Source organism: Paraperlucidibaca sp., assembly GCF_982810325.1.
Map to the genome: position 1 here is coordinate 191116 of NZ_CEYEMI010000001.1, position 47555 is coordinate 238670.

47 protein-coding genes and 1 other RNA gene are annotated in these 47555 nt (G+C 52.7%); 39 read left to right on the plus strand and 9 right to left on the minus strand.

Annotated features, from left to right (window positions below):
- Positions 1 to 77: 77 nt before the first annotated feature.
- Both AC3DKE_RS00925 and AC3DKE_RS00930 read right to left on the minus strand, forming a co-directional pair.
- Positions 78 to 851 (minus strand): ferredoxin--NADP reductase, encoded by a 774-nt coding sequence (locus AC3DKE_RS00925; RefSeq protein WP_340675605.1) that lies wholly within the window; start codon positions 849 to 851, stop codon positions 78 to 80.
- A 140-nt stretch (positions 852 to 991) separates the two neighbouring features.
- Positions 992 to 2182: an alpha/beta fold hydrolase gene (locus AC3DKE_RS00930; RefSeq protein ID WP_411729392.1), complete on the minus strand. Its 1191-nt coding sequence runs from the start codon at positions 2180 to 2182 to the stop codon at positions 992 to 994.
- 188 nt (positions 2183 to 2370) lie between these two features.
- On the opposite strand from AC3DKE_RS00930, the gene AC3DKE_RS00935 reads away from it, so the two are divergent.
- From AC3DKE_RS00935 to AC3DKE_RS00960, 6 genes are all read left to right on the plus strand, one after another.
- Entirely contained in the window at positions 2371 to 3135 is a 765-nt protein-coding gene (locus AC3DKE_RS00935) for a glutathione S-transferase N-terminal domain-containing protein (RefSeq protein WP_487989766.1), read from the plus strand.
- A gap of 18 nt (positions 3136 to 3153) precedes the next feature.
- Positions 3154 to 4203 carry a hypothetical protein gene (locus AC3DKE_RS00940; RefSeq protein ID WP_379070603.1) on the plus strand — a complete coding sequence of 350 codons (1050 nt, stop codon included), beginning with the start codon at positions 3154 to 3156 and terminating at the stop codon, positions 4201 to 4203.
- 2 nt (positions 4204 to 4205) lie between these two features.
- Positions 4206 to 4742, plus strand: coding sequence for a DUF2058 domain-containing protein (locus tag AC3DKE_RS00945; RefSeq protein WP_340675609.1), 537 nt, complete (start codon positions 4206 to 4208; stop codon positions 4740 to 4742).
- A 72-nt stretch (positions 4743 to 4814) separates the two neighbouring features.
- Positions 4815 to 5714: a lipid A hydroxylase LpxO gene (gene lpxO, locus AC3DKE_RS00950; protein WP_340675610.1), complete on the plus strand. Its 900-nt coding sequence runs from the start codon at positions 4815 to 4817 to the stop codon at positions 5712 to 5714.
- Between the two features lie 68 nt (positions 5715 to 5782).
- Complete coding sequence (locus tag AC3DKE_RS00955) at positions 5783 to 6646, plus strand: alpha/beta fold hydrolase (protein WP_340675611.1); 864 nt, start codon at positions 5783 to 5785, stop codon at positions 6644 to 6646.
- Positions 6647 to 6777: 131 nt separating this feature from the next.
- Positions 6778 to 7098 carry a hypothetical protein gene (locus tag AC3DKE_RS00960; protein WP_340675612.1) on the plus strand — a complete coding sequence of 107 codons (321 nt, stop codon included), beginning with the start codon at positions 6778 to 6780 and terminating at the stop codon, positions 7096 to 7098.
- 86 nt (positions 7099 to 7184) lie between these two features.
- Here the strand turns inward: AC3DKE_RS00960 and AC3DKE_RS00965 are convergent, their stop codons facing one another.
- A complete protein-coding gene (locus AC3DKE_RS00965; protein ID WP_411729387.1) occupies positions 7185 to 8645 on the minus strand; it encodes a flavin-containing monooxygenase in 1461 nt (486 codons plus the stop codon).
- 142 nt (positions 8646 to 8787) lie between these two features.
- Between AC3DKE_RS00965 and AC3DKE_RS00970 the strand changes: the two genes are divergently transcribed.
- A complete protein-coding gene (locus tag AC3DKE_RS00970) occupies positions 8788 to 9576 on the plus strand; it encodes a nitroreductase family protein (RefSeq protein ID WP_340675614.1) in 789 nt (262 codons plus the stop codon).
- 136 nt (positions 9577 to 9712) lie between these two features.
- Here the strand turns inward: AC3DKE_RS00970 and acnB are convergent, their stop codons facing one another.
- Positions 9713 to 12322, minus strand: coding sequence for a bifunctional aconitate hydratase 2/2-methylisocitrate dehydratase (acnB, locus tag AC3DKE_RS00975; RefSeq protein WP_487989768.1), 2610 nt, complete (start codon positions 12320 to 12322; stop codon positions 9713 to 9715).
- Between the two features lie 192 nt (positions 12323 to 12514).
- A complete protein-coding gene (locus tag AC3DKE_RS00980; RefSeq protein ID WP_340675616.1) occupies positions 12515 to 12967 on the minus strand; it encodes a Z-ring associated ZapG family protein in 453 nt (150 codons plus the stop codon).
- A 140-nt stretch (positions 12968 to 13107) separates the two neighbouring features.
- On the opposite strand from AC3DKE_RS00980, the gene AC3DKE_RS00985 reads away from it, so the two are divergent.
- The 9 genes from AC3DKE_RS00985 (at position 13108) to AC3DKE_RS01025 (ending at position 19854) form a co-directional block, all read left to right on the plus strand.
- Entirely contained in the window at positions 13108 to 13794 is a 687-nt protein-coding gene (locus AC3DKE_RS00985) for an alpha/beta hydrolase (protein ID WP_340675617.1), read from the plus strand.
- Complete coding sequence (gene zapE, locus AC3DKE_RS00990) at positions 13787 to 14914, plus strand: cell division protein ZapE (protein WP_340675618.1); 1128 nt, start codon at positions 13787 to 13789, stop codon at positions 14912 to 14914. Before AC3DKE_RS00985 ends, zapE begins: the two co-directional genes overlap by 8 nt.
- A gap of 227 nt (positions 14915 to 15141) precedes the next feature.
- Entirely contained in the window at positions 15142 to 15570 is a 429-nt protein-coding gene (rplM, locus tag AC3DKE_RS00995) for a 50S ribosomal protein L13 (RefSeq protein WP_340675619.1), read from the plus strand.
- Between the two features lie 11 nt (positions 15571 to 15581).
- Positions 15582 to 15968 (plus strand): 30S ribosomal protein S9, encoded by a 387-nt coding sequence (rpsI, locus tag AC3DKE_RS01000; protein WP_340675620.1) that lies wholly within the window; start codon positions 15582 to 15584, stop codon positions 15966 to 15968.
- A gap of 235 nt (positions 15969 to 16203) precedes the next feature.
- Entirely contained in the window at positions 16204 to 16794 is a 591-nt protein-coding gene (petA, locus tag AC3DKE_RS01005; protein ID WP_340675621.1) for a ubiquinol-cytochrome c reductase iron-sulfur subunit, read from the plus strand.
- 23 nt (positions 16795 to 16817) lie between these two features.
- Positions 16818 to 18026 carry a cytochrome b gene (locus tag AC3DKE_RS01010; RefSeq protein ID WP_340675640.1) on the plus strand — a complete coding sequence of 403 codons (1209 nt, stop codon included), beginning with the start codon at positions 16818 to 16820 and terminating at the stop codon, positions 18024 to 18026.
- Positions 18026 to 18694: a cytochrome c1 gene (locus AC3DKE_RS01015; RefSeq protein ID WP_340675622.1), complete on the plus strand. Its 669-nt coding sequence runs from the start codon at positions 18026 to 18028 to the stop codon at positions 18692 to 18694. Before AC3DKE_RS01010 ends, AC3DKE_RS01015 begins: the two co-directional genes overlap by 1 nt.
- A gap of 138 nt (positions 18695 to 18832) precedes the next feature.
- Positions 18833 to 19441, plus strand: a complete 609-nt coding sequence (locus tag AC3DKE_RS01020) for a glutathione S-transferase N-terminal domain-containing protein (protein ID WP_340675623.1) — start codon at positions 18833 to 18835, stop codon at positions 19439 to 19441.
- An 8-nt stretch (positions 19442 to 19449) separates the two neighbouring features.
- The gene (locus AC3DKE_RS01025; protein WP_340675624.1) at positions 19450 to 19854 is read left to right on the plus strand and encodes a ClpXP protease specificity-enhancing factor; all 405 of its coding nucleotides are present in this window, start codon (positions 19450 to 19452) and stop codon (positions 19852 to 19854) included.
- A gap of 1 nt (position 19855) precedes the next feature.
- Here the strand turns inward: AC3DKE_RS01025 and AC3DKE_RS01030 are convergent, their stop codons facing one another.
- The 3 genes from AC3DKE_RS01030 to AC3DKE_RS01040 are packed head-to-tail and all read right to left on the minus strand — an operon-like array spanning position 19856 to position 21452.
- Positions 19856 to 20452, minus strand: a complete 597-nt coding sequence (locus AC3DKE_RS01030; protein WP_484216553.1) for a BON domain-containing protein — start codon at positions 20450 to 20452, stop codon at positions 19856 to 19858.
- Complete coding sequence (locus AC3DKE_RS01035; RefSeq protein ID WP_340675626.1) at positions 20442 to 21038, minus strand: D-sedoheptulose-7-phosphate isomerase; 597 nt, start codon at positions 21036 to 21038, stop codon at positions 20442 to 20444. Before AC3DKE_RS01035 ends, AC3DKE_RS01030 begins: the two co-directional genes overlap by 11 nt.
- Positions 21039 to 21053: 15 nt before the next feature.
- On the minus strand, positions 21054 to 21452 hold the full coding sequence (locus tag AC3DKE_RS01040) for a YraN family protein (protein ID WP_411729386.1): 399 nt from the start codon (positions 21450 to 21452) through the stop codon (positions 21054 to 21056).
- Between the two features lie 92 nt (positions 21453 to 21544).
- On the opposite strand from AC3DKE_RS01040, the gene rsmI reads away from it, so the two are divergent.
- The 19 genes from rsmI to lpxC all read left to right on the plus strand — a co-directional run bounded on the left by rsmI (position 21545) and on the right by lpxC (position 41496).
- A complete protein-coding gene (rsmI, locus tag AC3DKE_RS01045) occupies positions 21545 to 22405 on the plus strand; it encodes a 16S rRNA (cytidine(1402)-2'-O)-methyltransferase (RefSeq protein ID WP_379070574.1) in 861 nt (286 codons plus the stop codon).
- Positions 22406 to 22471: 66 nt separating this feature from the next.
- Positions 22472 to 22835: RNase P RNA component class A (gene rnpB / locus AC3DKE_RS01050), an RNA gene on the plus strand.
- 71 nt (positions 22836 to 22906) lie between these two features.
- Complete coding sequence (locus AC3DKE_RS01055) at positions 22907 to 23293, plus strand: hypothetical protein (protein WP_340674834.1); 387 nt, start codon at positions 22907 to 22909, stop codon at positions 23291 to 23293.
- A gap of 314 nt (positions 23294 to 23607) precedes the next feature.
- Positions 23608 to 24063 carry a division/cell wall cluster transcriptional repressor MraZ gene (gene mraZ, locus AC3DKE_RS01060; RefSeq protein ID WP_340674835.1) on the plus strand — a complete coding sequence of 152 codons (456 nt, stop codon included), beginning with the start codon at positions 23608 to 23610 and terminating at the stop codon, positions 24061 to 24063.
- Positions 24064 to 24065: 2 nt separating this feature from the next.
- Positions 24066 to 25010, plus strand: coding sequence for a 16S rRNA (cytosine(1402)-N(4))-methyltransferase RsmH (gene rsmH, locus AC3DKE_RS01065; RefSeq protein WP_379070566.1), 945 nt, complete (start codon positions 24066 to 24068; stop codon positions 25008 to 25010).
- Positions 25007 to 25318, plus strand: coding sequence for a cell division protein FtsL (gene ftsL, locus AC3DKE_RS01070; RefSeq protein WP_340674836.1), 312 nt, complete (start codon positions 25007 to 25009; stop codon positions 25316 to 25318). The genes rsmH and ftsL overlap by 4 nt, the downstream gene beginning before the upstream one ends.
- On the plus strand, positions 25315 to 27099 hold the full coding sequence (locus AC3DKE_RS01075; protein WP_487989773.1) for a peptidoglycan D,D-transpeptidase FtsI family protein: 1785 nt from the start codon (positions 25315 to 25317) through the stop codon (positions 27097 to 27099). The genes ftsL and AC3DKE_RS01075 overlap by 4 nt, the downstream gene beginning before the upstream one ends.
- A gap of 1 nt (position 27100) precedes the next feature.
- Positions 27101 to 28576: a UDP-N-acetylmuramoyl-L-alanyl-D-glutamate--2,6-diaminopimelate ligase gene (locus AC3DKE_RS01080; RefSeq protein ID WP_487989775.1), complete on the plus strand. Its 1476-nt coding sequence runs from the start codon at positions 27101 to 27103 to the stop codon at positions 28574 to 28576.
- Entirely contained in the window at positions 28573 to 29925 is a 1353-nt protein-coding gene (locus tag AC3DKE_RS01085; protein WP_340674839.1) for a UDP-N-acetylmuramoyl-tripeptide--D-alanyl-D-alanine ligase, read from the plus strand. Before AC3DKE_RS01080 ends, AC3DKE_RS01085 begins: the two co-directional genes overlap by 4 nt.
- Positions 29925 to 31007, plus strand: a complete 1083-nt coding sequence (mraY, locus tag AC3DKE_RS01090) for a phospho-N-acetylmuramoyl-pentapeptide-transferase (RefSeq protein WP_340674840.1) — start codon at positions 29925 to 29927, stop codon at positions 31005 to 31007. The genes AC3DKE_RS01085 and mraY overlap by 1 nt, the downstream gene beginning before the upstream one ends.
- A gap of 9 nt (positions 31008 to 31016) precedes the next feature.
- Positions 31017 to 32399: a UDP-N-acetylmuramoyl-L-alanine--D-glutamate ligase gene (murD, locus tag AC3DKE_RS01095; RefSeq protein ID WP_487989777.1), complete on the plus strand. Its 1383-nt coding sequence runs from the start codon at positions 31017 to 31019 to the stop codon at positions 32397 to 32399.
- An 8-nt stretch (positions 32400 to 32407) separates the two neighbouring features.
- The gene (ftsW, locus tag AC3DKE_RS01100; RefSeq protein ID WP_484216548.1) at positions 32408 to 33592 is read left to right on the plus strand and encodes a putative lipid II flippase FtsW; all 1185 of its coding nucleotides are present in this window, start codon (positions 32408 to 32410) and stop codon (positions 33590 to 33592) included.
- Positions 33579 to 34658 carry an undecaprenyldiphospho-muramoylpentapeptide beta-N-acetylglucosaminyltransferase gene (gene murG, locus AC3DKE_RS01105; RefSeq protein WP_487989779.1) on the plus strand — a complete coding sequence of 360 codons (1080 nt, stop codon included), beginning with the start codon at positions 33579 to 33581 and terminating at the stop codon, positions 34656 to 34658. Before ftsW ends, murG begins: the two co-directional genes overlap by 14 nt.
- A complete protein-coding gene (gene murC / locus AC3DKE_RS01110) occupies positions 34655 to 36088 on the plus strand; it encodes a UDP-N-acetylmuramate--L-alanine ligase (protein ID WP_340674844.1) in 1434 nt (477 codons plus the stop codon). The genes murG and murC overlap by 4 nt, the downstream gene beginning before the upstream one ends.
- The gene (locus tag AC3DKE_RS01115) at positions 36085 to 37014 is read left to right on the plus strand and encodes a D-alanine--D-alanine ligase (RefSeq protein ID WP_379070538.1); all 930 of its coding nucleotides are present in this window, start codon (positions 36085 to 36087) and stop codon (positions 37012 to 37014) included. The genes murC and AC3DKE_RS01115 overlap by 4 nt, the downstream gene beginning before the upstream one ends.
- On the plus strand, positions 37011 to 37838 hold the full coding sequence (locus tag AC3DKE_RS01120; RefSeq protein WP_411729381.1) for a cell division protein FtsQ/DivIB: 828 nt from the start codon (positions 37011 to 37013) through the stop codon (positions 37836 to 37838). Before AC3DKE_RS01115 ends, AC3DKE_RS01120 begins: the two co-directional genes overlap by 4 nt.
- 64 nt (positions 37839 to 37902) lie before the next feature.
- On the plus strand, positions 37903 to 39165 hold the full coding sequence (gene ftsA, locus AC3DKE_RS01125; protein WP_340674847.1) for a cell division protein FtsA: 1263 nt from the start codon (positions 37903 to 37905) through the stop codon (positions 39163 to 39165).
- Positions 39166 to 39287: 122 nt separating this feature from the next.
- The gene (ftsZ, locus tag AC3DKE_RS01130) at positions 39288 to 40526 is read left to right on the plus strand and encodes a cell division protein FtsZ (RefSeq protein ID WP_340674848.1); all 1239 of its coding nucleotides are present in this window, start codon (positions 39288 to 39290) and stop codon (positions 40524 to 40526) included.
- Positions 40527 to 40581: 55 nt separating this feature from the next.
- On the plus strand, positions 40582 to 41496 hold the full coding sequence (gene lpxC / locus AC3DKE_RS01135; RefSeq protein WP_340674849.1) for a UDP-3-O-acyl-N-acetylglucosamine deacetylase: 915 nt from the start codon (positions 40582 to 40584) through the stop codon (positions 41494 to 41496).
- An 88-nt stretch (positions 41497 to 41584) separates the two neighbouring features.
- Here lpxC and AC3DKE_RS01140 read toward each other — a convergent pair whose 3' ends face one another.
- On the minus strand, positions 41585 to 42040 hold the full coding sequence (locus AC3DKE_RS01140) for a DciA family protein (protein WP_340674850.1): 456 nt from the start codon (positions 42038 to 42040) through the stop codon (positions 41585 to 41587).
- Between the two features lie 52 nt (positions 42041 to 42092).
- Here AC3DKE_RS01140 and AC3DKE_RS01145 point away from each other — a divergent pair, with 52 nt between their 5' ends.
- The 4 genes from AC3DKE_RS01145 to AC3DKE_RS01160 form a co-directional block, all read left to right on the plus strand.
- Positions 42093 to 42989: a M23 family metallopeptidase gene (locus AC3DKE_RS01145; RefSeq protein WP_379070530.1), complete on the plus strand. Its 897-nt coding sequence runs from the start codon at positions 42093 to 42095 to the stop codon at positions 42987 to 42989.
- A 170-nt stretch (positions 42990 to 43159) separates the two neighbouring features.
- Positions 43160 to 45934, plus strand: a complete 2775-nt coding sequence (gene secA, locus AC3DKE_RS01150) for a preprotein translocase subunit SecA (protein ID WP_340674852.1) — start codon at positions 43160 to 43162, stop codon at positions 45932 to 45934.
- Positions 45935 to 45969: 35 nt separating this feature from the next.
- A complete protein-coding gene (gene argJ / locus AC3DKE_RS01155) occupies positions 45970 to 47190 on the plus strand; it encodes a bifunctional glutamate N-acetyltransferase/amino-acid acetyltransferase ArgJ (RefSeq protein ID WP_487989784.1) in 1221 nt (406 codons plus the stop codon).
- Positions 47191 to 47203: 13 nt separating this feature from the next.
- Positions 47204 to 47555 (plus strand): NUDIX domain-containing protein (locus AC3DKE_RS01160; protein ID WP_487989786.1); only part of this gene is annotated, 352 nt, incomplete at its 3' end.

Here is a 47555-nt window from a genome sequence, read left to right on the forward strand (position 1 = left end):
GATCGTGCCCGCCGCCTATTTACTGACGACGGGCATTTTGTTTCCCGCTAAGTAGGGCTACTGCTTAAGCGCTGAGCTTATTTCTCAACAAATGCGCGCTCAATAACGTAGTGCGCTTGTTGGCCATGACGCGATTCGGTGAAGCCGCGTTCTTCAAGCATCACCACTAAGTCTTTCAGCATGCTCGGGCTGCCACACATCATCACGCGGTCAGTTTCGGCGTTTAATGGCGGTAAGCCAATATCGCTAAAGAGCTTGCCGGACTCGATGAGATTGGTCAGACGGCCTTGATTGCGAAACTCTTCGCGCGTAACCGTAGGGTAGTAAATCAATTTTTTGCGCGATTCGGCACCAAAAAACTCATTGTCGTGGAGCTGCTCGGAAATGAAGTCGGCATAGGCCAGCTCGCTGACTTCGCGCACGCCGTGGCAGAGTACGACATGGTCATAGCGCTCATAGACCTCAGGGTCTTTGATGATGCTCATGAATGGCGCTAAGCCGGTGCCAGTCGACAACATATACAGCGTTTTGCCGGGCAAAAGGTTGTCCATGATCAGCGTGCCAGTGGGCTTGCGGCTGACCATCAGAGTGTCGCCTGGCTGTAAATGCTGCAGGCGCGAGGTCAATGGGCCATCGGGCACTTTGATGCTGAAAAACTCAAGATGTTCTTCGTAGTTGGCGCTGACAATTGAGTAGGCGCGCATCAGTGGCTTGCCTTCAGTCTCTAAGCCGATCATGACGAAGTGGCCATTGTGAAAGCGTAGGCCGGGGTCACGTGTGGTGGTAAAGCTGAACAAAGTGTCATTCCAATGATGAACACTTAGGACGGTTTCTTGGGCTACGTTAGACATGATCAAATCTCTTGACGGGGCTGAGGCGTTGAGCGCGAATAATAAAGTATCGCCGATTTAGTGGCCAGTTTAAGGCGCAAACTTAATCAGAACTATCGGGTAATTCTGATTAAATCTATCAGAAAATCGAATGTTTCTGATTATTGAGAGCGAGGTGCAAGCCAGTCGGCAAGCTGTGGCCACGCCTCTGTTGGCGTATTACTGCCGGCTAAAATGCCCATATGGCCACCGGAAATAAGCGCCAATGTGGCGTCATCGCTGCTGATTAAATCGGGTAGTGGACGCATGGCATCGGCTGTGACCATAGTGTCTTGCTTGCCAGCAAAGGCCAGCAAAGAAGCCTTGATGTCGGCAAAGTCTATTTGATGCTTACCAAGGTGAATACGGCCATCAGCCAGATCATTATCGAGCCAAATACGAATCATCATGTCTTGGATGACACCGCCGGGGTAGGCCACCATATCATCGAGAAAGGCGCCGTTGGTGGCGTGATTGACGACGAACTCGCGATCATCGAGACGTGTGATCAGCTCCCAATAGCCCAGTAGGCTATTGGCAGGGCTGAGCATTTTGAATGATAGTGAGTTGATCCAGCCCGGTGTGTGTAGCAGGCGAGGGCTGAGGTTGTGCACACGAAAGCCCGTGTGTTTGCGCACCCAGGCCGCTTGTTTGGCGAGGCGCTGATACATTTTTCCGAGTGCGCCGGAAGCGTGGCCATTGATTGGTGTGCCGACAATAACCAAGTTGCGAATATTCGGGTCTTTGCTGAGCGCGGCATAGCCCAATGCTAATACGCCGCCAATGCTCCAGCCGTGCAGGCTGAGCTCTTCGACTCCAGCATGGCGACGGATATGGCTTAAGTAGTCCGGCATAAAGTCGGCAATATAGGTCTCTAAGTTGTAGTGGGTATGGCGCAGTGTCGGCCGACCCCAGTCAATCAAATACACCGAGAAGCCATGGGCCAGCAGAAATTTGACCAAGCTGCGCTCAGGGAAAAAATCATAAATGTTCATGTTCACCGCGAGTGGTGGCACTAACACTACCGGCACGCGGTGGCGCTTCGGATTTACCGCCAATATGCCTTCGCCGAGCTGAATCTCAGTTTCGGTGAGAGGTAGATAATGACGCAGCTTCACCAAACCATTGTCGTGCAAGACTTCATAAGGCGTTTGGCCCGATAGCGTGAGTTCGCGCGTGCGCAGAAAGCGATCATTAGCATTGGTCAATACGCGACTACCTTCGTGGCGCAACACCGCAGCGCGTTTCGCTAGCTTGTGGCGTTGCTGCTGTAGCGACTGACTAAGGCGTTCGGGCAATGATGGGCGTGGCATAAATGGCTCCTGAGCGGCGGGCAATGTTCAAGCTAACGGCTTGAGTATCCGCAGCGCGTACATAATGTGCGAACTATAGCGACTATTCGGTCATTGGCAGTGGCCTAAATGCCATGAGCGAATGCGTTTGGCGTCAACGCGGCGTTGTGGCAAAGTCATCGCCTTCTTTTGTTTGCGAGATTTATCTCATGTCATTCGCTCATCAACTTAATATTTTAAGCTCAGTTCTGGCCTCAACAGCTGCTGGTTGGCGCGGTGGCGCTGGGCGTGCCTTCTTTAAGCAGCCCGAGCAACGCCCCGTATTGTTTGATATCGAGAACTGCCCATACTGCCGAATGGTGCGTGAAGCGGCGACCGCCTTGCACTTAGATTTAGATATTCGCCCATGCCCGAAAAACGGCACGCGCTTTCGCGCACAGGCCATTGAAGTTGGTGGCAAGCTGCAGTTTCCATTGCTGCAAGACCCCAACACCGGCACCGTACTTTATGAGTCGGGTGCGATCATTGATTATTTATTCCGCGCCTACGCAAATCGCCCAGCGCCAGCTACCTATAAAAAAACGCCGCTACATACTGCGAGTAGCCTATTGGCTAGCGCTACGCGGGCGACTGCGGGCATGCGCGTAAAGCCTTCGCGAGCACCAGAGAAGCCACTGGCATTGTGGAGCTTTGAGGTCAGCCCATATTCTCGCCCAGTGCGCGAACTGCTCTGTGAGCTGGAAATTCCCTATAGCCTGCATAACCTGGGCAAAGAGCATTGGACCGAAATTGGGCCAGCTGTGCAGCGCCTGAAGCCTGGTCCTTATGTGCCAAAAGCTGGCGGCAAGCGTGAGCAATTTATGCAAAAGCATGGCCGTGTGCAGCTGCCATTCCTGCAAGATCCTAATACCGGCGCTGAGCTTTTCGAGTCCGAAACGATTTTGTCTTATTTGAAAGCAAACTACGCAATCTAAACTTAAGGCTCGCTCATCATGACCAAGAAAAAAACTCCCGCGCACCCAGTAGTTGCTGCTCTATATGAGGCGCATGTCTCGCATTCGATGGCCTTACTCACTGGTGATGGCCTGCTAGAGCATCTGTCTGCCGAGCTTGATGCTGACTTAGTCAATGCCAAGAAGCTCAAGCTCACACAGATGGTTAGCAAAGAGCAAATTCTGGCCACTGCACGTGCCTATGCCGTTGAGATGCCGATGTCGGGCGGCATTCCTGAGTTGGTCGGTGATATCGCTCGCGTCTTGCATGCGCATCCAATTCACGATGACACCAAGCTCAGCGACATTGTCTCCGACAAGCAAGCGCGCGAAATCATCAACAAAGCCGTTGAGCTGCATGAGTTGCGCGACAAACTTATCCACGCCGTCTTGGGCAACCCTTTATTGGTGGAGATGTCGTCAGATCTTATTTCGCGCGGCATCAAAGGCTATTTGGCGCAAGGCAATGCTGCTGCTAAAGGCATCCCAGGAGCCTCGGCACTGATGGGCTTGGGTAAGTCGGTGCTGAGTAAAGCCTCGCCGGGTTTGGAAAAATCATTAGATGAAGGCTTGCAGGCCTATGTGCGTAAAAGCACGCAAGCCACTTTGCGCACAAGTGAAGAATCGCTTAAGGCCAAGCTTAGCGACGAGACTGTGCGCCGTATTGCGCTTGATGTTTGGGCTGATATTAAGCACTGGCCGGCCAGTCGTTTCCGCGAATATGTGAGCGCGGCAAGCCTGGAAGAAATCTTTGTTATCGGCTATGAGTTCTGGCGCGGCGAACTGCGTCATACGCCGTATTACGGGGTCTTGCTGGAAGTGGCCATCGATAGCTTTTTCGATAAATATCATGATGCCACGCTGCAGTTTTTACTCGACGAGGTGGGCGTAACACGCGAGATGATTTTCGCTGAGCTTTCACGCTTTGCCCCACCGGCTATTGCTGCATTGCATAAGGCGAAATTACTCGATGGCATCGTGCGTCGCCAATTGCTGCCGTTTTATCAATCTGGTCGCATTGAGGCGATATTGGCTGAGCAGGGAACTTAAACATGGCCTCCTTGAAAGACCAATTAATGCAGGCTGGGCTGGCCAATGCCAAGCGTGCACGTCAGGCCGATCACGCCAAGCGTCAAGCCGCCAAAGGCCGACATGAGGAAGTGCCAGCGGCTGAGCTGGTCAAGCAAGCGCGAGCTGAGCAATTAGTGCGTGATCAGGCTGCCAATAAAGCGCAGCAAGATACTCAGGCTGAAAAAGCCATCGTTGCGCAAATTCGTCAGCTTATTGAAATGCATCAGATCGATCGTAGCGGCGGTGATCAGCCCTATCAGTTTGCAGACGGCAGCAAAATCCGCAAGCTTTGGCTGCGCCCTGCGCAGATCGACCAAGTGGCTCGTGGTCAGATTGCTATTGTGCGTATTGGCGCTGCGGCGTCGATTGAATTTGCCTTAGTGCCGACAGCTATTGCAGAGAAAATTGCACAGCGTGATAGCGCTCGTGTGGTGTTGAAGGTCGAGCGCCAAGCGCAGGCTGTAGCGGATGATGACCCCTATGCGGACTATGTGATTCCTGATGACCTGATGTGGTAGTACGTTGTGGCTTTGACGCCATCCTGCAAGGTAAAATGGCGGCGTCTAGTCGTACCTATTGAGTAAGCAAATATGAAGTGGATAATTCTCGCGATATTCATTGCGTCGGCCATTTTTGTGCAGCGCCGCGGCAAGGTGAAGCACAAGTTTTCGCGGCAGTTTTTCGATCACTCCACTTTGATGGCACCGATCAACGTCATCATGTATTGGTGGTCTAAAGTACCGACCACGCCGTACTTGTCGCAAGACCATTTCCCTGAAGTTGCGGTGCTTGCTGAGCATTGGGAAGAGATTCGCGATGAAGCTAAAGCCTTGGGCGAGAAGGGCTTGATCAAGGCATCTGCTGAATACAACGACGCCGGTTTTAACTCCTTTTTCAAGGTCGGCTGGAAGCGCTTTTATTTGAAATGGTATGAAGACGGCCATCCATCCGCTGCAGAACTGTGCCCCAAAACCACGGCGTTGGTGCGCAGCCTAGATTCGGTGAAAGCCGCAATGTTTACTGAGCTACCACCGGGCAGTCGCCTAGTGCGCCATCGCGACCCGTTTGCTGGCTCCTTGCGTTATCACTTAGGCCTGATTACGCCCAACGATGATCGTTGCTTTATCGATGTCGATGGCGAACGTTATAGCTGGCGCGACGGCGAGGGTGTGATGTTTGATGAAACTTATATCCATTACGCCGAAAACATGACTGACGAAAATCGTATTATTTTGCTCTGCGATATTGAGCGGCCGATGACGCGGCGTTGGGCGCAAGCGCTGAATAATTGGTTTGCACGCACGGTGATGACGGCGGCTAGCTCGCCAAATACCGACAGCGATAAAACTGGCGGCATCAACAAAGCATTTAGCTATTTATACTTAGTGCGCTTGCGTGCCAAGGCGCTGAAAAAGACCAACCGCACGCTGTATTACGTGCTGAAGTGGTTGATTCTCGGTGGCCTGCTGGCGTGGATATTTATCTTTTAAGCGCTACATCTTAGGAGCTAGCTTATAGCCTGCACTCAGCAGGCCTTGCCTAGCTCGGGAGCTGGCCTATGTCGTTCTCCGCCCAATTGCTCTCGTGGGAGCGTAGCGGTGATTATCGCGAGCTTAAGGGCCAGCGCCACTTTGTTCACATCGCCGGCACCGGCCCAGCCTTGCTGCTGTTACATGGCTTTCCATCCGCTAGCGTTGACTGGGCGCCGCTATGGCCGCAGCTCACGGCACATTTTCGCTGCTACACCTTCGATTTTCTCGGCTTTGGCCTCAGTGCCAAGCCTCAGAAACACCACTACAGCATCTTCGATCAAGCTGATCGAGTAGAAGCGCTGCTGCGTGCCGAAGGCGTTGAGCACTACCATATTCTTGCTCATGACATTGGCGACACGGTGGCGCAGGAGTTATTGGCGCGTCAGCTCGATGGCAGCGGCCATGGTGTTATTGATCGCGTTTGCTTGCTCAATGGCGGGCTATTTCCAGAAACCCATCGCGCACTACTCACGCAAAAGCTTTTGGCCAGTCCATTAGGCCCTTTAGTTGCACGCCTGATGCGCCGAGAAGTGTTTATTGGGCGCTTGCAGGCGGCATGCTGCCATCAGCTGCCTGATGAGGCTGTGAACGATATGTGGGCCTTGCTGAAGCACAATGATGGGCATTTGCGTATGCCGAAGCTCATTGGCTATATGGCCGAGCGCCAGCAGCAGCGAGCGCGCTGGGTCGGTGCCTTGCAACATACGGCGAGCCCATTGCGCGTAGTGGTTGGCGCCGATGACCCCATTTCTGGAGAGCACATGGTGGCGCGTTACCGCGAGCTGATCACTCAGCCCAATACTCAAGCCTTGCCTGGCCTTGGTCATTACCCGCAAGTCGAGCGACCTGAACAAGTATGGGCAGCTATTTCCCCGTTTTTAATCGTCTAAGTGACCTAGTAAATGTGCAATGGTGCCAAAGGCAGCATTGAGCAGATGAGAGGTAGTGCTGTCTAGCCATCTCCGGAGTATGGTTGGTCTATCCGACTAGAGTTGGGTTGAAGTGCCTCGGAGGGATGATTATGTCGCACAACGCCTTTGCTGAGCTGATTCAAGAGTGGGAAGCTCGGCAGTTATTACACCGGCAAAAAGTGCCTATGCAGGTCAGTGTATTCGATACTGATCGCGTTAAAATTCAGGCGCTTGCAGCTGTTTACAATCTCAGCGAGCAAGAGATTATTGCCAGCGTTTTGCATCATGGCTTGTTTGAGCTTGAGACGCGCATGCCTTACCAAAAGGGCACACGAGTAATTCGTGTCGAAGAGGGTGAGGAAATTTTCGAAGACATTGGCATGATGCCGCGCTATATCGCGAAAATTCACGAGCTTACACGCGGCCATTGAGCGCTTATTTTGCTAGATATGTGACTTGCAGAACCTTAACTAAAAAGCCGCTTAGTAGCGGCTTTTTAGTATCTAACGTTATCGGTTTAAGCTTTCTTAAACTGGAAGTGGCGGAAGTTTGGCTTGCGCATGCGCATCCAATATTTCCAGGTGAAGCCAGGCCAGATGGTGAAGTTCTTGCCATCTTCATCGATATACCAGCTTTTACAGCCACCTTCGCTCCAGACCATTTTCTGTAGTTCGGCTTGAATGCGCTCATTATAAGCGTCTTGCACCTCGGGCTTGACTGATATCTCAGCGGCACCACGCTTGTCCATCTCATCTAGACAGCTTATAGCATAGCGAATTTGCTGCTCAATCATGAAGATAATCGAGTTATGGCCGAGCGCAGTATTCGGGCCAAGCAACATGAATAAGTTTGGTAAGTCTTTAAGTGTAGTGCCTAAATAAGCACTTAAGCCGCCTTCTTTGGAGCGCGTTTCAATACCATCGCGGCCATATAAATGCAGCGGACCTAATGGGTCCTTGGTATCAAAGCCGGTGCCGCAAATAATGGCATCGACTTGGTGTTCCTGGCCATTGGAATCGATAACACTGTTGGCGCGCACTTCTTTGACGCCAGCGGCGATGACCTTGACGTTATCGCGAGCCAGAGCTGGGTAGTAGTTATTTGAAAACAGCACGCGCTTGCAACCAATGGTGTAGTTGGGTGTTAGTTTTTCGCGCAATTCAGGGTCTTTGATCTGTCTTTTCAAATGCCAACGCGCTAATTTCTCAATAGCCACCATGAGTTTTGGATGCACAAAACCTAGAGCGAATGCTTCGGCCTGCCAGTAAATTCCAGCGCGCACTAAATTTTGTGACGCCGGTAAGAAGTTGAATAGTTTTTTCACGCCGGCATTAATGACGCCATCGGGTTTTGGCACCAACCAAGGTGGTGTGCGCTGAAACAGCACTAACTCATCCACTTTAGGTGCGATTTGCGGCACAAACTGGATGGCGCTGGCGCCAGTGCCAATAACCGCAACGCGCTTGCCTGTGAGGTCGTAGTCGTGATTCCAGCGCGCGGAGTGGAACATTGTGCCTTTGAAATTATCGAGGCCCTTTACGTTGGGCAGTGCAGGGCGGCTTAAACCACCAATGCCGGAGATCACCACGCGCGCGGTATATGCCTTGCCATCCCCTGTTTTGAGTTGCCAGCGCTTATCAGCATCGCTCCAGCGCGCTTCAATCAGCTCGCTATTGCCGCGAAAGTGCGAGTAGAGATCATATTTCCTCGCGCACTTTTTCATATAAGCCAAAATTTCGGCTTGGCCTGAGTAGAAACGTGACCAATCGGGGTTTTGATCGAATGAGTACGAATACATATGTGATGGCACATCACAGGCGGCGCCCGGATAATCATTGTCGAGCCAAGTGCCGCCAAAGTCGGTCGATTTTTCTAAAATGAGAAAATCGTTACGGCCGGATTTTTTCAGAAAAATGCCCATGCCTAGGCCTGAAAATCCGCTGCCAACGACAATGATATCGTGATGTGGGGTGGTCATAGATAAGACGCCTCAAGGTTAGTAATCCGACAAATGTAAGGTTAGCATGTGGCCATAAAATGTCACGCCATTTGTTCTTCTAGTTTGACAGTAACAATAGGCTTGGCTAGCTTTCCAACACTTTAATATGAAAGAGATAATTATGTCCGCTAAGTCAGCAACAAAATCTAAGCCTGTCGTTGTCACCGCCGATGGTAAATCGCGCTACTACGAGCCTGCGCCTACCGGCATAGATTTAGAGTCATTTCGCCAAGTAGTGATTAGCCGCCGCTCGGTGCGTAAGTTCACCAATAAGCCGATTCCGCAAGCGGTCATGGATGATTGTTTGGATATGGCGTTGCTGGCACCTTGCTCATCAGGCCTGCAGCCGTGGGAGTTTTTCATTGTTCGCTCGAAGGATAAAAAAGCCAAACTAGTGAAAGCTTGCATGAGTCAGCTAGCCGCTAAAACTGCAGCAGAGCTAATTGTTTGTGTTGCTCGTACCGATAGGATTGATGAGTTTTCACGCAAAATGCTGCGTGAGTGGCCTATGCCCGATGTGCCAAAATTAGTGCAGCGTTATTATCAGCTCATTCCGTATAACTACGCGCCAGGCCCGCTTAACAGCTTTGCTATGGTGAAAAAGGCCGCGTTTTCAGTGGGCGGCTTGGTTGCGGCAGTGCCGCGTGGCCCTTATACCAAATCAGAAGTCGATTTGTGGGCAGCAAAAAGCACAGCATTGGCTTGCGAAAACTTAGTGCTGGCGTTTCGTGCTCATGGTTACGACACCTGCATGATGGAAGGTTTTGATGAAGTGCGTGTGCGCAAGCTATTGAGCCTAGGTGATGCATCATTCCCAATCATGGTTGTGGGTGCGGGCGAACGTGCTGATGATGGCGTGTTTTGGCCGCAGGTACGCTTTGAGCGTGAGCTATTTGTGCACGAGGTTTGAGCAGAAATCAGGCTGGCTATGCTTATTAGGGTGCTGCCTGCCTTGAGGCTAAGCTGATCTAAGTACGCCGTGGGGCAAAACTACGTATAAAAAAGCCCAGCATATAGCTGGGCTTTTTTGTGTATCACTGCGGCTATTATGTCAGCTGAGCGATATCAATTTTACCCGCTGGAGTTGTGTACTCCTCCATCTTGTCAAAGTTCAGGTATTGATAAATCTCGCCTGACATTGATTCGATTTGCTTAGCGTACTCCATGTACTCAGCCACGGTGGGTAGCTTGCCAATAACAGCGGCAACTGACGCTAGCTCGGCTGAGGCCAAGTAGACATCGGCACCTTGGCCTAAACGGTTGGGGAAGTTACGCGTCGATGTCGATACGCAAGTGCTGTTGGGTGCGACGCGAGCTTGGTTGCCCATGCACAGCGAGCAGCCAGGCATCTCAGTACGAGCACCAGCACGGCCATAGATGTTGTAATAGCCTTCTTCCATGAGCTGATGCTGATCCATTTTGGTCGGCGGGGCGATCCACAATTTCGTGGTCAGCGATCCACCAGGCACTTTGTCGAGCAGCTTACCAGCAGCGCGGAAGTGACCAATGTTGGTCATGCATGAGCCAATGAAGACTTCATCGATCTTAGTGCCAGCAACATCGGATAGCAGCTTGGCGTCATCTGGATCGTTCGGGCAGCAGAGCACAGGCTCTTTTACATCGGCCAGATCGATTTCGATGATTTCGGCGTACTCAGCGTCTTTATCAGCGCGTAGCAGGCTTGGGTTGGCCAGCCATTTTTCCATATTGCCAATGCGGCGCGCGATGGTGCGAGCGTCGCCATAGCCATTGGAAATCATCCATTTCAGCATGGTGATGTTGGAGGTCAGGTACTCTTTCACGCTGGCTTCCGACAAGGTGATCGTGCAACCCGCAGCTGAACGCTCAGCAGAAGCATCTGACAATTCAAAGGCTTGCTCGGCAGTTAGGTGCTCAAGGCCTTCAATTTCCAGAATGCGACCGTTGAAGGCGTTGATTTTGCCTTTCTTCTCAACAGTGAGCAGGCCTTTTTGGATGCCGTAGTAAGGAATCGCGTGCACCAAGTCACGTAGCGTGATGCCTGGCTGCATTTTGCCTTTGAAGCGCACTAGCACTGATTCAGGCATGTCTAATGGCATCACGCCAGTAGCGGCTGCGAAGGCCACCAAGCCAGAACCAGCTGGGAAGGAAATGCCCAGTGGGAAGCGAGTGTGCGAGTCGCCGCCGGTGCCGACAGTGTCGGGCAGCAACATGCGGTTGAGCCAAGAGTGGATGATGCCGTCGCCTGGACGCAGCGAAACACCGCCACGGTTCATGATGAAGTCTGGCAGTGTGTGGTGCGTGCCAACGTCAACAGGTTTTGGATAGGCGGCGGTGTGGCAGAACGATTGCATAACCAAGTCAGCCGAGAAACCCAAGCAAGCCAAATCTTTCAGCTCGTCGCGTGTCATTGGGCCAGTGGTATCTTGCGAGCCCACGGTGGTCATTTTCGGTTCGCAGTACGTGCCTGGGCGAACGCCTAAGCCTTCTGGCAGGTTGCAAGCGCGACCGACCATTTTCTGTGCCAGCGTGAAACCTTTTTTGGTGTCTGTTGGCAAGTGTGGCTGGCGGAATAGAGTCGATGCACTAAGACCTAAAGCTTCGCGAGCTCGGTTGGTCAAACCACGACCGATGATCAAGTTGATACGGCCACCGGCGCGTACTTCGTCTAGCAATACCTGTGATTTCAGTTCGAAGTTTACGATGACTTCATCAGTACCGTGCTTGCAGATCTTGCCTTCGAATGGGTAGATGTCGATGACATCGCCCATGTGTAGCGCGTTAACGTCGCACTCAAATGGCAGCGCACCAGCATCTTCCATGGTGTTGAAGAAGATAGGAGCGATTTTGTTGCCGATACAAACGCCGCCATCGCGCTTGTTAGGGATGTGCGGCAAGTCATCGCCAGTGAACCAGAGCACCGAGTTGGTAGCTGATTTACGGCTTGAGCCTGTACCAACTACATCACCAACATAGGCAACTGTGTGGCCTTTAGCTTTCAGTGCTTCGATCTGTTTGATCGAACCAATTTCGCCGGGCTTGTCAGGCGTAATACCATCGCGCGCGTTTTTCAGCATGGCGTTGGCGTGTAGCGGGATGTCTGGGCGGCTCCACGCATCTTGCGCAGGCGACAGGTCATCGGTGTTGGTTTCGCCGGTCACTTTGAACACGGTGACGGTGATTTTTTGCGCAACGTCTGGACGGTTGGTGAACCATTCGCCATCGGCCCATGACTGCATGACGCCTTTAGCGTGGGCATTACCACCCTTAGCTTTCTCTTCAACATCGTGGAAAGCATCAAATACGAGTAATGTCTTTTTCAGCGCAATGGCGGCTTCGGCTGCTAGATTTGCATCATCTAGCAAAGTAACTAGCGGGGCCACGTTGTAACCACCAAGCATTGTGCCAAGCAGATACACAGCGCGTTGCTTGCTGATAAGAGCTGAGTCAGCTTTGCCAGTAGCGATAGCGGCTAAGTAGCCAGCTTTCACATAGGCAGCGGGGTCAACACCAGGCGGAACTCGGTTTTCAAGCAGGTCTACTAAGAAGTCTTCTTCGCCCTTAGGTGGGTTTTTTAAGAGTTCGACTACGGAGGCGACTTGTGCTTCATCTAGTGGTTTTGGGGGTACGCCGAGGGCGGCGCGTTCGGCAACATGCTGACGATAGGCTTCGAGCACAGTGGAGTCCTCTGGAGGGGGCGGTAAAAACTAAACCACCACGATAATCGGCCCACTGAGGCCAATGCACACGATGGTTTAGTGTGAATTCGGTTGAAAATTATAATCTATAGACGCACGAAAAGTAAGGTCGGCACTCGTCCAATCGTCTGAGGCCGACTTGCAGGCGCGCGCCGTATTTTTCAACAAGACTTATTTAAATCCATAACGCTCATCGAGCATGCCCTTATCGAGCGGATCCTTAGTGGCGTAGTCGCGTGGCGGCTCATAATACGAAAAGTCGCCCGACTCAATGCCCGCGTAAGGGTTCGGCTCTTGTGGCTCAGGAGTGGGGCCAGACAGACCAACAAACTGGTTGGCGGGGTTGTCTTCACGAGCGCGCTTAGGGTCATTGCACAGTACTTGTGCCCCCGTGCGTAGGTGCTCATGAATCTCACGATAGCGCTGTGTCATCTCGTTCACTAGCTGTGCCGAGTGCTCGAAGTGGCTGCGCACATCATTTTGATAATTTTCATGGCGACTTTGCAGATCAGTGAGCAGAGCCTCTAGCTCGTGGCTGCGGTGATCGGAAGTCCGACGTTTCATGTAATAAGCGCCAATTGCAACGCCAATGAAAAAGAATACTGTGCTCCACAACGCCGTCATCTGAACTCTCCCTATCGGCTTAATGCCGAGCTACCACCTAAGCGCGTATTATTCATGCAAATAACAGCGTTGGCGATCGATGTGTGTATCTATACCATTCTCGCCGCTACTTGCGAAAGATCTACGTAGAGGACTTCGGCATGGCCGGTAACGAAAACTCCCCCTTTAAGTACGCTGTCGGTGACCATCGGCTGACACTACCTGGCCCGATGGGCCCGTTACAGGCCATTTTGTCTGTGCCGCCTCATGCCCGAGCAAAATCCTTGGCTGTGCTCTGCCATCCGCACCCGCTATTTGGCGGCACCATGGAAAATAAAGTTATTTTCACCGCTCATAGAGCATGTCGCGATGCCAGCATGGCAAGCCTCAGATTCAACTTTCGTGGTGTAGGCGAAAGTGCTGGTGAGTTCGATCATGGCGCCGGCGAGCAGCATGATGTGCTGGCGGTACTGGCTTGGGCGCAGGCGACGCTGGGTATTGAAGAGCTCACCCTCATTGGCTTCTCTTTTGGTGCTTTTGTGGCTGCTACAGTTTGGGCTAAGGCAACTCAAGCATCTTTGCAGGGGCGCTCGCTGATGCTGATTGCGCCGCCTGTGACGCGGTTTCCGATGGTCGGTTTCCAGTTGCCAAAAGGCACGCGAGTGATTTATGGCAATGAGGATGAGGTTGTCGATCCGCAGGCCATTAGCGACTGGCTGGAAACGCAAAATGCTGAAATAGAGGAGCGTGTGATGACGGGCGCTAGTCATTTTTTCCATGGTCGCTTGACCGATTTGCGCGATTGGGTTCGTCATGGCATTGAAGTAGGAGAGGGCCGCAATGGCTGATGTGCAAAACCAAAGTCGGCCTCTTGGGCCATTGCCAAGCTATGAGCTGCTCATCGCACAAGAAGGCTACACCGCTGATCCTGCGCAAAGAGAAGCGGTAGAGGGCTTGCAGCAAGTATTTGATGAGCTTCTTGCGCGCTTTGAGCGTGCTCAGCGCGTGCGAGGCCCTGCGCGGATACGAGAAATTAGGCGTCAAAAGTTGCCAGCCCAAGGTCTGTATTTATGGGGTGGAGTAGGCCGTGGTAAGACTTGGTTGATGGATTTATTTTTTGAGTCAGTGCCATTTCGGCGCAAGTTACGCGTGCATTTTCATCGCTTTATGCAGCGAGTTCATCTTCAGCTGAAAGAGTTGCAGGGCACAAAAGACCCACTCTCGCACGTCGCCGACACCTTGCATAATGAGGCTGTTGTTATTTGCTTCGATGAGTTTTTTGTTACTGACATTGCCGATGCGATGATTTTGGGTGGATTGTTCGAGCGCTTGTTTGTGCGCGGTGTGACCCTTGTGGCCACATCAAATATCGTGCCTGAGCGTTTGTATGAAAACGGCTTGCAGCGCCAGCGCTTCCTTCCTGCCATCGCGCTAGTGCAAGCGCATTGCCGAGTGCTCAATGTGGATGCCGGCATTGATTATCGACTGCGCGTATTAACGCAGGCGGCGCTCTACTACACGCCAGTGGATGATGCAGCTGCACAAGCTTTGCAGGCGCGTTTTAGAGAGCTAACGCTCGGACAGAGTGTGCAGAACTCGCCACTTAATATTAATGATAGGACGGTCGAGGTTCTTTGTCGCAGTGATGATGTGCTCTGGGTTAGCTTTACGGAGCTCTGCGAAGAGCCTAGAAGCGCTCATGACTATATTGAGCTGGCACGTGTTTACCACTCAGTAGTGCTGGTTGGTATTCCTGAGCTGGGTATAGATAACGACGATGCAGCAAGGCGCTTTATCAATTTGATCGATGAGCTTTATGATCGCTGCGTTAATTTGGTGGCATCCGCTGAGCGGCCTATTTTGTCGCTATACTCAGGCGGGCGCTTGAGCTTTGAGTTTGAGCGAACCCAAAGTCGATTGCAGGAAATGCAATCCAGCGATTATTTGATGCGCCCACATCGGCCTTAGGCGTATGGCATGCAGAGCAATCAAGCTTGTTTTGTAGGTCCGAGGCTATGTATATAGCGCGCTATTGCTCACACGCTGACCTAATTAGCGCAGCAATGCCTAGGGTAGTGAAAAAATCTTCAAGCAGTCATTGCCAATAGGCTCGTCCTTGGGTAACATTCGCGACCTCATTGCGGTGACAACATTTTTGGGTTGCCGCACAACTCGATTTTTGAAGGCAAGTTGACATGAAGACTATCAGTGCCAAGCCTGAGACCGTAAAGCGTGAATGGTTTGTGGTTGACGCAAACGGTAAAACGCTGGGTCGTCTAGCTTCCGCTATTGCCGTGCGTCTGCGCGGTAAGCACAAGCCAGAATTTACTCCGCACGTCGACACCGGCGATTACATTGTTGTTGTGAACGCTAGCAAAGTAGCTGTCACTGGCAACAAGGTTCAGGACAAAATGTACTGGCACCACACAGGCTTCCCTGGTGGTATCAAAGGCGTGAATTTCGAGAAGCTATTGGCACATCGCCCTGAAGCTCCTTTGGAAATCGCCGTTAAAGGCATGCTGCCAAAAGGCCCATTGGGTCGTGATATGCTGGCTAAGTTGAAAGTGTATGGTGGTGCTGAGCATCCCCATTCCGCCCAACAGCCGCAAGAACTGAATATCTGAGCGCCTAAGCTATGACAATGAATTACGGTACTGGCCGTCGCAAAACTGCGACAGCACGCGTGTTTATCACTCCGGGTAAAGGCGACATCGTCGTTAATGACCGCCCGTTGGATACTTACTTTGGTCGTGAAACTGCTCGTATGGTGGTGCGTCAGCCACTAGAGTTGGTTGAGCTTCTGACTCAATTCGACATCAAAGTCACCGTTGCTGGTGGTGGTATCGGCGGCCAAGCCGGTGCAATTCGTCATGGCATTACACGTGCTTTGGTGGAATACAACGAAGAGCTGAAATCGCCACTGCGTAAAGCAGGCTTCGTAACGCGTGATGCGCGTGAAGTTGAGCGTAAGAAAATCGGTCTGCGTAAAGCGCGTAAGCGTCCACAGTACTCGAAGCGTTAATCTGCTCGGCGCTAGTCGCCGACGCCGATACAAAAAGCCCGCTTGGTTTACCAGCGGGCTTTTTGCATTTGGTCTATTTTCTGTGTAATGAGCGGAAACTCTGTGTGGATATGGCTTTCTTTATCTTGTCAGTTCCATGCTATTTCATTAACATGTGTGGGCTTTTTCAAGCTCCGCCAGGTACCAGCGCGTGCCTCTAAATGGCGGCCTTAAGCTGATTCGGAGAGTGCGTCTAATGAGTACTGACGGCGTAAATGTTGATCGCCGCCGCCTGCTGATTGGTGCCACAGCTGCTGTAGGTGCTGTGGGCGTCGCAGGGGTAGCAGTTCCCTTTGTAAAATCGTGGAACCCGAGCGCCAAGGCGAAAGCCGCTGGTGCACCCGTCACCGCTGACATTAGTCAGATCGAGCCTGGCCAGCGCGCTGTGTTTGAGTGGCGTGGTAAGCCTGTTTGGGTGGTGCGTCGCACGCCTGAAATGCTGAGAACGCTGTCTACGCACGATAGCAAGCTTAATGACCCAAATTCTGAAGTTGAAACTCAGCAGCCTGCATACGCTAAAAACCCCACGCGCTCAATTAAGCCTGAGTTTTTGGTGTTGACCGGTATTTGCACGCACTTGGGCTGTTCTCCATTATTCCGTCCAGAAGTTGCTGCTGCCGATTTAGGTGCAGACTGGGTCGGTGGGTTCTTTTGTCCATGCCACGGCTCGCGCTTTGACTTAGCTGGTCGCGTCTTTAGTGGTGTGCCGGCGCCAACAAACTTAGTGGTGCCACCTTACCGCTACGTAACAGACTCTGTGATTGTGATTGGTGAGGATACCGTCTGATGGCAAATCTAGGTAAAAGCCTTATGGGCTGGGTAGATGCGCGTTTCCCCGCGACTGAAACCTACGAATATCACATGTCGAAGTACTATGCCCCGAAGAACTTCAACTTCTGGTATTTCTTCGGTGTGTTGTCAATGATTGTGTTGGTTAACCAACTGGTTACCGGTATTTGGTTGACGATGTCTTACAACCCGTCAGGCGAAGGTGCATTTGATTCTATCGAATACATCATGCGTGACGTTGAGTACGGCTGGTTATTGCGCTATATGCACTCCACCGGCGCATCCGCGTTCTTCGTTGTGATTTATCTGCATATGTTCCGCGGCTTGCTTTACGGTTCATACAAAAAGCCTCGTGAGCTGGTGTGGCTGTTCGGTATGGCCATCTACTTAGCGCTAATGGCTGAAGGCTTCTTCGGTTACCTGCTGCCATGGGGCAATATGTCCTATTGGGGTGCGCAAGTTATTCTGAACTTGGCTGGTGCTGTGCCAGTTGTCGGCGAGCAGTTAGTGACTTGGGTTCGCGGCGACTACTTGATCTCTGGCATTACCTTGAACCGCTTCTTCGCATTACACGTGGTGGCGATTCCTCTAGTGCTTGTGGCCTTAGTGTTTATGCACTTGGTTGCATTGCACCATGTGGGCTCAAACAACCCTGATGGCGTTGACATCAAGAAAGTGAAAGGCGAAGACGGTATTCCACTAGATGGCATTGCTTTCCACCCTTACTACACGGTGCATGACTTAGTCGGTATTGTGGTGTTCTTGGCGGCTTTCTCGGCAGTGTTGTTCTTCTTCCCTGATGGCGGTGGCTACTTCTTGGAGCGACCAAACTTCGAGCCAGCTAACCCGCTGAAGACGCCTGATCACATTGCTCCAGTATGGTATTACACCCCGTACTACGCGATTCTGCGTGCAGTACCGTCAAAAATTGGTGGTGTGGTTGCCATGGGTGCGGCGATTGCCATTCTCTTTGTCCTGCCTTGGCTGGATAAGAGCCCGGTGAAATCGATGCGCTATAAAGGCACGCAAAGCAAGATTTGGCTTGGTGTGTTTGTCATCAGCTTCTTAGGCTTGGGCTACTTAGGCGCAGTACCTTCCGATCCTGTTAAAACCGTGATGTCGCAGATCTTGACGATTACTTATTTCTTGTTTTTCTTACTCATGCCGTTCTATACGTCCATGGAGAAGGTAAAACCTGTGCCTGATCGCGTTACTGGGGGATCACACTAATGAAAAAGTTGATCATGGCTCTTGTCTTGTCGATAGCACCGGTTTGGGCTTTCGCCTCGGCTGGTGGCGCCTGCGGTGAGCTGCACGAATGCGAAGTGGCACCGATCAATTTGCACGATAAAGCATCGTTGCAGAAAGGCGCTCAGCTTTTTCTAAGCTACTGCTCAGGCTGTCATAGCGCGAAATACTTGCGTTACGAGCGAATGTCACAAGATTTAGACATCGACCCTGCGTTGGTTGAAAAGTACATGATGTTTACTAGCGATAAAATCGGCGATCCGATCAACTCGCACGTGAGCCCGAAAGATCAAGCCAAATGGTTTGGTAATGCGCCACCTGATCTGTCTTTGGAAACACGTTTCCGCTCGCCAGACTGGGTCTATACCTACTTGCTTAACTTCTATCCAGACGATAAACGTCCATGGGGTGTAAACAACCACGTCTTTAAAGATGTTGGTATGCCTCATGTACTACAACCGCTGGAAAAAGAGCTAGGTCCTGAAGGTTATGAAGAAGCTATGGGCGACCTGGTTAACTTCATGACGTATATGGCTGAACCTTCGCGCACCACGCGTGAAGCCATGGGTTTTTGGGTATTACTGTTCTTGGCAGTGCTCTTTATTCCCGTGTACTTCCTGAACAAAGAGTTCTGGAAAGACGTTAAATAATCCCACATCGGCATTTGCCGGCTGTGGTCTTGAGCAAAAGGGCGCGCGCTTTACGGTGCCGCCCTTTTGCTTTTGCGCTTCTGAGTTGAGCGCTTGCTAGGGGGATTTAAGATGGCGACGGTTACACGACGCGCTTCAATGACTTTTTATTCGGAAGCGGCGGATCATTACAGCCACCGCGTACGCTTTGTGTTGGCCGAAAAAGGTGTTTCAGTCGATGTAGTGAGTGTTTCTGCAGGCAATCGCCCAGCTGATTTAGCAGATTTGAACCCGTACAACGAGCTGCCGGTATTGGTTGATCGTGACTTATCGCTTTATGAAACCAAAGTCATGATGGAATACCTCGACGAACGTTTTCCACACCCACCATTGCTACCGATTTATCCGGTTGCACGTGCGCAAGCTAGGTTATTGGCTTACCGCATCGAGAAAGATTGGTGCTCGCAAGTCGATGCCATTTTGTCGGGCAAGCTGAAAGATGCTGCTTTGCAGAAAGCGCAAAAAACACTTCGCGATAGCTTGATTACGGTTGCCCCGATTTTTAACGAGATGCCTTTCTTCATGAGCGAAGAGTTCTCCTTGCTCGATTGCATGTTGGCACCAATCTTATGGCGCTTGCCAGCAATGGGCATTGAGCTGCCAGAGCGCTCATGCAAAGGCATGGTGCGTTATATGGGGCAGATCTTCCATCGCGATGGCTTCTTAGCCAGCTTGACCGATGTTGAACGCGATATGCGTCGAGGCTGAAGCTAGTGATGCAGCTGAAAGGAACGCGCCCTTACTTTATTCGTGCCATCTATGAGTGGTTAGTCGATGCCGACTTTACGCCATACTTATTGGTCGATGCGTATTGGCCGGGCTGCGAGTTGCCCCAACAATTTGTTGAGGATGGTCGCATTGTGCTTAACGTCATGCCATCGGCTGTGCGCGACTTAGTTTTGGGCAATGAAGCGGTGTTGTTTTCAGCGCGTTTTGGCGGCATGCCAATGGCGATACAGGTGCCAGTGGGTGCAGTGCTGGGCATTTATGCAAAGGAAAATGGCGAAGGTCTATTTTTCGAAGCTACGGAATACTCGCCCGAGCCACCGCCTATTGCTGAAGCTGAGCCTGCAATAGAAAAAGCCGCGAAACCGCGGCCTTTTCTCAGTGTGGTGAAATAGCTTATTGAGCGTTCGGCTCACCAACTATTTCCAGCACTTTCACAATCCGTGTCACGCCATCGAGCGCCTGTAGGCGCAAAATGGCGCGATCGGCTTGGCGCTGCGTCAGTGCGCCCATCAAATACACCGTGCCATTTTTGGCGACAATCTTGGTTTGCGAGCTAGGCACATTATCGGCTGTGGCTAAGGTAAAGCCGGCCTTTCTTTCCAGCATGTCATCGCCCGCCCGCTCTAGCAGGCCGCGGTTCACTGCCACTTCTAGCTCATTGTGTACTGAGCGTACGTCTTTATAGCTCTTCGCGATTTGCGTAATGCGGCTTTTAATTTCAGCGCTCTGCACTTCGCCAACGATCAATATGACCTGATAAAACGATTCAACTTGGATGCGACCATCGCGCGCGGCTGGAATGTCGCGGAAAATATCGCGAAGAACGGCTTGCGATAGGCTTATATCAGTTAGTGAAAGCGCCGTTGTGCGCGTGCCAGGGTCTGCGATGCCAGGGGCAACGCCCATTTTGGCCAGCGTGGTACAGCCTGAAAGTAACGCAGTGCTAACGATGGCAGCAGTCAATACGATTTTCATGGGTTTAATAAGCAAGGTCTGGATCTCCAAATAAGGCTGTGTCGATTAAGGCGCAGCAGCAATGCAAAGTAAAGAGTTGCGCTTCATGCACTCGGTAGCTGCGATGGTCTGGGATTTGAATCAATACATCACGCTCGCTAAGTAGGCGCGCAATTTCGCCACCGCTGGCGCCGGTGAGTGCAATCACCGGGCAGTTTCGCTCTTGAGCAGCATGCACGGCGGCAATGATATTAGGGGCGGTGGCGCTGGCAGATAGCACCACCAAGACATCGCCAGTTTGCGCGATGGCGAGAAATGGCCGCGAAAATGATTCGGTGAGGCGGTTGTCCTGTGCTAAAGCGCTTAGCGTGATGCTATCTGGAGCCAACGCTAATGCTGGTAGGGCGGGGCGCTCAGGGTCAAAGCGATTGAGCAGCTTGCTAACAAAAATCTGTGCGTTGGCGCCTGAGGCGCCGTTGCCGCAGCTGATGATCTTGTGCCCATTCACCAAGGCATCGACCATAACCATAGCGGCTTGCTCGATGGCGGGGCTAGCTTCTTCAACGAGCTTGGCTAGTGTGCTCATGGCATCGTGGCCGAGTTGGGCAATGCGTGCTTGCATGATTCATCCGTAAAGTTAAAACGCGCTAAATGCGCCGCGCAACCAAACACGTTGCCAGTGCGGCGGTTTGCCATTAAAAGCAATGACATCAAATCGACTGCTGAAGGTAGCGTAGTGTGGGTTTTGGCGCAAAAAGAAAGCGGCTGTTTTGCTCATTTTGCTTCGCTTTTGCGCGTTTATCGTGGCAATGGCTCCACCAAATTCAACGCTACTGCGCCAGCGTACTTCAGTAAACACCAGCTTGCCGTAATGGTTGACGCTGATGATATCAATCTCGCCAGCACGGCAGAGGTAGTTTTGCGCAATGATGCGATGGCCGGCGCTAATAAGCAGCTCGCAAGCGTCGGCCTCGGCTATGCGACCTTGCACCTGTGTCGGTGAGCCTGCTTGTAATGTGTTGCGCACGGATGGCATGGCTAACTCCTTGGCTTTATCTCTAGTTAAGACCATGGCGCATGCCTGTGCTGGCACGTAAGCTTAGCGATCAATGAAAAGTGGATGCTGCGATGAGTAAGTTGGAAGCGGGCGTGTTGTATGTGGTGGCGACAGCCATTGGCGATAACGATGATTTATCGCCGCGCGCAAAGGCTACGCTGCAAGCGGTGTCGATGATTGCAGCCGAAGACACGCGCGACGCTGGTCGCTTGCTGCGAGAGCTAGGCATCACCACCCCAACCACGGCAGTACATGATCACAATGAGGCCGAACGCGTGCCCATGCTGATTGAGCGCATGCTCGCTGGCGAGTCGCTGGCGCTTATTTCCGATGCCGGCACGCCGCTGATTAGTGACCCTGGCTATCGTGTGGTGGCAGCAGCGCATGAGGCGGGCATACGGGTGTCGCCAGTGCCGGGTGCTTGTGCGGCAATTGCAGCTTTAAGTGCCGCCGGTTTGGCATCTGACCGATTTCATTTCGAAGGTTTTTTATCGGCGAAGGCCGGCCCTCGCGAGTCGCGATTACAGGCTTTGGCGCAGACACCGCATAGCCTGATTTTTTATGAAGCGCCGCATCGCATCGTCGATACTCTAGCGGCAATGACCAGTGTCTTTGGCGAACAGCGCTTGGCAACCTTAGCGCGTGAGCTGACAAAAACTTTCGAGACAATTAAACGCGCGCCATTGGCTGAACTATTAGCTTGGGTTGAGGCCGACAGTAATCAGCAGCGGGGCGAAATGGTCATTGTTGTGGCCGGCGCGCCAGCACTGGCGGTGAATGATCAGCACAGCATCACGGCCGAGGCTTTGTTGGCGGTATTGGTGCGGGAGTTGCCGGTGAAGCAGGCAGCAGCTATTGCTGCGGAGGTTTTGGGGCTACGTAAAAATGCACTTTACGAGTTGGCGCAGCAGTTGCGCGAGGCGGCGCAGTAGTTGATGTCAGTAAATGCTGAGATATGCGCCTTGAGTTAGTGCTCCTGCCGCCGTATGCTGCGCGCCGGAGTTGGCCAGACGATCGCTGCCCTGCATGCAGGGGGGAGGAAAGTCCGGGCTTCATAGGGCAGAGTGCCAGGTAACGCCTGGGCGGCGCGAGCCGACGGAAAGTGCAACAGAGAGTAGACCGCCGATGGCCTTAGCACTTTCGAGTATTGAGGATCAGGTAAGGGTGAAACGGTGCGGTAAGAGCGCACCACGAGTCTGGTAACAGACCGGTACGGCAAACCCCACTCGAAGCAAGACCAAATAGGTGTCCAGACGCGCGGCCCGCGCGGGACACGGGTAGGTTGCTTGAGCGCATCGGCGACGGTGCGCCTAGAGGAATGATCGTCCACGACAGAACCCGGCTTACCGGCTGACTCCGACCTATTATGTGAGCTGAGCTTGAGATGTGTAGTAGCCTCTATATGCTCGGTGGCCTTGAAAGTGAGATAGAGCATGAAAAGTAAGCTAGAGATATATGCGCTTTCAGTCTGTTTCGCCGCAGTATTTTGTATCGTCATCTCGGCAGGTATTGCGGGCTATGCTGTGTTCACAGTAGCAACGCCTGAGTTAACGCTAAACGAAAATACCTACTCCAATCATCAGACGAACGATGCTTATTGGCGTAGTCAGCCATCGTATTCAAGCGATGGTAAGCAAGAGGCGAGGCCCAGTGAGGCAAAGCTAAGTCAGCAGCGGCAGGAGTCGCTTGTGATCGCCATTAACGGCGAGCGGCGTAGTGGCTTTCAGACGCTGCTGCAATGCTTTATGTTTCTGCTGGTAGCAGGGCTGACGTTGCTGATTCACTGGCGCGTGGCTCGAGGCGCTCGATCTACGAGCTAGCGTAGATCTGTTACACCCTTGTCTAAGCTTCGCATAACTAATTTATATATAACTATAAATTCTAACGTTAGCGAAGCTCTCGTATTGGCATGAGGAAACATCGCTAAGTCATTGTTTATCTTCTATTCAATGACAATGTTGATTCTGCGCATTAAAGCTAAGTCATTGTTATTCAATACCTAAACTATACATATAACCGACTGAGACTGTCCTTGACGCTCAGCGGTCGCATCCCTATATTGCCAACAGAGTGGGGAAAAGTGTGACTTTGTGGTTTTTATTGTTTTTATCGCCCACTCGGGAAGGCTAATCGAATGTTTCGCGGCTACGACGAACTCAACATGGACGCCAAAGGGCGCATCGGCTTGCCGACGCGTTACCACGAGCGCGTTATGGCTGAGTGTCAGGGAAAATTTGTCCTGACCGTCGATATTCGTGAAAGATGCTTAGTACTGTACCCATTGCCTGAATGGGAAGTCATTGAAGCGCGGCTTGATGCACTGCCGAGCTCTAGTGCGCCGTTAGCCATGCTCAAGCGTCGCCTAATGGGCTATGCAACAGAAATTAATCTCGATAGCGCGGGGCGATTTTTGGTTAGCCCCGAGCTACGCAAATTTGCACTATTTGAAAAAGCTGTGGTGTTTGCCGGTCAGGGCAAGAAATGTGAAATCTGGCATAAGCCTACCTGGGATGCTCTACAAGCTGAGCTGCTCAATGCCGACTTCTCGGCTGCCGAGCTTGCGCAAGCCATTGATACTCTGGCGCTATAACCATGAATGCCTTAGTTCACCTCACTGTCCTACTCAATGAGACCGTCGCTGCCGTCTTGGGCAAGCCCGATGGCGTCTATGTGGATGCGACATTTGGCCGAGGCGGACATACACGCCATCTACTAGCGCAGCTTGGCCCTAACGCGCGCGTCATTGGTTTCGATAAAGACCCGCAAGCGATCGCCAGCGGTGAAGCATTAATGCGTGAAGACTCGCGCTTTGAAATCATCCATGACTCTTTTGCTAGCTTGCTGCCGGCATTGGAAGCGCGTGGTTTGTTGGGTCAGGTTGATGGCTTGCTGGCGGACTTAGGTGTGTCATCACCACAGATAGATGATGCCGAGCGCGGCTTTAGCTTTATGAATGATGGCCCGCTCGATATGCGCATGGATACCACGCGCGGTTTAAGTGCGGCGCAATGGTTGGTGCAGATTTCCGAAGCTGAACTCACCGACGTCTTTAAAACCTATGGTGAAGAGCGTCATGCCCGCCGTATTGCTCGCGCGGTATTGGCTGAGCAGGCGGTGACGCCGATTACGCGAACTAAAGTGTTGGCTGATGTCATTGCTAAAGCGCATCCATCGTGGGAGCGCCATAAGCATCCGGCGACGCGATGCTTCCAGGCTATTCGCATTGCGGTGAATCGTGAGCTCGGCGATTTAGAAGATTTGCTAGCGCAAAGTCTGCATGCATTGAATGCTGGCGGTCGTTTGGCTGTGATTAGCTTCCATTCGCTGGAAGACCGCTTAGTGAAGCAGTTCATTGTGCGTGAGGCTAAGGGCGATGACTTTCCGCCGGGCCTGCCGGTGACCATTGCGCAAATGAATCCGCAGCTGAAAAAAATTGGCAAAGCCGTGGAGCCCAGTGCCGAGGAAGTCAACGCAAATCCTCGCGCTCGTAGTGCGCATTTGCGCGTGGCTGAGCGTTTAGCGAGCGTGCGAAAATGAGCTGGGCAGCGCGTTTAAGCGGCCTGCGCCTAAGCTTGATGCAGCCTATTCTTTGGCAAAATGCCTGCGTCATCGTGGTGCTGGTGTCGACATCGATTGCGGTGGCCTTCAGCGTGCATAAGTCGCGTCTGTATTTAGCAGACTTGCAGTCATTGCAAACTGAGCGTGATCAGCTGGAAGTGGAATGGGGTCAACTTCTGCTAGAGCAGCAAGCATGGGGTGCTTACGGGCGCATTGGCAAAGTCGCGGTTGATGAGCTCGGTATGCGCTCGCCGGCGCCGCATGACGTCATGATGGTGCGGCCATGAATCAGCGCACTAACTCACCAAATCAGCGTGCTAACTCACGCGCTAAGACAAAGCCCGCCGCGAGTGATCATGGCGGGCTTAAGTATGTTGGGCGCCATCGCTTTGTGCTGTTTATTCTCGCGGTTTTATTTGGCGGCATTACTCTGCGTGCCGGCTATTTAACAGTCGTCGATAGTGAATTTCTGCGCGCTCAAGGTGATGCTCGCATGATGCGTACTGAGCCGATTATGGCCATGCGCGGCGTCATTCGTGACCGAAATAATACGCCGCTGGCGGTGAGCACGCCGGTCACGACCCTATGGCTGAATCCTCGCCAAGCCATTGCCGCTAAACTTGATGTGGTGGCACTGGCGAAAGCATTGAAGTTATCACCTTCAGATTTGCAGGCCAAAATTAAGCGCCATCGTGAGAAAGGCTTCATCTATTTAGTGCGTCACATGACACCAAATGATGCAGAAGAAGTGTTGGCCAAAGATTTTGCTGGCGTGTATTCGATGACCGAGTACAAGCGCTTTTACCCTGAAGCCGAAGCCACCGCGCATATGCTCGGTTTTACTGGTACAGATGATCATGGCCGTGAAGGCTTAGAGTTATCTTTCGATAAAAAGCTCGCTGGCATTGAAGGCAGCAAGCGCGTGATGAAAGATTTGAAAGGTCATCGCGTGCAGGATGTGGCGCTGCTCAAGCCTGCGCGCCCTGGCCAAGATGTCATCTTGAGTTTTGATTCGCGTGTGCAGTATTCGGCGTATCGCGAATTGGCCCGAGGCGTGGCTGAGCACAATGCCGTGGCAGGCGTGTTGGTCTCGCTAGATGTCGAGACCGGCGAAGTCCTAGCAATGGCCAGCGTGCCATCGTTCAACCCGAATAATCGCGGAACGCTTGATATCGACGCTGTGCGTAATCGCGCGGTCACCGACATGTTTGAGCCGGGCTCGACGCTAAAACCATTTACTTTGGTGGCGGCATTGGAGAGCGGAAAGTTCACCACTAGCAGTCATTTCGATACCTCGCCAGGTACGTATCGCGTGCTCAATAAAATCGTGCGTGATCACAGCAATTACGGCGTTATCGATATGCAAACTGTGCTGACCAAGTCCAGCAACGTTGCGACTGCACAAATTGCCATGGCCTTGCCGCGCGATACGCTGCCGCTGCTGCATCAGCACTTAGGCTTTGGCAGCACCACTGGCAGTGGCTTTCCCGGCGAGAGCGCTGGTATTTTGCAGCCATCAAATCGTTGGAATCCTGTTGAAGTCGCCACCATGTCTTATGGCTATGGTGTGACGGTGACTGCACTGCAATTGGCTCAGGCATACGCAACGATCGCTAGTGGCGGCATTCAGCGGCCAGTGAGTTTTATCAAAGTGAATGGCCCGGTTGAAGGCCATCGAGTGATTCCAGAAGTCATCGCTAAAAGTTTGATCCCCATGATGGAAACTGTGGTTACGCAGGAAGGCACTGCGCTTCGTGCAGCAGTGCCGGGCTATCGCGTGGCAGGCAAAACTGGCACAGCTCATAAAGCAAAGGGCGGCGGCTATTCTAGCGACCAATACATGTCCTTGTTTGTCGGTATGGCCCCAGCTAGCAATCCTAAAATTGTTACCGCGGTGATCATCGATACGCCTCGCAAGGGTGGCTATTACGGCGGCTTGGCAGCAGCACCAGTATTTTCGCGCAGCATGGCCGACGCCTTACGCCTGATGAATGTCGAGCCAGATCGCAGCAGCGAGCGCTTGGCTGGTCAGGCGCGCTTACCTTATCGCCCTGCGGCAGGAGGCTGAGATGATGACACTCGGCGATTTACTACCTAGCTGCCCTGATCAATGGCAATCGATTGCCATTGAGTCGTTGGTTGCCGACTCGCGTCAAGTAACCGCGGGCACCTGTTTCATTGCTGTCGCCGGTACGCATTACAACGCGCATGAGCATATTCCTGCTGCCATCGAAGCTGGTGCAGCGGTAGTTTTGACTGAGGCCGATAACCATTTCACTCTGAACACTGTCATCAATCATGTGCCGGTATTAGCCGTGCCAGGCCTAGGCGACATGCTCGGGCTTTTGGCGGCGCGCTGGTATGCACAGCCCTCGCAAGCCATGACTGTGCTTGCCACTACTGGCACCAATGGCAAAACCAGCATCGCCAATTTACTCGCTGGCGCATGCAATAAATTAGGCCTGCGTGCGGCAGTCATGGGCACCTTAGGCAATGGCTTTCCGGGCGAACTAGCTCCGGCAATTTTCACCACGCCAGATCCTCTGCAGTTACAGCGCCTGTTAGCCGATTTCCGCGATCAAGGTGCGCAGGCTGTTGCCCTTGAGGCGAGCTCGCATGGGCTGAGCCAAGGCCGCTTAACTGGCACACGCATTCATACCGCTTTGTTTACCAATTTGACGCGCGATCATCTTGATTATCACGGCGACATGGACTCATATGCGGCGAGCAAGGCCTCGTTATTTCGCTGGCCTGATCTGCGCGCAGCGGTCATAAACGCCGATGATATTTACGGCGCAGAAATGATGGCGCAGCTCGCTGACAACGTGCAATGCCTGCGCTATAGCTTAAATCCAGCTAGCGATGTTGAGCTGGTAGCGGAGTCAGTAGAGGCCACACTTGATGGCCTGCACATTTCGCTGCGCATTGCCGGCAAAACAGTGACGTTAAAAAGCCCATTGATTGGTCATTTTAATGCCAGCAATTTACTTGCTGTAGTTGGTGGCCTGCTTAGCATTGGTCATGACATCGATGCCATCGTGGCTGCTTTAGCTGAGGTGTCACCGGTGCCTGGCCGCATGCAATGTTTGCGCGAATCTGGCACACCATTAGCGGTGGTTGATTACGCACACACACCAGATGCTTTGGCGCAGGCACTAAAGGCGGCGCGTGAACATACCAAGGCCAAGCTTTGGGTGGTGTTTGGCTGTGGCGGTGGTCGTGACACCGGTAAGCGTCCAGAAATGGGTCGTATTGCTGGCGAGTTAGCCGATCACGTAGTCATCACCACAGACAACCCACGCGAAGAAGATCCACAAGCGATTGTTGATCATGTGCGCTCAGGCTTAGCGGCAGATCGCAGCGTGCGTTGCGTGCTTGATCGTGGCGATGCCATCGCGCAAGTGATAGCAGAAGCGGGCGAAGATGATCTGGTTTTGGTGGCCGGCAAAGGTCATGAAACTTACCAAGAAGTGCACGGCGTGCGTACTCCATTTAGTGATGTAGAGCAGGTGCGTATGGCCTTGCTGTTGAGGAGTAGGGCATGAAGCTCTCGGATATTGCTCGCGCCATTGCGGGCGAACTGGTTGGCTTGGATGCCGATGTCGGCAGCTTCTCGACCGATACCCGCACGCTGCAGGCCGATGATGTGTTTATCGCGCTCAGTGGCGCTCGTACCAATGCCAATGACTTGCTCGCACAAGCCGCGGCTAAAGGTGCGCTAGCCGCGATTACTGAATCATTGGATCCATCGGCAGGCATCGCTCAAATTGTTGTGGCTGATTGCCATGCCGCCCTAGGTCGGTTGGCGACTGCATGGTGCGAACGCTTCCCTAAGCTCACCAAAGTGGCGATGACGGGCTCGGCAGGCAAAACATCTACCAAAGAAATGACTGCGCGAATTTTTGAAGGCTTAGGTAATACCTTGGCTACGAAGGGTAATTTTAATAACGATATTGGTGTGCCACTAACGCTGCTGCGTTTGCGTGATGAGCACCAATACGGCGTGTTTGAACTTGGCGCAAATCATCTTGGCGAAATCGCTTACACCGCCGCAATGGTGAAGCCGCAGGCAGTGGTGATCACCAATGTTGGCACTGCACATTTAGAAGGATTCGGTAGTCGCGAGGGTATTGCGCGCGCTAAGGGCGAGATTTACTCCGCTTTGGCCGATGACGGTGTGGCGGTAATTAATCGTGATGATGAGTTCGCTGATTTCTGGCTTGAAGCGATGGGCTCGCGCCGTGTAGTGACATTCTCGCTACAGGCTGGCGCTGACATTTATGCGAGCAATATTAGCCACGGTGATACGCCCCAATATGCCTTTCAGCTTCATATCGGTGAGCAATCAGCGCCTGTACAGCTGCAAGTATTGGGTCGTCATCAGGTCGCAAATGCTTTGGCAGCAGCCGGTTTGGCGCATGCCTGCGGCGTGTCACTAGAGGCCATTGTGCAAGGTTTATCAAGCACGCGCCCGTTTATGGGTCGCAGTGTGCTGCATCGCCTCGGTGAGTCTTATCTCATCGATGACAGCTACAACGCTAATCCCGACAGCATGAAAGCAGCGATTGATTTGCTGTGCTCGCTGCCGGGCCGACGCGTATTGGTATTGGGCGATATGGGTGAATTGGGCGATGCCACCGCATCGGGCCATCGTGAAGTCGGAGCGTACGCAAAAATGAAAAAAATAGACGCGTTAATGACCACAGGTCAGCACCAGCATTTTTATGCCGATGGCTTTGGCAATCAGGCGCAATTATTTCCTGATCACAATGCCTTAGTGAAAGCCTTAGAGCATGAGCTACAAGGCGTAGTCAGTGCTTTGATTAAAGGCTCACGCAGCGCACGCATGGAGCAGATCGTGCACGCTGTTACTGAGTCGGCGGGAGTGCACTAATGCTCCTAGTCTTAGCCGATTGGGCCAGCCAGCATGTGAAAGGCTTTGCGGTATTTAACTACCTCACCTTTCGCTTCATGCTCAGCATTGTCACTGCCTTTGCGCTATCGCTTTGGTGGGGGCCGTGGATGATTGAGCGCCTGAAAGCGATGAAATTTGGCCAAGCCATTCGCACAGATGGCCCGCAAACGCATTTGGCTAAAGTCGGCACGCCAACTATGGGCGGCGTACTCATTTTGACCACGATTTTGGTCAGCACCTTGGCTTGGGCGCGCTTAGATAATATGTATATCTGGGTGGTGCTGGCGGTGATGGCAGTGTTTGGCATGGTCGGTTGGGTCGATGATTATCGCAAAGTTGTCGAGAAAGACCCTCGCGGTTTGCCGAGTCGTTGGAAGTATTTCTGGCAGTCGGTGGCTGGTCTTGGTGCGGCAGTGTTTCTTTACATGACTGCGAAAACGCCAATTGAAACCAGTCTCATCGTGCCGTTTTTCAAAGACATCATTATCCCGCTTGGTATCGCCTACATCGTGCTCAGCTACTTCGTCATCGTTGGCGCGAGTAATGCGGTCAATCTTACCGACGGCCTCGATGGCTTGGCGATTATGCCTACCGTCATGGTCGCTGGCGCATTGGCTATTTTTGCCTACGTCACCGGCAATATTAAGTTCGCCACCTACCTGCAAATCCCCTTCGTGGCCGGGTCGGGCGAGCTCATCATTATCTGTGGCGCAATCATTGGCGCCGGTCTTGGTTTCCTCTGGTTCAACGCGTATCCCGCGCAAGTTTTCATGGGTGATGTCGGCGCGCTGTCACTGGGTGCTGTGCTCGGCACTATCGCGGTCATCGTGCGTCAGGAAATCGTTTTATTCGTTATGTGCGGGGTCTTCGTCATGGAGACCGTGTCGGTAATGATGCAGGTGGCAAGCTTCAAACTCACCGGCAAACGCATCTTCCGCATGGCTCCTATTCATCACCATTTTGAACTTAAAGGCTGGCCCGAGACTCGCGTGGTTGCGCGTTTCTGGATCATCTCATTCATGTTGGTGCTCATTGGTCTTGCGACCTTGAAATTGCGTTAGGAGCTGAGCATGTTAATAGCGCGCGGTGGTCTACGAGTAGTGATTGGTCTGGGTAAGACTGGGCTCTCGTGCGTGCGTTATTTACGTAGCAAAGGCTATAGCGTTGCGGTTAATGATACGCGCGAGCATCCGCCCGGTTTAGCTGAGCTCAGTGCTGAGTTTCCCGAAGTTAATGTGTACCTTGGCGGCTTAAATGCCGAGCTGCTGTTGTCGGCCAGTGAAATTATTTCCAGCCCAGGCATGGCAATTTCTACACCAGAAATTGCTGCCGCAAGTCGCGCAGGCGTTTTGGTGGTTGGCGACGTAGAGCTGTTTTGCCGCGAAGCCACGGCACCGATTATTGCTATCACCGGATCTAACGCAAAAAGCACAGTCACCACATTGATGGGTTTGATGGCCGAGCGTGACGGCTTAAATGTCGGCGTTTGCGGCAATATCGGCACACCAGTTTTAGACATGCTCGCTGAGGGTGACAAAGACCTCTACGTCATGGAGTTGTCGTCATTCCAGCTTGAAACCACACATTCGCTGAAAGCAGCGGTGGCGGTGGTGTTGAACATCAGCGAAGACCATATGGATCGCTACAGCGGCATGGTCGAATATCATCAGACTAAGCACCGTATTTTCCGCAACTGCCAGCGCTATGTATTTAACCGCGATGACAAATTAACACGGCCATTAATCGCCGATAGTCTGCCGCATGCAAGTTTTGGTTTGAGTGCGCCAGATCTAAACGATTACGGCGTTTTAAGCGTCGATGGCGAGCCTTGGTTGGCACGCGGTCGCGAGCTATTAATGCCTGTCGCCGAGTTGCAAATCTTTGGTCAGCACAATATTGCCAATGCGCTAGCTTGTTTGGCATTGGGCGAGGCTGTGGGCATGTCGCGTGATGCCATGCTAGCCACATTGCGCGATTTCAGCGGCTTAAAACATCGCTGCCAACGCGTCGCCCTTGCCGATGACATCGCTTGGTATAACGACTCTAAAGGCACTAATGTTGGCGCAACGCTCGCGGCTATTCATGGCCTAGGTGCGGCAATTGCGCCGGCTGGCGGTCGCGTTGTGCTCATTGCTGGCGGTGTCGGTAAAGGTCAAGATTTCACGCCATTGCAAACGGCTATGGCCAGCTTCGGCCGTGCGCTAGTGTTGATCGGTGAGGATGCGTCGGTGATTGATGCCGCCATCACCGCCGAGTTGCCACGCCAGCGTTGCGCGAGCTTGGATGAGGCCATCGCCAGCGCTCGTCAATTTGCCCACCCCCACGATGCCATTTTGCTGTCGCCAGCTTGCGCTAGCTTCGACATGTTTAAGCATTACGAAGATCGCGGCGATCAGTTTGCGCTTGGCGTGCAAACATTCGTTGCCGGCTCCAATACGGGGCATTCATCATGATGGCCCGCGTGCTTGCTCCATATCAAAACATGCGCATGAATCTGAGCTTGCTCAGCGATCGTCAGTATGTGCTGCTCTCAGCGGGCTTCTTATTTTGCATCGGCCTAATCATGGTTGGCTCGGCATCGATGGGCGTCGCTGATGCCAACTATGGCAATCCGTTCTACTTCTTCACGCGCCACTTGATCTATCTAGCCATTGGCCTAGTGGTTGCCGCGGTGGTTTCGCAAGTGCCCATGGAGACATGGAATCGTTATAGCTACTGGCTGTTTTTAGTGGCGCTTGTGCTGATTGTATTGGTCTTGATTCCTGGTATTGGCCGTCGCGTAAATGGCAGCATGCGGTGGATTGGCATTGGTGGCTTAACCATCCAGCCATCAGAAATATTGAAGTTTGCTGGCGTGTTGGCGATGGCTGCCTACTTATGGCGCCGCCAAGAAGATGTGCGCTCAGGCTGGATGGGCTTTCTCAAGCCAATGGCATTTGCCGGCATATCTGTTGGCTTGATGTTGGCAGAGCCTGACTTCGGCGCAAGCATGGTGATTGTCATTGCATTGATGGCGATGCTGTTTTTGGCAGGCTCGCCAATGGCGCTGTATTTAATGCTGTCGGGCGGAATTTTATTGGGTGCCATCGGCATCATGATCGCCGAGCCTTATCGGATGAAGCGCTTAATGGCGTTCACCGATCCATGGGCCGATCAATACAATAGTGGCTACCAGCTAGTGCAAAGCTTGATTGCCTTCGGTCGTGGCGATTGGTTTGGTGTTGGCTTAGGCCATAGCGTGCAAAAATTATTTTACTTGCCCGAAGCACATACCGACTTCGTTTTTGCCGTTTATGCCGAAGAGTTTGGCCTAGTCGGCGTCTTGTTATTATTGCTAGCCATGGTCACTTTGGTCATGACTGGCCTGCGCATTGGCCAACGTGCTGAGCGTGCTGGCCAGATATTTTCTGGCTATGTCGCCTATGGCTTGTCGGTGACTATCGGCATCCAAGCAGCGATCAATATCGGCGTTAATATCGGTCTGTTTCCAACCAAAGGCCTGACGCTACCGCTAGTCAGCTACGGTGGCTCCAGTTTGGTCATGATGTTTGTGGTCTTGGCAGTGCTTTTGCGCATCGATGCCGAAGCCAGCGAGCCACAAGAACGCGCTGTGCGTCGTCCGGGAGGCCTCAATGACTATCGTTAAATCGGTGGTAGTGATGGCTGGCGGCACTGGCGGTCACGTCTTCCCGGCATTAGCTGTGGCGCGTGGACTGCAAGCTGAGGGCGTGAAAGTGCATTGGCTGGGTACAGCGCGCGGCATTGAGGCCGACATCGTGCCGAAAGCGGGCATTGCTATTAGCTATTTAAATGTTGGCGGCCTACGCGGCAATGGCCTGCTGCCTTTGCTGCAAGCGCCGTTTAAGTTGCTTGTAGCGGTTTGGCAGGCGATGGCAATTTGCCGTCGCGTCAATGCCGATGCCGTCATTGGCCTCGGTGGCTATGTTACTGGCCCCGGTGGCGTGGCCGCGCGACTACTGGGCCTGCCACTGTATATCCATGAGCAAAACGCCATTGCCGGTTTTACTAATAAAACTCTGGCGCGTTTTGCCACACGCATTTTGCAGGCCTTCCCCAGTGCCTTTGCCGCTTCCAGCAAGGTAAGCACCGTGGGTAATCCAGTGCGTGCTGACATTGCTAGCTTGCCCATGCCCGCTATTCGTTACGGCGAACGTCAAGGCCAGCTGCAGGTACTGGTTTTAGGCGGGAGTTTAGGTGCTGTGGCGTTAAACCAATTGGTGCCAGAAGCGTTCGCTGAGCTAGAGCCAGCAGCGCGCCCAATCATTCGCCATCAAGCCGGCCGCAAGCATGCAGCCAATGCTGAGGCGGTCTACGCCAAGCTCGGTGTGCAAGCCACGGTGCTGCCATTTATCGATGATATGGCGACTGAATACGCGTGGGCCGATGTCGTTATTTGCCGTAGCGGCGCGCTAACTGTTTCTGAGTTGGCAGCAGTGGGTGTGGCATCGGTACTGATTCCATTCCCACATGCTGTTGATGATCACCAAACCGCCAATGCACGCTTTTTAAGCGATGCTGGTGCGGCGTTATTGTTTCAACAAAAAGATTTAACGGTGTCGGCATTTGCCGCTACTTTGCGCGGATTATTGCAGCGCGAAAAATTACAACAAATGGCTGAAAAGGCTCGTGCCTTGGCAGAGACCGAAGCCACTACGCGTGTGGTTAACACGATTTTACGAGGTGAAGCATGAGACCCATCACACGCAGCCGCATGATTGAAATTCCTGAAATGCGCCGGATTCGCCGCATTCATTTTGTCGGCATCGGTGGCGCAGGCATGTGCGGTATCGCCGAGGTCTTGCTCAATCAAGGCTATGAAATCGCTGGCTCGGACATGAAAGAAAGCAAGAACACGCAGCGATTAAAAGAGCTGGGTGTGGATATTTTTATCGGCCACGATGCAGCACACATTGAGACCGCAGATGTTTTGGTGGTGTCTACCGCTATTGATACTAGCAACCCAGAAGTTAATGCTGCACTGAGCCGTCGCTTACCGATTGTGCGTCGCGCGCAAATGCTCGCTGAGCTGATGCGCTATCGACACGGTATAGCCATTGCGGGCACTCATGGGAAAACCACAACAACCAGTTTAATTGCTTCGATTCTAGGCGAAGCTGGCTTTGACCCAACGTATGTGATTGGTGGTCTGCTCAATAGTGCTGGTACTAATGCCAAGCTCGGTAGCAGCCGTTATTTTGTAGCGGAAGCTGACGAAAGTGACGCCTCATTTTTACACTTACAACCCATGGTTTCAGTGGTTACCAATATCGATGCTGATCACATGGAAACCTACGGTGGTGACTTTGAAGTATTAAAGCGCACCTTTATTGATTTCTTGCACAACCTACCGTTTTACGGTCTTGCTGTTGTTTGCGGTGATGATCCAATCGTCACCGAACTACTGCCGCAGATTGCTCGTCCAACCGTGACTTATGGCTTTAACGAAGGCAACGATGTGCGCGCGGTAGACATCGAGCAAGATGGTTTGCAGACACGCTTTACAGCACTGCGTGAAGGCCGCGATCCTCTGCAGGTAACGTTAAATTTGCCTGGCTTGCACAATGTTTTAAATAGCTTAGCGGCAATAGCCGTGGCCACCGATGAAGGTGTTGACGATGCCGCCATGGTCAAGGCGCTCGATGATTTCGAAGGTGTGGGCCGTCGCTTCCAGCGCTTAGGCGAAATGCATGGCGTGCAATTGGTTGATGACTACGGTCATCACCCACGTGAAGTCGCAGCAACTATTGCCGCTGCTCGTCAGGCTTACCCAGACCGCCGCTTAGTCATGCTGTTTCAGCCGCATCGCTACACGCGCACGCGCGACTGCTTTGAGGATTTTGTGCATGTGCTATCTAGCGTCGACGCACTACTTTTACTCGATGTTTATAGCGCAGGTGAAAAACCTATTTCAGGTGCCGATAGCCGTTCATTAGCGCGCAGTGTACGCAACCGTGGCCTAGTTGACCCCGTATTCGTTGAGGCTAGTGATGAGCTGGCCAGCATCCTGCCGAGCATTTTAAAAGCCGGCGATGTCTTGCTAACCCAAGGCGCTGGTACCGTCGGCAGCATTGCCGTGGAGCTGGCACAACACCAACTCTATTTATCGGAGCCTAAGGCATGAGCCAGTCTGTCGATTTTGGCCGCGTGGCCGTGCTCTATGGTGGCACTGCCGCCGAGCGACCCGTGTCATTAATCAGCGGCGCTGCGGTGCTGAAAGCCTTGCAAGAAGCTGGAGTCGATGCGCATCGCTTCGATCCTGCCGAGCGCGATATTGTCGAAGTGCAGGGCTATGACCGTGCCTTTATCGTGCTCCATGGCCGCGGCGGTGAAGACGGCGTTATTCAGGGCGTGCTCGAGCAATTTCAAGTGCCTTACACCGGCAGTGGCGTCATGGCCTCAGCCATCGGCATGGATAAAGCGCGCACTAAACAGCTGTGGGTAGGTTGTGGCCTGCCAACGCCAACGTATCGCCGTTTATATGCCGGCATGGATTTCGCAGCAGTCGTCGCCGACTTAGGCCTGCCATTAATGGTCAAGCCCTCACGCGAAGGCTCGAGCATTGGCATGGCCAAAGTCTATAGCGTGGAAGACTTAGCGAAAGCCTATGAAGTCGCAGCAAAGCACGATAGCGAAGTCATTGCCGAGCACTTTATTCAAGGCAGCGAATACACCATCGCCATTTTAGGCGACCGTGCATTGCCAGTAATTCGCATGGTGCCGGCGACAGACTTCTACGACTTTGAAGCAAAATATTCGCGCAATGACACCCAGTACAACATTCCAAGCGGCTTACTTGCAGAAGATGAGGCTGAACTACAACGTCTGTCACTCGAAGCCTTTCGCGTTTTAGGCGCACGCGGCTGGGGTCGCATTGATGCCATGCGCGATGCCGATGGCCGCTTCTGGTTGCTCGAAATCAACACAGTGCCCGGCATGACTGACCACTCATTGGTGCCGATGGCCGCTGCTGCATGCGGCATCGATTTCACGCAGCTAGTGTTGACGATTTTGGCGCAAGCCACACGTGAAAACGGAGACGCCGCATGAGCGCTGCTCGCCGCCCCATAGGTGCTGTGCCTCGGCCAAAGCCGAAGCCAGCACGCGAGCCACTATTGGCTAATGGGCGCTGGCGACAACTGCTGAGCTGGAAGCTGAACTTCAGTTTCTCGGCAGGCTTAGGGCAGAAATTGGTGGTGTTGGTATCGCTTATTGCGATTGCGGTTGTGCTCGTGGCGGTATCGACAGTTTGGCGCGATTGGCAATTAAAGACGCCCATCAGCCACGTCAATATTACTGGCGACTTGCATCAGCTCGAACGCAACGATTTACAAACGGCACTAGAACGACAAGTGCGCGGCACATTTTTCACCGTCAACTTGGCCGCGCTACAGAGCACCGCGAAGCGCTATCCCTGGGTTGCCGATGTCAGCGCATCGCGTCATTGGCCAAACTCGGTGCGCATCAATATTCGTGAAAAACAAGCGGTCGCGCGTTGGCAGCCTAGCGGTTTAGTGAGTGAGGATGGTTCGGTGTTTCGCCCGCGCAGCGCCACTGGCGTTAGCGACTTACCGCTGCTGTCAGGGCCGCGCTCGCAATCGCAGTTTGTTTTGCAGCGTTACGAAAAAATGGCGGCGGTATTGGCGCGAGTTGGTTTGCGCATAGAAGCTTTAGCGCTTACCGATCGCATGAGCTGGGAATTAACGCTCAATGACGGCGTGAAAGTATTAGTGGATGGCCAAGATACTTTGGCTAAGTTGGAACGATTTACGGTGCTCTATGAGCGCCAGTTGGCGGGCGAGATTACTAGTATCGCTCGAGTAGATTTGCGCTATCGCAACGGCGTAGCGATTGGTTGGCGGCAAGCGGGGTAAAACAACAATGAGCAATATATATCACGGCAGCTTTCGGTCACCTTCGGTGGCCAGGATGGATAACATGGCACATAACGCACAAGCACCTATGATTGTGGCAATCGACATCGGCACCTCGAAAGTGGTTTGCCTAGTCGGTCAAATCAATTCCGCTGAGCAGTCGCTAGAAATTATTGGCTACGGCTCGCGGCCATCAAAAGGTATGCGCAAAGGTGTGGTCGTCAACATTGACGAAACCATGGTGGCCATTAAGGAGGCTGTAGGTGAGGCTGAGCTGATGGCCGACTGCAGCATTTTCTCAGCCTATATTGGCATTGCCGGCAGCCATATTGGCGGTCGCAACGCCAGTGCCGTGGTTGCCACTCGTGATGGTGAGGTGTCGAAAAATGACATCGAGCGCGTTATAGAGGCGGCAAAGTCGGGCGCTAATCCTGTCGATCAGCGCATATTGCATGTGCTGCCGCAGGAGTATCTGGTCGATAACCAAGGCGATGTCCGCAATCCTTTGGGCATGGCTGGCGTGCGCTTAGAAGGCCATATTCATATGGTGACTTGCTCTGCCAACGCCGCGCAAAATCTTGAGAAATGTGTGAGTGGCTGTGAGATCGCTATCGATGATTTGGTGCTTGAGCAATACGCATCGAGCTTCGCTGTGCTCACCGAAGATGAAAAAGAACTCGGTGTCTGCCTGATCGATATTGGTGGCGGCACAACCGATATTGCGGTGTTCGTAAATGGCGCCATTCGCCACACGGCAGTAATCCCTATTGCCGGCGACCAAGTGACTAATGACATTGCGATGGCATTGCGCACGCCAACGCCAGCTGCCGATGACATCAAAACACGCTACGCCTGCGTCGTGCCGCAACTAGTCGATCCTGAACAAACCATTAGCGTGCCCGGCATGGGCGATCGCCCAGCGCGCACCATGGCTAGACAAACATTGGCAGCCGTCGTTGAACCACGTTACGAAGAGCTATTTAGCTTAGTACAAGCTGAGCTTGATCGTTGCGGTTACGGCGATCATCTAGCAGCTGGTGTGGTGATGACTGGTGGCTCGGCACGCATCGAAGGTGCAGTGCAATTAGCCGAGTCTATTTTCCATTTACCGGTGCGTATCGGTATGCCGCAGTCGCTGAAGTTAGGCGGCATGGAAGAGCTTTTGCAAAACCCAATTTACGCCACCGGTATTGGCCTATTGATGTATGGCAAGCAACGTTCGTTAGCAAATGGCGTGAGCAGCAAGCCACGTCAAGGCCATGGCGCAACTAAAGGTCTTGGTGAAGCAATGGGTAAGTTGAAAGGTTGGTTTGCAAACAACTTTTAAGTGTTAGGCGAATGAGCTGAGCGCTTTTGACGGTCGCGGGACGGCGGCCACAGTGGCAGGAAGCCAAAAAATTTGAAGCATTTATACAAATCGGCGAAAGCCCTAAGGGGCTGGAGAACATCATGGAAAACGTATTTACACTAGCAGAAAACGGCGGCGAACTCGGTTCAGCCATTATTAAAGTCGTTGGTATTGGCGGCGGCGGCGGTAATGCCGTTGAGCATATGGTTGCTAATCAAGTGCAAGGTGTGGACTTCATTTGCGCTAACACCGACAAACAAGCATTAACAAAAATGTCCGCGCGTACTTTGATTCACATGGGCGATGCAGTCACGCGCGGCCTAGGCGCTGGTGCAAACCCAGAAGTAGGCCGCCAAGCAGCAGTGGAAGATCGCGATCGTATTCGTGAGACATTGCAAGGTGCCGATATGGTCTTCATCACAGCCGGTATGGGCGGTGGTACAGGCACTGGCGGCGCGCCAGTAGTTGCAGAAGTGGCTCGTGAAATGGGCATCCTGACGGTTGGTGTAGTAACTAAGCCATTCCCATTCGAAGGCAAAAAGCGCATGGATGTAGCGAACCAAGGCATTGAGGCTTTGGCGCATCACGTCGATTCGCTGATCACCATCCCGAACGGTAAGCTTCTGCAAGTACTCGGCAAGGTTTCGCTGGTCGAAGCCTTCCGTGCAGCTAATAACGTATTGCAAGGTGCGGTACAGGGCATCGCCGATATGATTTTGCACCCTGGCCACATCAACGTCGATTTCGCCGATGTGCGCGCAGTCATGTCTGAGCAAGGTTTAGCGATGATGGGTTCGGGTTCGGCCAAAGGTGAAGAGCGCGCGCGCATTGCCACCGAAATGGCAATTCACAGCCCGTTGCTCGATGACGTGCAGCTAAAAGGTGCGCGCGGTGTATTGGTATCGATTGCGGCTAACGAAAGCTTAGGTCTTGATGAGTTCTCTGATGTCGGCGACATCGTGAACGAATTTGCTTCTGAGTCAGCGACTGTGGTCATCGGCACTATTTTGGATGAAACCTTAGGTGATGAAATTCGCGTCACTGTGGTTGCTACTGGTTTGCCGAAAGCGAGCACCCCAGCTCATGCACGCCCACTTGCGCAGAAAGGCTCAGCCATGAGCTTGGTGCCAGCAGCATCTGCCGCAACGGCATCGACTGATAAGCCAGTTGTGCCAATGGCGCAGGCGGTGAGCTCAAGCCCAGCGCCAGCAGAAGATGCTTACGCCAAGTACGACACACCAGCCTATGAGCGTAATGCCAAAGTGGTGAACGGCTCGCCGCGTCGTGCAGACTTGAACTTGCTGAATATCCCAGCATTTTTGCGTCGCCAGGCTGATTGAGGGATTTCAGAGGCTCTGCTACTATGCATTACCTCTGAAATATCTTGTAACAATCATGCTAAAGCAACGGACCGTCAAGCAAGTCATACGCGCCAGTGGTGTGGGCCTGCACAGTGGCGAGAAAGTATATCTCGCCCTGCATCCCGCGCCGGTGGACTCAGGCATTGTGTTTCGCCGCACAGACCTGAATCCTCCGGTACTCATCCCCGCGCGCGCAGACCTCGTGCGAGAGACCACCATGTCGTCCAACTTGGTGGTCGATGATGACGTGCGCGTCGGTACCGTTGAACATTTGATGTCGGCACTCGCTGGTCTCGGCATCGATAACGCCTTGATCGATGTTAGCGCGCCAGAAATTCCCATCATGGATGGTAGCGCTGGCCCCTTCGTGTTTTTGATTCAAGCGGCGGGCATTGCTGAGCAAGAAGCGCCAAAGCGTTATGCCCGCATTAAGCGCCGTGTAGAAGTTCGCGATGGCGACAAAATTGCCGCTTTCGAGCCCTACAACGGCTTCAAAGTATCGTTCACCATCGACTTCGATCATCCAGCATTTCACGATGAACACAAATGGGCGACTGTGGATTTTTCCACCACTGCTTATGTTAATGAAGTTAGTCGCGCTCGCACCTTTGGATTTTTACGCGATATCGAATATTTGCGTGCTAATAACCTCGCTAAAGGCGGCAGTATGGATAACGCCATTGTGGTTGATGACACGGGCGTGATGAACGCAGACGGCCTGCGTTTCGAAGATGAGTTTGTTCGTCACAAAATGCTCGACGCCATCGGCGATTTGTATTTATTTGGCTGCAGTATTTTGGGCGCGTATGAAGGCTATAAGGCTGGACATGCGATGAACAATAAATTGCTGAGAGCGATGATTGAGCAGCCAGATGCTTGGGAAATTGTCACATTTGATGACGAAAATTTAACGCCAATTTCGTATGTAAAAGCCGATTCGCTGCACTAATGGCCAATAAATAGCCTATTATTACAATGGTTTACATTTCCATATGAGCGGATTTCGAAAAATTAAGCAAGGCGTGAGTACTTCGCAGTCACTCTGAATGTCTTGCTAAGTCCCTCAATTTCTTGCTAAGTTCCGCATCTGAAAGCCCATTGGCCACAGCAATTAAATGCTTTGCGCTCTCGCGGCTGATGCGTAACGGAGCTTTTTTTGGCTTCGGCGGAACAGGATTTGTAAGGCTGGCAGGCGGCGGTTTTAACACCGTACGTATGCTTGTCAGTGCGGAAAAAGCGTCATGCGCTTTGAGTTGTTGAATTAAAATACGATTTAGATAACGCAGTTGGTTGGCTGCAGTGGTGTGATACACCGCCACCGTAAGCAGACCCTGCTGATATGAGAAAAGCCGACACGAAGATCGGAGACTATCATCCAAGACACTGCGCCAAATGGATTCATGCGTTGTGCTAATAGCAAAGCGGCGTTGCCAACGAGCAATTACAGGTCGTTGTAAAACGTCAGTTAGCGATAGCAGTTGATTGGTACGCATGAGTACTCCCCGTTAGTTTTCATCATACGGGCAGTGAACCGAGATAACGAGTATGAACATAATTTTTTTAAGCCGTAAACACGGCAGACCACTGACATTACAGCTTAATCCCCGCCTACTAGTATCTGGCGTTGTGGGCTTAGTGTTTTTATCGCTAGGTATTGGCGCAGCCGGCTATTGGGCCGCAACTACCTATGTGATGGAACCATCGGTGCCGCAGTTTTCTGCTGCCGATAAGGCCCGTCAAGAAGATCTACGAGCTATGGCTGAGCGCATGGCCGACATCCAAGCACGCATGATGCGCATTGACGCTCTGGGTGCTCATTTAGCTGAAAACGCAAAGCTTAAAGGTGATGAATTCGACTTCTCGAAAAACCCTCCAATGGGCGGGCCATTAGATGAAGATTCGGAAGACATCAGCATGGGCAAGGCGCCCGATCGTCGTGCGGTAGAGAAGAGCTTGTCACAAATGTGGCAAAACATTCAGGCTCGTGAAGCTCAGCTGATGGCTCTTGATCACACGCTGAAAGGCTTGCGTGACCAAACGGTGAATCTCAACAATATGCCGATTCGCCAAGGCTATATCACTTCGTCGTTTGGCTATCGCAGCGATCCGTTTACTGGCGGCACCAAATTCCATGGCGGCATCGATTTCGCCGGCAGCGAAGGCACCGAAATTTACTCAGTCGCCGATGGTGTTGTTGTCTACGCGGGCTCTCGCTCAGGTTTTGGCAATTTGGTTGAAATCGACCATGGCGACGGCATGGTGACACGCTACGCGCATGCTCGCGCCGTGGCAGTTCGTGTAGGTGACTTGGTCAGCAAAGATCAATTAGTTGCCTATATGGGCTCGACAGGCCGCTCGACTGGTACGCATTTGCACTATGAAGTGCTGCGCCATGGTCAGCGTATCAACCCTGCTAGTTTTATTCGTTTGGCTAGCCGTTAATCAATAGCAGCTCTCATTCTGATGTTTCAGAATCGCTAAAAAACCAGCCTAGGCTGGTTTTTTTATCTCTGTAATCGCTGCATTGCACAGCAACTTCAGCGAAATACTTTCGTAGCGCAATAAAGTCGGTAGAATGACGCGCTGATTTGCACATTCCCTGAGTGGTGACCATGTTTTCACGCCTAGTTCACGGCCTGTTCGGTACCAAAAACGAACGCGAACTCAAACGCATGCGCCAGATTGTTGCGCGCATTAATGCCTTAGAGACAGAAACCGACGCCTTAACCGACGCCGAATTGCAAGCCAAGACTGCAAGCTTCAAGCAGCGCTTTGCGCAGGGCGAAAGCCTCGATGCGCTGCTGCCAGAAGCTTTTGCCGTTTGCCGTACCGCTGCCCAGCGCGTACTCGGCATGCGCCATTATGATGTCCAGTTAATTGGTGGCATCGTGCTGCACGAAGGCCGTATTGCCGAAATGCGTACGGGTGAAGGCAAGACGCTTACAGCGACTTTGCCGGCCTATCTCAATGGCCTATCTGGCGCTGGCGTCCACATCGTTACCGTTAACGACTATCTCGCTAGCCGTGACGCCGAGTGGAACCGCCCACTGATTGAGTTTTTAGGGTTGACCATTGGTGTTGTGCGTGGGCAGCAGCCACCTGATGAAAAACGCGCTGCGTATCGCGCCGATATCACCTACGGCACTAACAATGAATTTGGCTTCGATTATCTGCGCGATAATATGGCCTTCCGCTTGGAGGATCGCTTCCAGCGTGGTCATGCCTATGCGCTGATTGACGAGGTCGACTCGATTCTCATCGATGAAGCTCGCACGCCACTGATTATTTCAGGTGCTAGCGAAGATTCATCCAAGCTTTATGCGCAAATTGATAAGCTGATTCCATTGCTGACTCGCCAAGCTGAAGAAGCTGTGGCGGATGGCGGGCACTATTGGTTCGATGAAAAATCACGCCAAGTAGAGCTCACCGAAGCGGGTCATGAGTTTGTGGAAGATCGCATGGTCGACATGGGCTTATTGGCTGAAGGCGATAGCTTGTATTCGCCGGCGCATTTGAATTTGCTGCACCATGTGCATGCCGCATTGCGTGGTCATGTGCTATTCCAGCGCGATGTGCATTACCTCGTGACCAATGATGAAGTGGTCATTGTTGATGAGCATACAGGCCGCACCATGCCTGGTCGTCGCTGGTCCGATGGTCTGCACCAAGCTGTTGAGGCGAAAGAGGGCGTTACCATCCAGTCTGAAAACCAGACCATGGCTACCACGACTTTCCAAAACTTATTCCGCCTTTACCGCAAGCTCTCAGGCATGACCGGTACCGCCGATACTGAAGCGGCCGAATTCCATCAAATCTATGGCCTAGATGTGGTGGTGATTCCAACGCATCGCCCGATGGTGCGGAAAGATTTGGAAGATTTGGTCTATCTCAGCCCAGATGAAAAATACAGCGCGATTGTCGCCGACATTATCGCTTATCGCGAAAAGGGCGCGCCGATCTTGGTCGGTACAGCTACGATTGAGGCCAGTGAGCTGCTGTCGAATGCACTCAATAAAGCCAATATTTCGCACCGCGTATTGAACGCTAAGTTCCATGAGCATGAGGCAGAAATCATCGCTCAGGCAGGTCGTTCGGGCACGGTGACCATTGCGACAAACATGGCTGGTCGTGGTACCGATATTTTACTCGGTGGCAGCTGGCGCGCAGAAGCTGAGAAGCTTGGCGATGCCATCACGCCAGAGCAGCGCGATGCCCTGCGTATGGCGTGGGAAGCTGATCATGCCAAAGTAATTGCAGCCGGTGGCTTGCATATTATTGGTTCTGAGCGCCACGAATCACGCCGCATCGATAACCAGCTGCGTGGCCGTTCGGGCCGTCAAGGCGACCCAGGTGTGACGCGTTTTTACTTGTCACTCGAAGATGACTTGATGCGCATCTTCGCCAGCGATCGCGTCAAAGGCATGATGAAGTCGCTAGGCATGAAGCCTGGTGAGGCCATCGAGCATCCATGGGTGTCGAAATCGATTGAAGGTGCTCAGCGTAAAGTTGAGGCGCGCAACTTCGATATTCGTAAAAACTTGCTGAAATACGATGACGTTGCGAATGAGCAGCGCCAAGCAATCTATCGCCAACGCGATGACATTCTCGGCGCTGAGCACATCAGCGACAACGTCACGCTGATTTTCAGCGATGTCGTTGAGAACGTTATAAATATTTATGTCCCGCCGCAAAGCTTAGACGAGCAATGGGACATTGCAGGTCTTGAGCACGCTATTCACGCCGACTTCAATCTCACCTTGCCGGTACAAAAATGGCTAGATGACGACAGTAAGTTGCACGAGGATGGCTTGCGTGAGCGCATTCGTGAAGAAGTGCAGACCGCTTGGCAAGAAAAGCGTGAGCGTATGGGCACAACGGTGGCGAACCAGCTTGAGAAACAGCTCATGCTGCAAGTCATCGATCGCCATTGGAAAGATCACTTAGCGCAGATGGATTATTTGCGTAAGGGCATCCATTTACGTGGCTACGCTCAGCGTAATCCTGAGCAAGAATATAAGCGCGAAGCCTTTGAGCTGTTTGAGCAGTTGGTTAACTCAGTGAAGTTAGAGCTGGTGCAAACTGTGTCGCGTTTGCATGTGCCAACCGAGGCTGAAGTGGCTGCCATGGAAGCGCAGCGGGCCGCCGAAGCACAATCTATGTCGATGCAATATGCGCACGGCGATGCCAGTGCTGATATGCCGATGGAAGAGTTTGCCGACGAACACTTTTCCCCTGAACAGGCTGAGCAAGCAATTTCTGCCGCTCAGCAGCCAGCGGAGACGCCGGTGCAGCCATTCGTTCGCGAAGGTGAGAAAGTTGGTCGCAACGACCCATGCCCTTGTGGTTCAGGCCGTAAATACAAGCAGTGTCACGGACAATTAGCGTAATGAATGCTGGCGCACTAGCGTCGTAGGAGTCGGTCATGGCGGTTGGTGATGTGTCGATGCCGGTAATGCATCCGGTCGCAGGTGTGAAGATTGGTTTTGCTGAAGCCGGCATCCGCTATAAAAATCGCCGCGATTTGGTGGTTTTTGAGTTGGCCGCGGGCACGCATACCGCCGCTGTGTTTACCACCAATGCCTTTTGCGCTGCGCCAGTGCGTGTTGCTCAGCGCCATTTAGCCGAGGCTTCACCGCGCTACTTAGTCATCAATACCGGTAATGCCAACGCAGGTACCGGCGCTGCCGGCATGACTGTGGCTGAGCTGAGCTGTGAGAGCTTGGCGAAGTTGGTGGGTGCTGAGCCACATGAAGTGCTGCCATTTTCGACCGGCGTGATTGGCGAGCTATTGCCCGTATCGCGCCTTCAGGCAGGCTTGCCACAGGCCATTAGCTCCTTGGCTGCTGTGCAGTGGGCTGAGGCTGCGGCGGGCATCATGACTACCGACACGCTGCCGAAAGGTGCGAGCGAGCAATTTAGCGTCGATGGCGTGGTCTACACGGTAACCGGCATCTCCAAAGGTGCGGGCATGATTCGCCCGAATATGGCGACTATGCTGGGCTATGTTGCGACCGATTTGGCGATTGCACCTGAGTTATTACAGGCCGTGTTGCGCGTGCTTGCCGATACGTCGTTTAATCGCATCACCATTGATGGCGACACCTCGACCAACGACGCTTGCGTGTTGATGGCGACGGGGCAGGCCGGCAATGCGCTGATTACTGATCGTAATGATCCATTATTTGTGGCAGCGCTACCGGTGCTGCAGCGCGTATTTCTGCGCTTGGCGCAGCTTATCGTGCGTGATGGCGAGGGCGCGACCAAGTTTATGACGGTGCGTGTCGAAGGCGGCGCGAATACGGACGAGTGCTGCGATGTGGCTTACGCCGTGGCGCATTCACCGCTGATCAAAACTGCATTTTTTGCGTCTGACCCGAACTGGGGTCGTATTTTGGCCGCCATTGGCCGTGCCGGTGTGCCCGCGCTAGACGTAAGTCTGTTGCGCGTTTGGCTCGATGATGTGCTGCTCTGCGAGCATGGTGGCGCCGCAGCTTCGTATACCGAGGCCCAAGGTTCGCGTGTGATGTCGCAGCCGGAAATCACCATTCGCATCGATCTTGCTCGCGGCACCGCCTGCGACACGGTGTGGACCTGCGACTTGTCATACGACTACGTGAAAATCAACGCCGACTACCGCTCCTAAGATGCGTGTGGCTGTGGCGGTGTGCCGCAATGAGCTAGGCGAAGTATTACTAGCTCAGCGCGCTGCCAAAGCGCATCTGGGTGGTACTTGGGAGTTTCCTGGCGGTAAGGTTGAGACGGGCGAGTTCGATGAGGCTGCTCTTGCGCGTGAGTTGCGTGAGGAGGTCGGGCTTGATTTACCACGTTCGGCCGCAGCGCTGTTTCAGCCTTTGCTTACTCGCCAGTTCAATTATCCGGATCGATCACTAACTATCGTGGCCTATACGCTAGCGCTGAATGCGGCGCAGTGTGCATTGTTGCAAGGTCGAGAAGGTCAGGCGTTGCGCTGGGAAAAACCTGAAGCTATTGCTTTACTGCCGACTCCGG

Excerpts from the sequence above, each read along its gene's own strand:
- murD (WP_487989777.1), top strand. The coding sequence starts at position 31,017 with ATGTTAATAGCGCGCGGTGGTCTACGAGTAGTGATTGGTCTGGGTAAG.
- AC3DKE_RS00930 (WP_411729392.1), bottom strand. The coding sequence starts at position 2,182 with ATGCCACGCCCATCATTGCCCGAACGCCTTAGTCAGTCGCTACAGCAG.
- AC3DKE_RS01120 (WP_411729381.1), top strand. The coding sequence starts at position 37,011 with ATGAGCGCTGCTCGCCGCCCCATAGGTGCTGTGCCTCGGCCAAAGCCG.
- AC3DKE_RS01075 (WP_487989773.1), top strand. The coding sequence starts at position 25,315 with ATGAATCAGCGCACTAACTCACCAAATCAGCGTGCTAACTCACGCGCT.
- rsmH (WP_379070566.1), top strand. The coding sequence starts at position 24,066 with ATGAATGCCTTAGTTCACCTCACTGTCCTACTCAATGAGACCGTCGCT.
- AC3DKE_RS01055 (WP_340674834.1), top strand. The coding sequence starts at position 22,907 with ATGAAAAGTAAGCTAGAGATATATGCGCTTTCAGTCTGTTTCGCCGCA.
- AC3DKE_RS00945 (WP_340675609.1), top strand. The coding sequence starts at position 4,206 with ATGGCCTCCTTGAAAGACCAATTAATGCAGGCTGGGCTGGCCAATGCC.
- AC3DKE_RS01085 (WP_340674839.1), top strand. The coding sequence starts at position 28,573 with ATGAAGCTCTCGGATATTGCTCGCGCCATTGCGGGCGAACTGGTTGGC.
- AC3DKE_RS00940 (WP_379070603.1), top strand. The coding sequence starts at position 3,154 with ATGACCAAGAAAAAAACTCCCGCGCACCCAGTAGTTGCTGCTCTATAT.
- lpxC (WP_340674849.1), top strand. The coding sequence starts at position 40,582 with ATGCTAAAGCAACGGACCGTCAAGCAAGTCATACGCGCCAGTGGTGTG.
- ftsZ (WP_340674848.1), top strand. The coding sequence starts at position 39,288 with ATGGAAAACGTATTTACACTAGCAGAAAACGGCGGCGAACTCGGTTCA.
- AC3DKE_RS00970 (WP_340675614.1), top strand. The coding sequence starts at position 8,788 with ATGTCCGCTAAGTCAGCAACAAAATCTAAGCCTGTCGTTGTCACCGCC.
- rpsI (WP_340675620.1), top strand. The coding sequence starts at position 15,582 with ATGACAATGAATTACGGTACTGGCCGTCGCAAAACTGCGACAGCACGC.
- argJ (WP_487989784.1), top strand. The coding sequence starts at position 45,970 with ATGGCGGTTGGTGATGTGTCGATGCCGGTAATGCATCCGGTCGCAGGT.
- AC3DKE_RS01115 (WP_379070538.1), top strand. The coding sequence starts at position 36,085 with ATGAGCCAGTCTGTCGATTTTGGCCGCGTGGCCGTGCTCTATGGTGGC.
- AC3DKE_RS00980 (WP_340675616.1), bottom strand. The coding sequence starts at position 12,967 with ATGACGGCGTTGTGGAGCACAGTATTCTTTTTCATTGGCGTTGCAATT.
- secA (WP_340674852.1), top strand. The coding sequence starts at position 43,160 with ATGTTTTCACGCCTAGTTCACGGCCTGTTCGGTACCAAAAACGAACGC.
- rplM (WP_340675619.1), top strand. The coding sequence starts at position 15,142 with ATGAAGACTATCAGTGCCAAGCCTGAGACCGTAAAGCGTGAATGGTTT.
- AC3DKE_RS01025 (WP_340675624.1), top strand. The coding sequence starts at position 19,450 with ATGCAGCTGAAAGGAACGCGCCCTTACTTTATTCGTGCCATCTATGAG.
- AC3DKE_RS00925 (WP_340675605.1), bottom strand. The coding sequence starts at position 851 with ATGTCTAACGTAGCCCAAGAAACCGTCCTAAGTGTTCATCATTGGAAT.
- AC3DKE_RS00985 (WP_340675617.1), top strand. The coding sequence starts at position 13,108 with ATGGCCGGTAACGAAAACTCCCCCTTTAAGTACGCTGTCGGTGACCAT.
- AC3DKE_RS01080 (WP_487989775.1), top strand. The coding sequence starts at position 27,101 with ATGATGACACTCGGCGATTTACTACCTAGCTGCCCTGATCAATGGCAA.
- AC3DKE_RS01145 (WP_379070530.1), top strand. The coding sequence starts at position 42,093 with ATGAACATAATTTTTTTAAGCCGTAAACACGGCAGACCACTGACATTA.
- AC3DKE_RS00960 (WP_340675612.1), top strand. The coding sequence starts at position 6,778 with ATGTCGCACAACGCCTTTGCTGAGCTGATTCAAGAGTGGGAAGCTCGG.
- AC3DKE_RS00955 (WP_340675611.1), top strand. The coding sequence starts at position 5,783 with ATGTCGTTCTCCGCCCAATTGCTCTCGTGGGAGCGTAGCGGTGATTAT.
- ftsL (WP_340674836.1), top strand. The coding sequence starts at position 25,007 with ATGAGCTGGGCAGCGCGTTTAAGCGGCCTGCGCCTAAGCTTGATGCAG.
- lpxO (WP_340675610.1), top strand. The coding sequence starts at position 4,815 with ATGAAGTGGATAATTCTCGCGATATTCATTGCGTCGGCCATTTTTGTG.
- AC3DKE_RS01040 (WP_411729386.1), bottom strand. The coding sequence starts at position 21,452 with ATGCCATCCGTGCGCAACACATTACAAGCAGGCTCACCGACACAGGTG.
- AC3DKE_RS01010 (WP_340675640.1), top strand. The coding sequence starts at position 16,818 with ATGGGCTGGGTAGATGCGCGTTTCCCCGCGACTGAAACCTACGAATAT.
- ftsA (WP_340674847.1), top strand. The coding sequence starts at position 37,903 with ATGGCACATAACGCACAAGCACCTATGATTGTGGCAATCGACATCGGC.
- AC3DKE_RS00935 (WP_487989766.1), top strand. The coding sequence starts at position 2,371 with ATGTCATTCGCTCATCAACTTAATATTTTAAGCTCAGTTCTGGCCTCA.
- AC3DKE_RS00965 (WP_411729387.1), bottom strand. The coding sequence starts at position 8,645 with ATGACCACCCCACATCACGATATCATTGTCGTTGGCAGCGGATTTTCA.
- AC3DKE_RS01035 (WP_340675626.1), bottom strand. The coding sequence starts at position 21,038 with ATGCAAGCACGCATTGCCCAACTCGGCCACGATGCCATGAGCACACTA.
- murC (WP_340674844.1), top strand. The coding sequence starts at position 34,655 with ATGAGACCCATCACACGCAGCCGCATGATTGAAATTCCTGAAATGCGC.
- AC3DKE_RS01020 (WP_340675623.1), top strand. The coding sequence starts at position 18,833 with ATGACTTTTTATTCGGAAGCGGCGGATCATTACAGCCACCGCGTACGC.
- AC3DKE_RS01015 (WP_340675622.1), top strand. The coding sequence starts at position 18,026 with ATGAAAAAGTTGATCATGGCTCTTGTCTTGTCGATAGCACCGGTTTGG.
- zapE (WP_340675618.1), top strand. The coding sequence starts at position 13,787 with ATGGCTGATGTGCAAAACCAAAGTCGGCCTCTTGGGCCATTGCCAAGC.
- murG (WP_487989779.1), top strand. The coding sequence starts at position 33,579 with ATGACTATCGTTAAATCGGTGGTAGTGATGGCTGGCGGCACTGGCGGT.
- AC3DKE_RS01140 (WP_340674850.1), bottom strand. The coding sequence starts at position 42,040 with ATGCGTACCAATCAACTGCTATCGCTAACTGACGTTTTACAACGACCT.
- rsmI (WP_379070574.1), top strand. The coding sequence starts at position 21,545 with ATGAGTAAGTTGGAAGCGGGCGTGTTGTATGTGGTGGCGACAGCCATT.
- petA (WP_340675621.1), top strand. The coding sequence starts at position 16,204 with ATGAGTACTGACGGCGTAAATGTTGATCGCCGCCGCCTGCTGATTGGT.
- mraY (WP_340674840.1), top strand. The coding sequence starts at position 29,925 with ATGCTCCTAGTCTTAGCCGATTGGGCCAGCCAGCATGTGAAAGGCTTT.
- mraZ (WP_340674835.1), top strand. The coding sequence starts at position 23,608 with ATGTTTCGCGGCTACGACGAACTCAACATGGACGCCAAAGGGCGCATC.